Source organism: Blautia sp. MCC269, assembly GCF_018785655.1.
Classification (GTDB): Bacteria; Bacillota; Clostridia; order Lachnospirales; family Lachnospiraceae; genus Blautia_A.
On record NZ_WQQE01000025.1, the window covers coordinates 115344 to 173014 of the forward strand.

At 44.5% G+C, this 57671-nt stretch carries 45 protein-coding genes, 1 tRNA gene and 2 pseudogenes (2 of these 48 cut by a window edge); 34 read left to right on the forward strand and 14 right to left on the reverse strand.

Annotated features, from left to right (window positions below):
- From GPK88_RS09230 to GPK88_RS19595, 5 genes and pseudogenes are all read left to right on the forward strand, one after another.
- On the forward strand, nucleotides 1–1385 hold the 3' portion of the coding sequence (locus GPK88_RS09230; RefSeq protein WP_148446239.1) for a polysaccharide deacetylase family protein. It extends 112 nt beyond the left edge of the window; 1385 of the gene's 1497 nt are visible here — the last part of the coding sequence; the start codon falls outside the window, past its left edge; the stop codon is at nucleotides 1383–1385.
- Nucleotides 1386–1501: 116 nt separating this feature from the next.
- The gene (gene tig, locus GPK88_RS09235) at nucleotides 1502–2815 is read left to right on the forward strand and encodes a trigger factor (RefSeq protein ID WP_148446237.1); all 1314 of its coding nucleotides are present in this window, start codon (nucleotides 1502–1504) and stop codon (nucleotides 2813–2815) included.
- A gap of 237 nt (nucleotides 2816–3052) precedes the next feature.
- Entirely contained in the window at nucleotides 3053–4405 is a 1353-nt protein-coding gene (locus GPK88_RS09240; RefSeq protein WP_330626647.1) for a polysaccharide deacetylase family protein, read from the forward strand.
- Between the two features lie 228 nt (nucleotides 4406–4633).
- On the forward strand, nucleotides 4634–6520 hold the full coding sequence (gene glgB / locus GPK88_RS09245; RefSeq protein ID WP_215707720.1) for a 1,4-alpha-glucan branching protein GlgB: 1887 nt from the start codon (nucleotides 4634–4636) through the stop codon (nucleotides 6518–6520).
- A gap of 238 nt (nucleotides 6521–6758) precedes the next feature.
- Nucleotides 6759–8643 (forward strand): annotated as a pseudogene (locus GPK88_RS19595) (HAD-IC family P-type ATPase).
- A gap of 94 nt (nucleotides 8644–8737) precedes the next feature.
- Here GPK88_RS19595 and GPK88_RS09255 read toward each other — a convergent pair.
- Nucleotides 8738–10390 carry a CapA family protein gene (locus GPK88_RS09255; RefSeq protein WP_252197727.1) on the reverse strand — a complete coding sequence of 551 codons (1653 nt, stop codon included), beginning with the start codon at nucleotides 10388–10390 and terminating at the stop codon, nucleotides 8738–8740.
- A 593-nt stretch (nucleotides 10391–10983) separates the two neighbouring features.
- Between GPK88_RS09255 and GPK88_RS09260 the strand changes: the two genes are divergently transcribed.
- Entirely contained in the window at nucleotides 10984–11397 is a 414-nt protein-coding gene (locus GPK88_RS09260; RefSeq protein ID WP_294413156.1) for an acyl-CoA thioesterase, read from the forward strand.
- A 5-nt stretch (nucleotides 11398–11402) separates the two neighbouring features.
- A complete protein-coding gene (locus GPK88_RS09265) occupies nucleotides 11403–11684 on the forward strand; it encodes a hypothetical protein (RefSeq protein WP_021976992.1) in 282 nt (93 codons plus the stop codon).
- Nucleotides 11685–11713: 29 nt separating this feature from the next.
- Here the strand turns inward: GPK88_RS09265 and GPK88_RS09270 are convergent, their stop codons facing one another.
- Nucleotides 11714–13522: a DUF885 domain-containing protein gene (locus GPK88_RS09270; protein ID WP_252197729.1), complete on the reverse strand. Its 1809-nt coding sequence runs from the start codon at nucleotides 13520–13522 to the stop codon at nucleotides 11714–11716.
- Between the two features lie 77 nt (nucleotides 13523–13599).
- Here GPK88_RS09270 and trxB point away from each other — a divergent pair, with 77 nt between their 5' ends.
- From trxB to GPK88_RS09315, 9 genes are all read left to right on the forward strand, one after another.
- Nucleotides 13600–14538 (forward strand): thioredoxin-disulfide reductase, encoded by a 939-nt coding sequence (gene trxB, locus GPK88_RS09275; RefSeq protein ID WP_173762224.1) that lies wholly within the window; start codon nucleotides 13600–13602, stop codon nucleotides 14536–14538.
- On the forward strand, nucleotides 14525–15562 hold the full coding sequence (locus GPK88_RS09280; protein ID WP_148446224.1) for a LacI family DNA-binding transcriptional regulator: 1038 nt from the start codon (nucleotides 14525–14527) through the stop codon (nucleotides 15560–15562). The genes trxB and GPK88_RS09280 overlap by 14 nt, the downstream gene beginning before the upstream one ends.
- Before the next feature lie 274 nt (nucleotides 15563–15836).
- The gene (locus GPK88_RS09285) at nucleotides 15837–16814 is read left to right on the forward strand and encodes a PTS sugar transporter subunit IIAB (RefSeq protein WP_215707721.1); all 978 of its coding nucleotides are present in this window, start codon (nucleotides 15837–15839) and stop codon (nucleotides 16812–16814) included.
- A gap of 104 nt (nucleotides 16815–16918) precedes the next feature.
- On the forward strand, nucleotides 16919–17734 hold the full coding sequence (locus GPK88_RS09290) for a PTS mannose/fructose/sorbose/N-acetylgalactosamine transporter subunit IIC (RefSeq protein WP_173775521.1): 816 nt from the start codon (nucleotides 16919–16921) through the stop codon (nucleotides 17732–17734).
- Complete coding sequence (locus GPK88_RS09295) at nucleotides 17731–18561, forward strand: PTS system mannose/fructose/sorbose family transporter subunit IID (RefSeq protein WP_021651182.1); 831 nt, start codon at nucleotides 17731–17733, stop codon at nucleotides 18559–18561. Before GPK88_RS09290 ends, GPK88_RS09295 begins: the two co-directional genes overlap by 4 nt.
- Nucleotides 18562–18656: 95 nt before the next feature.
- Nucleotides 18657–20336 (forward strand): glycoside hydrolase family 13 protein, encoded by a 1680-nt coding sequence (locus GPK88_RS09300; RefSeq protein WP_215707722.1) that lies wholly within the window; start codon nucleotides 18657–18659, stop codon nucleotides 20334–20336.
- A 19-nt stretch (nucleotides 20337–20355) separates the two neighbouring features.
- A complete protein-coding gene (locus tag GPK88_RS09305) occupies nucleotides 20356–21198 on the forward strand; it encodes a Cof-type HAD-IIB family hydrolase (RefSeq protein ID WP_215707723.1) in 843 nt (280 codons plus the stop codon).
- A gap of 177 nt (nucleotides 21199–21375) precedes the next feature.
- Nucleotides 21376–22233, forward strand: coding sequence for a YitT family protein (locus GPK88_RS09310; protein ID WP_215707724.1), 858 nt, complete (start codon nucleotides 21376–21378; stop codon nucleotides 22231–22233).
- Nucleotides 22234–22545: 312 nt separating this feature from the next.
- Nucleotides 22546–23253: a C40 family peptidase gene (locus GPK88_RS09315; RefSeq protein WP_215707725.1), complete on the forward strand. Its 708-nt coding sequence runs from the start codon at nucleotides 22546–22548 to the stop codon at nucleotides 23251–23253.
- An 83-nt stretch (nucleotides 23254–23336) separates the two neighbouring features.
- Here the strand turns inward: GPK88_RS09315 and GPK88_RS09320 are convergent, their stop codons facing one another.
- The 11 genes from GPK88_RS09320 to GPK88_RS09370 all read right to left on the reverse strand — a co-directional run bounded on the left by GPK88_RS09320 (nucleotide 23337) and on the right by GPK88_RS09370 (nucleotide 33953).
- Nucleotides 23337–24668 carry an MATE family efflux transporter gene (locus GPK88_RS09320; RefSeq protein WP_215707726.1) on the reverse strand — a complete coding sequence of 444 codons (1332 nt, stop codon included), beginning with the start codon at nucleotides 24666–24668 and terminating at the stop codon, nucleotides 23337–23339.
- Between the two features lie 189 nt (nucleotides 24669–24857).
- Nucleotides 24858–25175, reverse strand: a complete 318-nt coding sequence (locus GPK88_RS09325) for a hypothetical protein (protein ID WP_215707727.1) — start codon at nucleotides 25173–25175, stop codon at nucleotides 24858–24860.
- 230 nt (nucleotides 25176–25405) lie between these two features.
- Complete coding sequence (locus tag GPK88_RS09330; RefSeq protein WP_173762233.1) at nucleotides 25406–26029, reverse strand: V-type ATP synthase subunit D; 624 nt, start codon at nucleotides 26027–26029, stop codon at nucleotides 25406–25408.
- Nucleotides 26030–26041: 12 nt separating this feature from the next.
- The gene (locus GPK88_RS09335) at nucleotides 26042–27424 is read right to left on the reverse strand and encodes a V-type ATP synthase subunit B (protein ID WP_215707728.1); all 1383 of its coding nucleotides are present in this window, start codon (nucleotides 27422–27424) and stop codon (nucleotides 26042–26044) included.
- 15 nt (nucleotides 27425–27439) lie between these two features.
- Nucleotides 27440–29209: a V-type ATP synthase subunit A gene (locus GPK88_RS09340; protein WP_173762234.1), complete on the reverse strand. Its 1770-nt coding sequence runs from the start codon at nucleotides 29207–29209 to the stop codon at nucleotides 27440–27442.
- Complete coding sequence (locus GPK88_RS09345) at nucleotides 29202–29789, reverse strand: V-type ATP synthase subunit E (protein ID WP_173762236.1); 588 nt, start codon at nucleotides 29787–29789, stop codon at nucleotides 29202–29204. The genes GPK88_RS09340 and GPK88_RS09345 overlap by 8 nt, the downstream gene beginning before the upstream one ends.
- 12 nt (nucleotides 29790–29801) lie before the next feature.
- A complete protein-coding gene (locus GPK88_RS09350) occupies nucleotides 29802–30110 on the reverse strand; it encodes a V-type ATP synthase subunit F (RefSeq protein ID WP_148446205.1) in 309 nt (102 codons plus the stop codon).
- Nucleotide 30111: 1 nt separating this feature from the next.
- Entirely contained in the window at nucleotides 30112–30543 is a 432-nt protein-coding gene (locus tag GPK88_RS09355; protein ID WP_015525392.1) for an ATP synthase subunit C, read from the reverse strand.
- Nucleotides 30544–30610: 67 nt separating this feature from the next.
- Nucleotides 30611–32551 (reverse strand): V-type ATP synthase subunit I, encoded by a 1941-nt coding sequence (locus GPK88_RS09360; protein WP_173762237.1) that lies wholly within the window; start codon nucleotides 32549–32551, stop codon nucleotides 30611–30613.
- Between the two features lie 18 nt (nucleotides 32552–32569).
- Nucleotides 32570–33613: a V0D/AC39 family V-type ATPase subunit gene (locus GPK88_RS09365; RefSeq protein ID WP_173762238.1), complete on the reverse strand. Its 1044-nt coding sequence runs from the start codon at nucleotides 33611–33613 to the stop codon at nucleotides 32570–32572.
- A gap of 19 nt (nucleotides 33614–33632) precedes the next feature.
- Complete coding sequence (locus tag GPK88_RS09370) at nucleotides 33633–33953, reverse strand: hypothetical protein (RefSeq protein ID WP_173762239.1); 321 nt, start codon at nucleotides 33951–33953, stop codon at nucleotides 33633–33635.
- Between the two features lie 675 nt (nucleotides 33954–34628).
- On the opposite strand from GPK88_RS09370, the gene trmB reads away from it, so the two are divergent.
- The 18 genes and pseudogenes from trmB (at nucleotide 34629) to GPK88_RS09460 (ending at nucleotide 56506) form a co-directional block, all read left to right on the forward strand.
- Nucleotides 34629–35285: a tRNA (guanosine(46)-N7)-methyltransferase TrmB gene (trmB, locus tag GPK88_RS09375; protein WP_021976327.1), complete on the forward strand. Its 657-nt coding sequence runs from the start codon at nucleotides 34629–34631 to the stop codon at nucleotides 35283–35285.
- Between the two features lie 10 nt (nucleotides 35286–35295).
- The gene (locus GPK88_RS09380) at nucleotides 35296–36624 is read left to right on the forward strand and encodes an MATE family efflux transporter (RefSeq protein ID WP_173762242.1); all 1329 of its coding nucleotides are present in this window, start codon (nucleotides 35296–35298) and stop codon (nucleotides 36622–36624) included.
- A gap of 90 nt (nucleotides 36625–36714) precedes the next feature.
- On the forward strand, nucleotides 36715–36888 hold the full coding sequence (locus tag GPK88_RS09385; protein ID WP_173762243.1) for a hypothetical protein: 174 nt from the start codon (nucleotides 36715–36717) through the stop codon (nucleotides 36886–36888).
- Between the two features lie 87 nt (nucleotides 36889–36975).
- Nucleotides 36976–37048 (forward strand) — tRNA-Lys (locus GPK88_RS09390).
- 738 nt (nucleotides 37049–37786) lie between these two features.
- Nucleotides 37787–39328, forward strand: a complete 1542-nt coding sequence (locus tag GPK88_RS09395; protein WP_173762245.1) for an alanine/glycine:cation symporter family protein — start codon at nucleotides 37787–37789, stop codon at nucleotides 39326–39328.
- Nucleotides 39329–39458: 130 nt separating this feature from the next.
- Entirely contained in the window at nucleotides 39459–40490 is a 1032-nt protein-coding gene (locus GPK88_RS09400; protein WP_173762247.1) for a stealth family protein, read from the forward strand.
- Between the two features lie 23 nt (nucleotides 40491–40513).
- Nucleotides 40514–42703 carry an NAD-dependent epimerase/dehydratase family protein gene (locus tag GPK88_RS09405; protein WP_173762248.1) on the forward strand — a complete coding sequence of 730 codons (2190 nt, stop codon included), beginning with the start codon at nucleotides 40514–40516 and terminating at the stop codon, nucleotides 42701–42703.
- Nucleotides 42688–43596, forward strand: a complete 909-nt coding sequence (locus tag GPK88_RS09410; protein ID WP_244092617.1) for a hypothetical protein — start codon at nucleotides 42688–42690, stop codon at nucleotides 43594–43596. The genes GPK88_RS09405 and GPK88_RS09410 overlap by 16 nt, the downstream gene beginning before the upstream one ends.
- Before the next feature lie 104 nt (nucleotides 43597–43700).
- On the forward strand, nucleotides 43701–45977 hold the full coding sequence (locus GPK88_RS09415) for a hypothetical protein (protein WP_252197731.1): 2277 nt from the start codon (nucleotides 43701–43703) through the stop codon (nucleotides 45975–45977).
- A gap of 81 nt (nucleotides 45978–46058) precedes the next feature.
- Nucleotides 46059–46718: pseudogene (locus GPK88_RS09420) on the forward strand (IS607 family transposase).
- A complete protein-coding gene (locus tag GPK88_RS09425; protein ID WP_173762250.1) occupies nucleotides 46666–47829 on the forward strand; it encodes an RNA-guided endonuclease InsQ/TnpB family protein in 1164 nt (387 codons plus the stop codon). The pseudogene GPK88_RS09420 and the gene GPK88_RS09425 overlap by 53 nt, the downstream one beginning before the upstream one ends.
- Before the next feature lie 219 nt (nucleotides 47830–48048).
- Nucleotides 48049–49839, forward strand: a complete 1791-nt coding sequence (locus GPK88_RS09430) for a DUF2194 domain-containing protein (RefSeq protein WP_252197733.1) — start codon at nucleotides 48049–48051, stop codon at nucleotides 49837–49839.
- 12 nt (nucleotides 49840–49851) lie between these two features.
- On the forward strand, nucleotides 49852–51318 hold the full coding sequence (gene pelF, locus GPK88_RS09435; protein ID WP_215707730.1) for a GT4 family glycosyltransferase PelF: 1467 nt from the start codon (nucleotides 49852–49854) through the stop codon (nucleotides 51316–51318).
- A 23-nt stretch (nucleotides 51319–51341) separates the two neighbouring features.
- On the forward strand, nucleotides 51342–52787 hold the full coding sequence (pelG, locus tag GPK88_RS09440; RefSeq protein ID WP_215707731.1) for an exopolysaccharide Pel transporter PelG: 1446 nt from the start codon (nucleotides 51342–51344) through the stop codon (nucleotides 52785–52787).
- Nucleotides 52788–52802: 15 nt separating this feature from the next.
- Complete coding sequence (locus tag GPK88_RS09445) at nucleotides 52803–53174, forward strand: hypothetical protein (protein ID WP_173762255.1); 372 nt, start codon at nucleotides 52803–52805, stop codon at nucleotides 53172–53174.
- Nucleotides 53171–54418 carry a glycosyltransferase gene (locus GPK88_RS09450; RefSeq protein ID WP_215707732.1) on the forward strand — a complete coding sequence of 416 codons (1248 nt, stop codon included), beginning with the start codon at nucleotides 53171–53173 and terminating at the stop codon, nucleotides 54416–54418. Before GPK88_RS09445 ends, GPK88_RS09450 begins: the two co-directional genes overlap by 4 nt.
- Before the next feature lie 23 nt (nucleotides 54419–54441).
- Nucleotides 54442–55227, forward strand: coding sequence for a glycosyltransferase family 2 protein (locus tag GPK88_RS09455; RefSeq protein ID WP_215707733.1), 786 nt, complete (start codon nucleotides 54442–54444; stop codon nucleotides 55225–55227).
- Entirely contained in the window at nucleotides 55217–56506 is a 1290-nt protein-coding gene (locus tag GPK88_RS09460; protein WP_252197734.1) for a DUF4832 domain-containing protein, read from the forward strand. Before GPK88_RS09455 ends, GPK88_RS09460 begins: the two co-directional genes overlap by 11 nt.
- 14 nt (nucleotides 56507–56520) lie before the next feature.
- Here the strand turns inward: GPK88_RS09460 and GPK88_RS09465 are convergent, their stop codons facing one another.
- A protein-coding gene (locus GPK88_RS09465; RefSeq protein ID WP_334300487.1) for a DUF4832 domain-containing protein crosses the window boundary here: on the reverse strand, nucleotides 56521–57671 show its 3' portion. Its footprint extends 223 nt past the window's final position; only the last 1151 of its 1374 coding nucleotides appear in the window; the start codon falls outside the window, past its right edge; the stop codon is at nucleotides 56521–56523.

Below are 57671 nucleotides of genomic sequence, written 5' to 3' on the forward strand. Positions count from 1 at the left end.
ACAGTGAAGAAACACAGTCAGATGAGGCAGAAGAGGAGGATACACAGTCTGAAGAAGCAGAAGAAGTGGCCAAAGTAGCAGCAGATCCGGAGGATCAGCCGGCAGCTACCGAGACACCAAAAGAAGAAAAAAAAGCAGAGAAGGAAACCCAGAAACGGGAAGAATCCGAAGACAGTTCCACAAGTACTTCCTCAGACGAAAAAACACTTCTCAAGAAGGCGCAGAAACTGGCACAGCAGTATGACTACACAGGGGCGATTTCTGTTCTTCAGAATAACTGGAAGTTTGCAACCAGTGATAAGATGCAGAAGGCAGTATCGGAATACAGAAAGAAAAGAGATGCCTGTGTGGAATATCCGCTGGAAAATATTACCCATGTGTTCTTTCATTCACTGATTGTAGACACATCCAGAGCTTTTGACGGAGATTCCGATGAAGCGGGATACAATCAGATGATGACAACAGTCAGCGAGTTTAAAAAGATGATTCAGAGTATGTATGAGAAGGGATACGTACTGGTAAGTCCTCATGACATGGCGGTTGTTAATGATGACGGAACTATGAGCAGAGGAAAGATCATGCTTCCGGAAGGCAAGATTCCGTTTGTGCTTTCCGAAGATGATGTCAGCTATTACCATTACATGGATGATGATGGTTTTGCCACAAAGCTGGTAATTGATGACAACGGAGACATCAAGTGTGAATATAAAAAGGCAGACGGAACAGTTGTAACCGGCGATTACGATGTGGTGCCTATTCTGGACTCCTTCATAAAACAGCATCCGGATTTTTCCTATCATGGAAGAAAAGGAATTCTGGCGATGACAGGTTACAACGGAGTTCTGGGATACCGTACCGACGGTGCCTATAAAACCAAGAAAAATCTTCAGGATAACCAGAAGGCTTTTCTTAAAGCCAATCCGGACTTTGACTATGACAAAGAGGTAAAGCAGGCCAAGAAAGTGGCAAAAGCCATGAAAAAAGACGGCTGGGAATTTGCAAGCCATACCTGGGGACACAGAAATGCAACGTCTTCCACTGCGGCTGAACTGAAAACCGATAATAAGAAATGGGAAAAATATGTGGCTCCGATTCTGGGAAAAACGGACATGATTATTTTTGCCTTTGGCGCAGATATTGGTGACTGGGAAGGATATACTTCGGATAATGCCAAGTATGAATATTACAAGAGCCGTGGCTACCGTTATTTCTGTAACGTGGATTCCAGCCAGTATTTTGTACAGATCACAAGTGAATATTTCCGACAGGGAAGAAGAAATCTGGATGGATATCGTATGTATTACAATCCGGATATGCTCAGTGATCTGTTTGATGTATCTGAAGTATGGGATTCTTCCAGGCCGACACCGGTTCCTGAAATGTAAAAAAGTAATTCAGATTTTACAGGGAAACATAAAAAAAGACTATAATAATCCACAGTTGAATATAGAGTTTGAATCGGAATATAAATATCCGTTTTATTTGATGAAGGGAGTAAGATATGAAGAAAAAGACATATCTCGTTATTCTTGCACTGTGTGCAGCTATGGCAATGACAGCCTGTGGCACATCTGCAGGTCAGAAAGAAGAAACAAAATCCACAGCGGAATCACAGGATACAGCTGATGAAAAAGATTCCAAAGCAGCAGATTCCGCAGAATCAGATTCAGATAAAGAAAGTACAGGCACAGTTTCCGGAGATACAAGACTGGTATCTGTGGATGATGTCAGCAAATATGTGACAATCGGACAGTATAAGGGGCTGTCTCTTGATAAAACTGTAGAAGCGGTAACCGATGATATGGTTGACGGAAGAATTAAGGAAGAATTACAGAATAAGGCCGAGGAAGTAACCGAAGGAAGCGTCCAGAACGGTGACGTGGTTACGATCAATTATGTAGGAACCAAAGATGGTGTGGCATTTGATGGAGGAACAGCCAACAATTATGAACTGACCATTGGTTCCGGAACTTTTATTGACGGTTTTGAAGATGGAATTATCGGAATGAAAAAAGGCCAGACAAAAGATCTCGATCTTACATTCCCGGAAGAGTATTCATCTGAAGAGCTGGCAGGACAGGAAGTTGTATTCAAAGTTACCCTGCAGAGCTTCAAACGTGCACCGGAGCTTACCGATGACTGGGCAGCCAAGAATACAGACTGCAAAACAGCAGAAGAATACAGAAAAGAGATCCGCACCACACTGGAGGATGAGGCAAAAACAAGCGCACAGAATACACTCCGTGAGACTGCATGGAATACAGTACTTTCTGCTTCCGAAGTAAAAGAATATCCTCAGGATGATCTGGATACAGCAAAAACAGAATTTAAGACACTGTACGAAAATTACGCAAAACAGGGTGATATGACTCTGGAGGATTTTGTAAAAGCCCAGGGAATTTCCATGGATGATTTTGAGGAACAGAGCAGTCAGTATGCGGAATATAAGGTGAAACAGAACCTGATCGTGCAGGGAATTATGGATGCGGAGAACATGACACTTGAGGATGAAAAATCTCTCAGCATTCAGGATGAACTGATCAAGGCATATAATGTCAAAGATCTGGCAGCGCTGGTAGATAAATATGGACAGGCTGCAGTAGATGAATCCATCGGACTTCTCAGGGTAGAAGATTTTATACTGGATAATGCTACAGTGGAAGAAAAAGTTACTGCCGGTGATACCGAAGGCGTAAACGGAGACGATCCGTCAGAAGACGGAAGCAGCGCCGAGGGAACGGTTGATGAAGAACTGGAAGCAGCAGAAGCCACAGACATGGTTCCTGAAGAGGGAGAAACAGATTCAGCAGAGTAAAGAAATAAGATGCGGGGCCCGGAATTCTTTCCGGGAACCGCTTTTTTCACAGAAATACCAGAGGCGAAAATTAAGAGATTCTTTCGGAAATTCCATTGTATTTGAATACCAAATGAGGTATGATAAAGTTTAGACATTAAAAAGTTATAAGTAATATAAATGGGGATATATAAAATGGACAAAAGAGTTTTGCGCGAAAGAATGCGTAGAAAGCAGCAGCAATTAAGACGGCGGAGGATGATGAAACGTATAACCTGTGTGGTTGCGGCAATTCTTCTGCTGATTTTTGTTGTTCGCGGGGTAATTCTTCCGATTGTCAATCATGCAGGCGGTGGAAGCAGTAAAGATGCAGAGACTGTAAATGTGCAGGCGAATACGGCAGGAACTTCCACGGATAACAGTACAGAAGATGCTTCCGCATCGTCCGATTCCGGATCTTCAGATTCATCCGGAGACAGCAGTTCGGATAACAGCAGCACAGATGCTACGGTGATGCCTGTAAAGGGCACAGCGGCTGCAGATAAGCTTTCGGTTATGACACCGGGATGGCATGAGGATTCCACAGGAAAATGGTATCAGAATCCGGACGGTACATATTATATCAATGGTTTTGCGGAGATTGACGGAACTACATACAGTTTTGATGAGAATGGATATATGCAGACCGGATGGGTTGAGAAAGGCGTGAAGGATTATTACTTCAATGAGGATGGTTCCTACGACCCGACTCAGAAGCGTCCGATGATTGCCCTGACTTTTGATGACGGACCTGGAGAATATACAGAAACACTTCTTGACACAGTTGAGAAATATAACATTCATGTTACTTTCTTTATGCTGGGACAGAATGTTGAGGGACGTGAGTCCACCGTACAGAGAATGGTTCAGCTTGGCTGTGAGATTGGTAACCACACCTGGGATCATCCGTCACAGACTCTTCCGAATATGGATTTGGATTCTGTTGTACAGGAATTCCAGAAAACAGATGACGAGCTGGTGAAAGCCTGCGGACAGGCTGCAACCGTGTGCCGTGCACCGTATGGAGCAATCACAGAAGAACAGATGGCAGCAGTAGGCAAACCGTTTTTCATGTGGTCCACAGACTCCCTGGACTGGAAACTGATGGATGCGGATGCGGATTACAATGAGATCATGAACAGCGATCTGAGTGATGGTTCTATCATTCTGATGCATGATATCCATGAGCCATCTGTAAAATGTGCTACTGAGAAGTTGATTCCGGAACTGGTCAATGAGGGATATAAGCTGGTGACAGTCAGTGAACTTGCAGCAGCTAAAGATGTTACTTTACAGAGTGCTTCCTATTCTGACTTCTGGGACAGCTCCCTTCAGGCTGGACGTGTTGCAGGATATGCGGGAAATTCCAGTGATTCCACAGATTCTTCCGATGGAAGCGAATCTTCTGACAGCACAGATGTCAGCGATGGCTCTTCCGATGGTTCTGATGTCAGTGACGGTTCCGATGATTCCTCTGACGGAAGTGATTATTCCGATGGTTCTTCCGATGATGGAAGCTATGATGACGGTTCCTATGACGATGGTTCCTACGATGATGGAAGTGAAGAATAATTAAGAAGATATTTGGTTAAATAACACCAGAGACCTGAGTGACAAAATGTGCGTCATTCAGGTCTCTTTTTTGACTTTATCTGACACTGTCGGATAATAGACACATATTAGCCGAAGAGGGTTTTTCCTTGACTGAAAATATAGGGATTGGTATAATTATAGAATAAAAAACTCCACTTAAAATTGGGGAATGGACGGTGGCAGAACTATAAAGGGAGGTACCTGAAAATGGGAAAGAAATTACAATTTACGGAGCTTGACCAGTATCTGTTCGGTCAGGGCACGAATTATGATATTTACAGGAAGCTGGGAGCACATCCGGACACGCAGAACCGGAAAAAAGGAGTTTATTTTGCAGTGTGGGCACCTAATGCACAGGCGGTTTCTGTTATAGGTGAATTCAACGAATGGGATGCGGAGAAGAATCCCATGAAAAAAGTTGGACCCATTGGCGTTTATGAGACATTTGTACCGGGAGCGAAGATCGGACAGCTGTATAAATTTTACATTACAGGTGCACATGGTGAGGAGCTTTACAAGGCAGATCCATATGCCAATGCCGCTGAAATGCGTCCCGGAACAGCTTCTCGTATTACAGATATCACCAACTATAAATGGAAAGATGATACCTGGATGAAAAATCGTGAGAACTTTGATCCGGATACAAGCGCCATGTCGATCTATGAGGTACATCCGGGTTCCTGGATGAAGCATCCGCAGACAGCAGAGGATGAGGATGGTTTTTATTCTTACAGAGAACTGGCGCCGAAGCTTGCCCAGTATGTCAAAAAAATGGGATATACCCATGTGGAGCTTATGGGTATCGCAGAGCATCCTTTTGACGGCTCCTGGGGCTATCAGGTAACCGGCTATTATGCACCGACTTCCCGCTACGGAACACCGCAGGATTTCAAATATCTGGTTGATTATCTCCACCGTCAGAAGATCGGTATCATTCTTGACTGGGTACCGGCACATTTTCCGAAGGATGCACATGGACTGGCTAATTTTGACGGAACTGCTGTTTATGAGCATGCAGATCCGAGACAGGGTGAACATCCGGACTGGGGAACTAAGATCTACAATTACGGACGCCCGGAGGTGAAGAACTTCCTGATCGCAAACGCTCTTTACTGGGTAGAGGAATGCCACGTTGATGGTCTTCGTGTAGATGCGGTTGCGTCCATGCTCTACCTGGATTACGGTAAGAAAGACGGTGAGTGGGTTGCTAATAAATACGGCGGAAACAAGAATCTGGAGGCTATTGAATTCTTCAAGCATCTGAATACCGTTGTTCTGGGAAGAAATCATGGAACTGTCATGATCGCAGAGGAATCTACCGCATGGCCGATGGTAACCGGCAAGGCAGAAGACGACGGGCTTGGTTTCTCCCTGAAATGGAATATGGGCTGGATGAACGATTTCCTGGAATATATGAAGCTGGATCCGTATTTCCGTAAATTTAATCATAATAAGATGACATTTTCCATGACTTATGCATACAGTGAGAAGTATGTTCTGGTTCTTTCCCATGATGAGGTAGTACATCTGAAGTGCTCCATGCTGGAAAAGATGCCAGGCGAACTGGATGATAAATTCAAGAACCTGAAAGCTGGTTATACCTTCATGTTTGGACATCCGGGTAAGAAACTTCTGTTCATGGGACAGGATTTTGGACAGCTTCGGGAGTGGAGTGAGGCCAGAGAGCTTGACTGGTATCTTCTTGGAGAGGAGAATCATCAGAAACTGCAGCAGTATGTCAGTGATCTTCTTCACATTTACAGGAAATATCCGGCACTTTATGGTGCGGACAATGATCCTTCTGCATTTGAGTGGATCAATGCCAACGATGGCGACAGAAGTATCTTCAGTTTTGTGAGAAAATCCCCCACAAGACGTAACAACATTCTGGTTGTATGCAACTTCACGCCGGTAGCACGTCCGGATTACCGTGTAGGTGTACCGAAGAAGAAACAGTACAAACTGATTATGAATGAGCAGGGACTTCTTCCGAAAGGCAAGGCATTCAAGGCAGAGAAGAAGAACTGCGACAACCGGGAATTTTCTTTTGCATATCCGCTGGAAGCTTATGGAGTCGGCGTATTTACATACTGATATTCCGGGTTGACAAAAGCTTTTTTGGACAGTATAGTAAGCCATATAAAGGGGAGTAGCTGGCACGTCAGTGTTCATGATGTCGTCAATCTCGATGGGTGAATGCCTGTGTATCGTGATGAAACAGCGAGACTTTTATTGCATGTTTTTTGTGCAATAAAAGTCTCTTTTTTTTACGATTCTGCCCATACTGTTAACAGGGATTTTGCTGAGGATCTGTAAAGGAGGAATGGTATCTGTGAAAACTTATTACAATGAAACGGTAGAAACTGTACGCAGAGATCTGAATGGGGAACAGGATTTTCTGACGAATGAGGAAGTAAAAAGAAGGCAGGAAAAATTCGGATTCAATGAACTTGCGGAAGGTAAGAAAAAAAGTGGTCTGCAGATTTTTCTGGAACAGTATAAAGATTTTCTGGTGCTGATCCTGATTGTTTCGGCGGTGGTTTCCCTGTTCCTGGGTGAAACAGAGAGCGCGGCAGTGATCCTGCTGGTGATTACCATGAATGCGATCCTGGGAACTGTGCAGACCATTAAGGCAGAGAATTCCCTGGAAAGCCTGAAACAGCTGGCGGCGCCAGAGGCAAAAGTGGTAAGGAACGGCAAAGTGGTGCAGATCCCGGGACGGGAGATCACAGTAGGAGATATCGTTCATCTGGAGGCGGGGGATTATATTCCGGCAGATGGACGTGTGCTGGAGAGTGCCAGCCTGAAAACAGATGAGAGCGCACTTACCGGAGAAAGCCTCGGGGTGGATAAGATCAGTGACCCGCTGGAAGGGAAACTGGCCCTGGGGGATCAGAAAAACATGGTATTTTCCGGAAGTTACGTAACTTATGGAAGAGGTGTTTTTCTTGTAACAGACATTGGAATGAACACGGAAGTTGGAAAGATCGCCAGCCTTTTGAAGAATACTTCGGAGAAAAAAACGCCGCTTCAGGTTAATCTGGATCAGTTTGGCAAAAAGCTTTCCATGATGATCCTTCTGCTGTGTGGAGCACTTTTTGTCCTGCAGGTACTGAAAGGCGGAAATGTGGCAGATGCATTCCTGTTTGCAGTGGCGCTGGCTGTAGCGGCGATCCCGGAGGCTTTAAGTTCCATTGTGACTATCGTGCTGGCTTTTGGTACCAGAAAAATGGCAAAGGAAGGTGCGATCATCCGGAAGCTCCAGTCTGTGGAAGGGCTTGGAAGCGTATCGGTGATCTGTTCGGACAAAACGGGAACACTGACGCAGAACCGTATGACTATTGAACACTACTATGTGGACGGACGTGATATCCCTGCAGATGAGATCGATCCGGAAGATCCCCTTCAGGGACAGATGCTCAGGTTCAGTATCCTGTGCAACGATTCCACCAATGTGGAAGGGCAGGAGATCGGAGATCCCACAGAAACGGCAATGATCAATCTCGGGGACAGAGGTTGCAAAAGATGCGGCATCTATGGTTCTGACGGATGATAATTTTGCCACGATCATCAAGGCAGTGGAGAGTGGACGAAATATTTATGAAAATATCAAAAAAGCTATACAGTTTCTTCTTTCCGGAAATTTTGCGGCAATTCTGGTAGTGATTGTGGCTTCTCTGATGAGCTTACCGGTTCCTTTTGCGCCGGTGCATCTGCTGTTTATCAATCTGCTTACGGATAGCCTTCCGGCCATTGCGCTGGGGCTGGAACCTTACCATCATGATGTGATGGGAGAAAAGCCCAGACCCGTAAAGGAATCCATTCTTACAAAAGATTTCCTGACCCGCATTGGAGTGGAAGGTGGTGTGATCGGTGCTGTGGTGCTGGCTGCATTTTTGATTGGATATCGGGATGGAAATAAGGTGCTGGCAGGTACTATGGCGTTTGCGGTGCTGTGCCTGTCAAGATTGCTTCACGGATATAACTGTAAGGCGAAAAAACCGGTGATTTTTACCGGAGAATTTTTTAATAACCATTTTATGCAGGGAGCGTTCCTGGCTGGATTTATACTTCTTACAGTGGTACTTACGGTTCCGGTGCTTCATGATTTTTTTGTAGTGCAGACACTTAAAATGGGAGAGCTTCTGACCGTTTACGGACTGTCAGGATTAAGTATGCTGGTGATTCAGGGACTGAAACAGGTGGTGAAGTTCTGACAAAAAACAGAAAATAAAAAATACCGGGGATCGGAATGTCATTGGAAGATGAGACATTCCGATCTCCGGTGTTTTTATCTGGAATTAATACAACTTATTCTTCGCTGTCATAGTAGGAGTCATCATAGGAATCGTCGTAAGAACTATCATCGTAGGAACCATCGTCATAGCTGCTGTCATCATAAGAATCCGAGCCATCATCGTAGGTGTCATCCGAGGATCCGTCTGTGCTGCCGGAATTATTGTCTGCAGAGTTGAAATTTTCGGAATTAATGTCAATTCCTTTGTCCGCATAATATTTTTCTGCTGTGATAGAATCGGTGTCTTCTACGATATTTCCGGATGCATCAATCATATTCAGATCAGTATCAATGGTTACATCCAGAAGATTGGTTCCTGTGGATGGGGTAACATTCATGGACATGATTTCATTGAATTTCTTTTTCAGGTTGTCGAGAGTGAATACACCGGAACCAATGTACTTCTGAACACCGTTCTGAGATGCCAGTTCCTCCGTGTAGTCAGAAAGCATGTACGGCCCAAATTCTCCGGCATCGCTGTTGTAATGCATAACCAGAGGTTCTACAGTTGGTGTCAGGATCTCGATGGAAGTTTGGCCATCTTTTACCGTTTTCTGGATAGTGAATTTTGCCATTCCGCCAAGGAGCTCTTCCAGTTTCTGCTGGGTGGATACGAAATTTCCCAGAGAGTAGAAAACGACAGCTTCATTGCCATTATCATCGGTAAGGCGGCCGTATGGCTGAAGTACATGTGGGTGACCGCCGATGATGACATTTACACCCTGTTCCATGAGATAGGCTGCCCATTGTTTTTCGTATTCGTTTGGCATAGTTTCGTCTTCGGTGCCCCAGTGTGCTACGAAGATGATGCAGTCAGCCTGCTGTTTGGCTTTCTGGATCATGGTTGTGATCTTGTCCTTGCGGATCATGTCGATCATGTAATCTTTTCCTTCGATTCCGCCTACGTTTGTGCCGTAGGTGTAATCCAGAAATGCGATTTTGATACCGTTTACTTCGCGGATTTTTACGGTGTCAGCATCTTCCTGGGAGTCATGGATTCCGAGAAGTGTGACATCTGGATAATTGGTTTTCCAGAAGTTCAGTGTGTCGGTGAGGAAGCCTTCGCCGAAGTCATCAATGTGGTTGTTGGCGGATTCTACTACGTTGAATCCGGCTTTTACGATGGCGTCTCCTACTTCGGTCGGGGTTGCGAAGGAGGGGTAGGAGCTTACGCTGTCGTGGTCGGTTGTGAAGACGGTTTCCTGGTCGATCATTTTGATGTCTGCGTCTTTGATGGCGTCCTGGATGTGGGTGTAGATTTTGTCGTAGTTCCAGTTGCCGTCAGAGGATGCGCCTGCGTCTATGAGGCTCTGGTGGTAGAGGTTGTCGCCGACTGCGATAACGGAGGCTGTGGTGATTTCTCCGGTAGTGGCAGCTGCTTCTTGTTTTTCTTTTATTGCAGCTGCTTTTTTCTGGGCATCAATGGCTGGTTTGCGGATAAGGCGGTAGTCCAGCTGATTGAAGAAAAGTACCAGGATGGCAAGGACAACGATGGATGCCAGAAGGCTTATGCGGGCGTTGCTGCGTTCGCGGAAGTTTAACGGGATGTTGTCCTTGGGGTTGCGTTTGATGGGACGCCTGGGCTCTTGCAGAGGGGTAGGGGTGGATTCTCTTTTTAAGACTCGTTTGAGGGAGTCGGGGATTTTGATGTTGGGTGAGAATTTCATTTATGGTTTACCTTGTCTTTCTTTGGATTTTGAATGTGATTGGTTTGCGTGGTTGTATTATAGCAGATTTTTTTTTTCGTGGGAAGAGGGTGGTGGGAGGGAACGTACGCCCGTGTTGGGGTTGCTGTCTGGTTTGTGGTTTTGTTGGACGGACGCTGGCAAGGCGTGTGCTGTCCGGCGCCGGGGCTTCGTCGGGGGCTGGCTTCTAAGCCGCTGAAAATCTGCTAAAACCGCTTCAAAAATTCCCGAACTCGTTTCGCTCAAACAGCGAGAATTTTTGAAGCAACGCAGATTTCCACCGACTAAGAATCAGCACCCCTCCTGCAGAGTCGTCGCCAGACAGCACACGCCTTGCCAGCTGGTGTTTCAAGCCGGGAAGTGCTGATGGCTGCCCGGGCAGTGAGGTTCAGAGTGTGAGGGTAGAGTGGCGGGGTGGGAGTTCGGTTTAGAATGTGAGGTTGAGTGGTTTCCCGGGAGTTGGATGAGCCGAGGCGCTTCGCTGTCGGTTTGAAATGAAGTGGGAAGGGTGAGGTGTTGTTGCCTGGTGTGGGGGTGTGGTGTATACTGTAGGAAAAATGGAAGGGAGTGTTTTTGTGGGTGTTTACAGGCGTAAGGCGCAGTATCATGAGACGGATCAGATGGGGATTATCCATCATTCCAATTATGTGAAATGGATGGAAGAGGCCCGGATCGATTTTATGAAGGAGATGGGTTTTGGTTATGGCGAGGTGGAGAATCGGGGGATCGTTTCTCCGGTTGCGGGGGTTTCGGTTTCTTATAAGAAGCCGGTGCTTTTTGATGATGTGGTGGAGATTTCGGTTTCAGTGAGGAAGTATAGTGGTGCGGTTCTGGAACTGGATTATGAGTTTTTTAATGTGACCAGGGGCGAGGTCTGTACTGTGGCTTCTTCGAAGCATTGTTTTACCAGGGATGGGAAGCTGGTTTCTCTGAAGAGGGAGATTCCGGAACTGGATGTTCTGTTTAGAGATTGTGCGAAGGGAGAGTAAGTTGGATGGAAGTTGTGGAGATGCTTGATAATCTGAAGGAAAAGGCCCGCAGGGACCCGGCGCTTCGGGAGGTTTTGCTGGCTACCCGTAAGGAGAAGGAGCCGCTGGCTGCCTTCTGTAAAAAGTGCCGGGAGCTTGGGGTTCCAGTTTATGAGATGGATCTGATTGCGGCGGGGGAAGAGTTTTATGCGGCTATGAAGCGGAGCACCAATGGTGGCGGGGAGAATTCTCCGATGCTTGAGGGTGAGGATGATTTTTATGAGCTGTTTTTTGCGGGGCTGGAGTAAAAAGTTATAATTTTGGCCCAGGGATTCGGTTAAAATTCCGCATCAATATATTTCTCCAGCACCGGGAACTGCACACCTCCGATTTTCAGCACCTGGTTGTGAAATTTTTTCAGGTCAAAATCCTGGCCCAGGCGGTTCTGCTCGGAGGTGCGTAGATCCAGTATGCTTAAGTAGCCCCAGTAGTATTTCAGATAATTCCCGGGGGTTTCCAGGATATACTGGTAGATCTCGGAGACAACGGTGCTGTCTTCGATTCCAAAGGCTTTCAGGAAGCTGGCTGCTTCGGCCTGGGTCCAGCCGTTGTAGTGGATCTCGATATCCAGAAGGGAGTACATACATAAGTTGATGCTGCGGTTCAGCCAGGAGATCCTGGCAAGTTCTGTGGCAGAAGGATCCTGAATATAATCGGCCGCGTACTGGTAGGCAAAGGGCTCAACATAGGTGGCCCATCCTTCCGCAAAACCGGAGGTGCAGAGGAGATTCCGGATTCCGGAGGGATTCTGGCGTTGGAAGGTGACAGTCTGGTAAAGGTGTCCTGGAAATCCTTCGTGTGCCAGTGTGGTAAAAAGCTCCAGTTCCTGGTAACTGGCAGCCGGATTTATGTAGATCACGTTAGGGGTTCCGGTATCCATGGGTGGTGTGAGATAAAAGGCAGGACTTAAGTAATCTTTCATGGAATCGTGGACTGTGCGGAGTTCAAAAGTGACATCTGCAAGGGCTGGAAAATCTGCCTGGATCTTCTGCTGAAGGGCGTTCAGCATCTGGGCGGGTTTCATTTTTTTGAAAGTGATTCCCTGGTTGAGTATAGTCAGAAGTTCCGGTTTTTTGCGGAGCATGGTTCCTGCGATGCCGATTTCGCTGGAAAGCTGTCTGGAGAGACGTTTTTCCATTTGTTTTACAGGAACGTAAGAACCGGTCTGGCTCTGGAGAAGATAGAGATAGTAGGCTTTTCCTCCCTTAAAATAAGTCAGGCCACGATTGTTTTTCCCTGTGCCACGCAAAGCTTCCAGCCCGGTCATAAGTTCCTGATAGGCAGGAATGACTTCTGTTTTCATGAGACTTTTGTGGGTCAGGATCAGAGCGTTCTGTTCTGAAACGGAAAGTTTTCCATAATCCGAGAGCTTTTTCTGAAAAATATCCAGCATATAATTGTTGTCCGGATTCTGGATAAAAGCGCTGCATTGTGCCAGAACCCGGTCCAGAGTAGTGTCGCTCATAAAGAAACCAGCTTCGGATTTCTTTTTCTCAAATTTCAGGATACTCTGAAAGTAAGGCCGGATGGTGGTGAGAAGGTTGAGATAATCGGTGATATCCTGAGCTTCATAAAAAGCGTATTCCGCCAGAAGTACCGGAAGCTGGGCCTGAATACCAAGACTTGGCCCAAGTGGTTCCTGGAGAAGATAATTGTCGCCCAGAGATTTTTCCGTATGATAATAGAGGAGCATGGAATCCAGAGTCAGCTGGTTTTCCGTGGAAAGGCGGCTGTAGCGAAAGGATTTCAGCTTTTCTTCGTACTGGCTGCAGATCTGATATGTATTTTTCATGTCGGTCGGGACGGTGCCAAGAGAGGCTTTTTTTCGTGGGATGCCCTGCTTTTCCGGATGTGCCAGGGTATAGTGAAGAGTAAGTGTGCTGCCGGAGACTTCATTTTGAAAAACTTTTCTGGAAAAGGCTTCAAATTTTCCATTTTCCGTGATCCCATGGGCGGAAAAATAGCCGGCAGTGAGGCCTGCAAACAGCGTCAGGACAAGCAGCAAAGTGATAAAAAGAGGAGATTTTTTTCCCCGGATCTTAAAAGGCATAGGAGATCCTTTCAGAAGGATGCTTTGTTCTATCATATTGGAAAATTACGGAATCTATGATATTATGTGAACGGAAATACAGAAAAAAAGCCGATAAATTATGGAGAAATAACATGAGCGATATCTATGATCTTGCAATTTTAGGCGGAGGTCCGGCAGGGATCACGGCAGCGATCTATGCGTCCAGGGCCAGATTAAATACTATATGGATCGACAAAAATTTCGCACCGGGCGGCCAGATCACAGCTACCTATGAGGTGGATAATTATCCGGGAATGCCGGGAATCTCAGGTATGGATCTGGGGGAAGCGTTCGGGGAGCATGCCCGGAAGCTGGGGCTGGAACCGCAGCGCGAGAAGATCCTTTCCCTGGAAAATATTTCCGGGGAGATCAAGACGATCCGCACAAAAAAACACGAATACCAGGCAAAAACGCTGATCCTTGCATTTGGAGCTGAGCACAGGAAACTGGATATTCCGGGAGAAGATGACCTTGGCGGCCTTGGAGTTTCCTATTGTGCTACCTGTGACGGAGCTTTTTATAAGGACAGGACTGCAGTGGTAGTGGGCGGCGGAAACGTGGCAGCAGAGGACGCGGTTTTTCTTTCCGGCCTCTGCGAAAAAGTATATCTTGTCCACCGCCGTGATGCGCTTCGGGCGGATAAGGCCATTCAGGAGAAGGTTTTTGCCTGCGAAAATATAGAAATGGTGTGGGACAGTGTTCCACTTGAGATTTTGGGCCAGGAAGAAGTGACAGGTCTTAAGATCCGCAATGTGAAAACAGAGGAAGAACGGGAACTGAAAGCAGACGGCGTTTTTATCGCAGTAGGCATTGTTCCCAGCACGGCACTTGTAAAAGACCAGCTTAAGCTGGATGAAAACGGATATATTTGTGCAGGAGAAGATGGTGTTACCAGCGCACCTGGGGTTTTTGCAGCGGGGGATATTCGTACCAAGGCACTTCGCCAGGTAGTAACTGCTGTTTCAGACGGAGCCAATGCAGTGGCTTCCGCACAGAAATATCTCTGGAGGACAGACAATGGCAACCATTAAGGAAATCGCGCAGAGAGCAGGTGTAAGCACAACAACTGTTTCCAACGTCATACATGGAAAAACAAAAAAAGTATCTCCTGCAAACATTGAGAAGATCGAGAATCTTATCCGGGAAATGGGATATGTCCAGAAAATGGGACTGAGAGTTCTCAATAAGGAGAAATCTCAGCTGATCGCAGTTGTGATCAATTATCATAAAGACTTCAAGGATTCTGTTATCGGAGATCCTTTTTACGGAAAGATCATTGGTTTTATTGAAAAATACGTGCAGGAACTTGGCTATTATCTGATGCTCTATTCTGCAAAGGATACGGACAAGATCTTTCAGATGGTTATGGGCTGGGATGTGGACGGCGTCATTGCCATCTCATTCAGCAAAAGCAACTGCGAAAAAATTTATCAGCTGATCAACAAGCCTATCGTTTCCATTGATGCCTACGGCGAGCTTGACGCAGGTCAGGAAAACCATGTCCTGAATATTGGACTGGACGACGAGAGCGGCGGTTACCTTATGACAAAATATCTCCTGGAATGCGGTTATGAGCATATCCAGGTCTGTGCAGGCCGTGACAATGGTGTGGATCATTTCCGTTACATGGGTGCCCAGCGTGCAGCGAAAGAATTTGCAGGGAAAAAGCAGAAGGTGCAGTTTACCGCTCTTGGAATGAACTACGCCAAACGAAAAGAAAGCTATGCGTGGCTGATTCAGCGGAAAAAACCGAAGACTGCCCTGTTTTTCCTGTCAGATCTTTATGCGCTGGAGGCGATCAGCTTTTTCAGCAGCCGTGGAGTGAAAATCCCGGAGGAGATTGGAATCGCAGGATACGATAATATCAGCTATGCGGAATTTTCCGTGCCAAGGCTGACCACGATCAGCCAGAATGTGGAGCAGAAAGCTTCCCTTGCGGTGGAGATCCTGATGGAGCGGATCAACGGTGTGGAGAAAGAGCGGGAGAATGAGATCGAGCTTCCGGTTACACTGATACCGCGGAAGTCGTTACAGCCGCAGGAAGAGGAAAAGTAAGGAATTACACAGTAAAAGTACAGAGAATCTGAAATATAAAGATGTCAAAAGCCGAAATATACGGGAACTGTCAGTATCTGACAGCCAGAGTATTTTCGGCTTTTTTTGGTAAAATTATCTATGTGAAACCTGCACAAAACCATAATTTCGAACTTGTCACAATAATAGGTTATGTACATAACCTATTTACACAACCTATCTTTGATGTTATAGTGTGAACATAAAGGTTAGGTACATAACCAAAGGGAAAGAGTACAGAAGGAGTGAATACCAGATGAAACAGATTCTGATCGCCACACATGGAAAAATGGCCTCCGGTATCCGTTACACAGCAGAACTGATCGTTGGAAAAATGGCCGAGATCACAACCATCGACGCTTACGTAACACCGGAAGACAATGTGGAGAAAAAGTTTGAAGAATATTTCGCACAGCATGAAAACGACAGGATTTTCGTTTTCACAGACCTGATGGGAGGAAGCGTAAACCAGAAACTTCTGGGATACAGCCAGAAAGAAAATGTTACGCTGATCACAGGAACCAACCTTCCTGTCCTGATGCAGGTGATGATGGCAGATGACGATGTAACAGAGGAAGAGATCCAGGAGTTCATCGATGACGCAAGGGAAGAACTTCAGGTGGTAGATCTGGGCGGGGAGAAAAAATCTCCGGCAAAAGAAAATGCTGCACCAGCTGCAGAGAAATCCGCACCGAAAAAAGCACCGGCCCCGCAGTCCTACGACAATTCCACAGCAAAGATCACCGCACTTCGTGTAGATGACCGTCTGATTCACGGACAGGTTGCCATGACCTGGACCAAACAGCTGGCAGTACAGGGAATTGTAGTAGCCAATGATGAGGCAGCCAACGACAATACCCAGAAGATGGCACTGAAAATGGCAGTACCGGGCGGAATCAAATCCCTGATCAAACCGGTGGATGAAGCCATCCGTATCTTAAATAATCCGAAAGCATCCAGGATGCGTATTCTGGTTCTTACAAGAACCGTAAAAGATGCCCTGAAAATAAGACAGAGCGTTGGCGAGATCGGATTCCTCAATGTAGGAAATACCGGACGTTTCGATGGAATCGATGTTTCCGAGAAACTTGTCCTGACACCGACCATCATGCTGACAAAAACAGAGCAGCAGGCGCTGAAAGACCTGGTTGCCCTTGACCCGAAGACCTGTATGCAGCAGGTACCGAATGATGAGCAGAAACTTGTGAAGGATGTGCTTGATAAATTAAACTGATGCATATAAAAAAGAATAAACGTAATAGTTATCGGAATGCAGATCGTGGAATGTGAATATCCACGGAATAAGTAAAACGTAACAAAAAAGGGAGGAAAGAAAAAATGTTAAACGCATTTCTTGTAGCACTTGCCGTATTCATTTGTGTCGGCGGTGCAGAGCTGATCGGATTTACCATGCTGAACCGTCCGATCGTCATCGGACCGCTGGTAGGTCTGTTTCTTGGAGATCTTCATACAGGAGTGATCATCGGAGCTTCACTGGAAGCCGTATTTATGGGAGTTGTAAACATCGGAGGTGCTTCCGCGGCAGAACCCGGAATCGCCACAGCCGTAGGAACTGCTTTTGCCATCATGCTGGGCAAAGGTTCTGAGGTAGCCCTGACACTGGCACTTCCAATTGGTATCCTTGGTCTTCAGATCAAGACCGTTCTCTACATCTTTATTGTAGGTATGTTTGCAAAAACTTTCGACCGTCTGGCAGCAGAGGGCAAGGAGAAACAGATTATCGCCCTTCATTACGGACTCTGGGCTGTAAACTGGTTTTTGTATTCCCTGTTCGCATTCTTCGGAATCCTGTTCGGATCTGACGCAGTCAGCGCACTTCTGGATGCGATCCCGGATGTTGTTATGAACGGCCTGACCGTCTGCGGTGGACTTCTTCCGGCAGTAGGTATGGCGATGCTGATGAAAATGCTCTGGGACAACAAGATCTGCATGTTCTACTTCCTGGGATTTGTCCTTGCAGCATACTTAAACCTTCCGCTGATCGCCCTTGCCGTGATCGGTGTGATCATTGCCATTTCCATTGGTATGAACGATTACAAGATGAATCAGCTTGCAGCACAGAGAGTAGCAGTTTCACCGGCCGGTAGCGCTGACGAATATCTTGACGAAGAAGAGGAGGAATTTTTCTCATGAGTAATTTAACGAAATCCATTCCTGCAGATGAAAGAAAAATGCTGAGAAAAGCGTTCTGGCGTTCCTTTACTCTGTATGCGGCAGTAAGCCCGGCAAAACAGGGAGCTTCCGGCTTCTGCTATTCCCTGATGCCTTTTATCAATAAATTTTACAAAAACGATGAGGAAGGCAAAAAAGCTGCCCTCACAAGAAGTATGTCTTACTTCAATACAACCATCACCTTATCTACATTCATCATGGGTCTTGTGGCATCCATGGAGAAGAAAAACAGCGAGCAGAAGGATTTTGATGCAAGCTCCATCAATGCGGTGAAATCTTCCCTGATGGGACCTCTGGCCGGTATCGGTGATTCCATTTTCTGGGGCGTTCTCCGTGTAATCGCAGCCGGAATCGCAGTAGGACTTGGTGCATCCGGAAACGTTCTGGCACCGATCGTGTTCCTGCTTCTTTTCAACATTCCGTCTATTCTTGTGAAATATTACGGAACATTCCTGGGCTACAAGCTTGGTTCCGAATACATCCAGAAGGTTTATGCAAGCGGTCTTATGAACATCCTGACAAAGGCTGCCAGCATTGTAGGTCTGATCATGGTCGGCGGTATGACTGCCAGCATGGTAACCTTTAACTCCACTTATGAACTCACGATGAAAGGTGAATCTGTTCTGAACCTCCAGAACATGCTGGATCAGATCTTTATCGGCATTGTTCCCCTTGGACTGACACTTCTGTGTTACTACCTGCTGAAAAAGAAAAATATCAGCATCACAGTTCTGATCATCGGTGTTATCATCCTGAGCATCCTTCTCTCTCTTCTCGGAATTGCATAAGCCTTAAAGATAAGGATAAAATCAGAACTGCAAAAAGGCGGGCCCGATCGGTCCGCCTATAAAAAAGCCAAAAATAACGAAGGAGACACAGAAAAATGAAAGATTGGTGGAAGAATTCCGTTGTATATCAGATTTATCCAAGAAGCTTTAAGGACTCCAACGGGGACGGCTTCGGCGATCTCAAGGGTATTATTGAAAAGCTCCCTTACCTTCAGAATCTTGGGATCGATGTGATCTGGCTTAGTCCTGTTTTTGACTCCCCACAGGACGACAACGGTTACGATATCAGTGATTACCGGAAGATCTACGCGGGCTTCGGAAGTAACGAGGACATGGATGAGCTGATCGGAAAAGCTCATGAGCATGGTATCAAGATCATTCTGGATCTTGTTGTCAACCATACTTCCGATGAGCATGCATGGTTTGTGGAAAGCCGGAAATCAAAAGACAGCAAATACAGTGATTATTATATCTGGAAGGATCCGAAAGCAGACGGCAGTGAGCCAAACAACTGGGGCTCCAGCTTCTGTGGAAGTGCCTGGGAATATGATGAAGAGCGCGGCCAGTATTACCTTCATTTTTACAGCAGAAAACAGCCGGATCTCAATTGGGAAAATGAAACCGTCCGTAAGGAAATCTATGATCTGATGAAATTCTGGATGGACAAAGGTGCTGACGGATGGCGCATGGATGTGATCGCATCTATCTCCAAGGATCAGTCCTTCCCGGATTACCCGAAAACGGATGGCCGCAAGTATTATACAGGAAAATATCACAGCAACGGACCAAGACTTCATGAGTTTATCCATGAGATGAACCGGGAGGTGCTTTCAAAATATGACTGTATGACGGTAGGTGAGGCGCCGGGCTCCACACCGGAGGTTGCAAGACTGTTTACAGATCCGGAGCGTGAGGAGCTGAATATGATCTTCACATTTGAGCATATGAACATCGACCGTATTCCGGGTTCTGTAAACCGCAAGTGGGAATTGAAGCCTTTTGATCTCCGTGATCTGAAACGTGTTATGAGTGAGTGGCAGAACAAGCTTTATAACAAGGGCTGGAATGCTCTGTATTTTGAAAATCATGACCAGCCACGTGTGATCTCCAGATGGGGAAATGACACTACTTACCGCGAGGAATGTGCAAAGGCTTATGCTACCGTTCTCCATGGTATGCAGGGAACTCCTTATGTATATCAGGGAGAGGAGATCGGTATGACAAACGTGCAGTTCCCGCTGGAGGAGTACGAGGATATCGAGGTTCGTAATGCATATCAGGATCTTGTCGTTAAGAACAAAACCATTTCTGAGGATGATTTCCGCAAGGCAGTATGGAACAAGAGTCGTGACAATGCCAGGGTTCCGATGCAGTGGGATGACAGCGAAAATGCAGGATTTACAACCGGCAAGCCATGGTTCCGCCTTTCTGACCGTTACCAGGAGATCAATGTAAAAAAAGCTCTGGAAAAAAATGATTCTGTGTTTTATTATTATAAAGATCTGATCCGCCTGCGTCATGGGGAAGAACTTCTTACAGAAGGCGACTATCAGCTTCTTCTTCCGGAAGACGAGAAGGTCTTCGCATACCTGCGAACTTCCGACAAAGAGCAGTGGATCGTGGTTGCAAACCTTTCTGAGGATACAGTAAGTACAGAAAGACTTGCAGGATATGTGTCCGATAAAACGGACATCAAAATCGCAAACTATAAAGACAGAACAGGAATCAAAGCGGACTTAAGACCGTACGAGGCGTTTATGATGAGGATCCGGTAATTCCTGTACGGGAGGATTTATGGAGAAATACATCATTGCAGTGGATATGGACGGAACGCTTCTGAACAGTGTCAATAAGATTTCCGAGAGAACAAGAAATGTTTTGCAGCGGCTGATCGATGACGGACATTATATAGTACCGGCAACAGGAAGAACCAGAGAACTGATCCCCCAGGAATTTTCCGTGCTTGAGGGAGTGAAATGGGGAATTGTGGAAAATGGCTGCGTTGTCTGGGACTACGATAAAAATGAGATGATCTGGCGGAAAACCATGCCAAAAGGAATGGTAAGCAAAATCCTGAAAGACGTGGAGAACAGTGGCGTAAAGGGCTGGATCGCAGAGGCATATGCAAACGGAATCGCCTATTCTGATGCAGATGCCAGGGATTATGTGGTATCTGTAGCGGATAAAGCTCTGCTGGAAAAAACTTTTGTAGATTATTTTCTCAGCAGACATGTATATGTTAAGGATTTTTATCATCAGAAAGATATTCTGGATCAGGCAGAGAAGATCAATATTTATTTTGATGATATGGAGACCAGCAGGGCACTTCGTGAGAAATGGAAGGATCTGGATGATGTGGCAGTGACTACTTCCATCAGCGGCAATGCGGAATTTAATGCAGCAGGCGTGGACAAGGGTGTGGGTCTTGCTATGCTTCGCACAAAGCTTGGTATTGACCGGATGCATGTGATCGCTTTCGGAGACAACGAGAACGATCTGGAAATGCTGGAGGGCGCAGGAATCGGTGTTGCCATGGGCAATTCCAAACAGTATGTAAAGGATGCAGCTAATGAGGTGACCGGAGATAACGATCATGATGGTGTGGCGGAATTTCTGGAGAGGTTTTTCGGGCTGTAAGCTGTGGTTGATCGTGATCGTTGATATAAGGGACAGGGAAATGTATTTTTCTCTGTCTTTTTTATTTGCATTTTTGGTGATATAAGGTATGATAAACGAAGAGGATGCGGGGATTGCTGGTTTTGACCGGTAGTTACCGGTGAAAATTATTTGAGGAGATCAGGAGGATATTTTTTAATGAAAAATCTGATACCAAAGCGTGTGATGGAGTATATCATTATCACATTTGCTGTTGTTCTGATGGATGTGGGGATTTATGTGTTTAAGTTTCCGAATAATTTTTCCTTTGGTGGTGTTTCGGGTATGGCGGTTGTATTTTCGCATTTTATTCCGATGACGTCTGCTCAGATCAACCTGGTGATTAATCTTATTTTGCTGGTGATTGGGTTTATTATTCTTGGACGGGATTTTGGAGTGAAGACGGCTTATGTTACGGTTGTTTCTTCTTTGCTTCTGAATGTGTTTGAGAAGGTTTTTCCAATGGAGAAGGCTCTGACCGGGAATATTATTCTGGAGCTTTGTTTTGCGATTATTCTGCCGGCTCTGGCTGCGGCGCTTTTGTTTTTTGAGAATGCTTCGGGTGGTGGTACGGATATTGTGGCGATGATTATCAAGAAGTATTCGACTATGAATATTTCGGGTGCACTGTTTTTGGTGGATTGTGCGATTGTTATTGTTTCGTTTATGGTGTTTGATCTTACTACGGGGCTTTGTTCTGTGCTGGGGCTTATGGCTAAGACGTTATTGATTGATAAGTCGATTGAGAGGATGAAGCTGAATAAGTATTTTACGATTATTTCCAGTAAGCCGGATGAGATTTGTGAGTTTATTATGAATGAGCTGAACCGGAGTGCTACGGTTTATCATGGGGAGGGCGTTTATACCCATAAGGATAAGAAGATTATTCTGACAGTTGTTGATGTGGGGCAGGCGGTGTTGCTGCAGAGGTTTATTGATGAGGTGGATCCTCATGCGTTTTTGATGGTTACTAAGAGTAGTGAGGTTGTTGGTAAAGGGTTTATGAGCTATATCTGATTATATTTTTATATTTGATTGACGGAAGTTGGGAGAGTGTTCCTTGTGGCCTGGGTATGGGCTGCAGGGGATGCTCTTTTTTGTACGGAGTGGGGTGTTGGCGTTGCGTTGGATGGCGGATTTAGTGTGTGAAGGTTTTGTGAAAGGGTTTGACAGGTGTAAGTTTTTATGGTAGGATACACACTTGTGTAACAAATTTAACAAAATTGTAACAAATGAACGAGTGATGAGCGTGGCGAAATGGATTGTGTATGTCTGACTGAATGAGTGTACGTGTTGCTGCGTGGTTTTCTGAGAGGAGTTTTTATTTTTATGTTTTATAAGAAATTTGCTGCTGTTGTTCTGAGTGCTATTCTTGTGGGGGCGGTTCCATGTTCTGTTCTGGGTGCTTCGGATGTCAGTTCTGTGACAGATGGTGCGGTGGAGGAGCTTTCTATTGAGGATGATTTCTCAGATGGGGTGGATTCTATTTCTGCTTTGGCTAGTGCTCTGGCGGATAAGACGGTTTCTGAGGTGCAGGATTATCAGGAGGCGAAGGCTGAGGCTGAGGTGATTGCACAGGAGAGGCTTGAGGCGGAGGCGGCTGCTGAGGCTGCGCGTAAAGCGGAAGAGGAGCGTAAGGCTGCTGAGGAGGCTGCGCGTAAGGCTGAGGAAGAGCGGTTGGCGAAGCGGCAGGAGATTGTGGATTTTGCATTGCAGTTTGTGGGAAATCCTTATGTTTATGGGGGGACGAGTCTGACTAATGGGGCGGATTGTTCAGGGTTTGTAATGTCTGTGTTTGCACAGTTTGGGTATGAATTGCCTCGTGTTGCGGCGGCTCAGTGTGCGGCTTCCGAGAAGAAGGATGTTTCCAATATTGAAGTTGGTGATCTGGTTTTTTATGGTGATGGTGGGATTGACCATGTGGCTCTTTATATTGGTGATGGCAAGATCGTTCACGCCAGTACAGCAGCTACGGGTATCAAGGTTTCCGACTATAATTACCGGGCTCCGGCTGCAGTTGGTACGTTTGTGGAATAGAGAATAAGTGACAGATAAGAAAAAACTTCGGTTTTGCCTGTGTTGAGACGGGTGGAACCGAAGTCTTTTTTCTGTGGATTATACTATGCTTTTTTCAGGGTTTTCCGGTAAACTGTGACGGATACTATGGCAGTAAACACCTCTGTGATCCAGAAGGCGTTCCATACGCCTGTGGGGCCCAGGAAGCGGGATAAAAGCCAGGCTACTGGCATGATAACGATGACGTAGCGGAAAAGGGAGATCACGAGGGATTGTGTGCCTTTTCCCAGGCCTTCCATGGCACCGGAGGTGGTAACAGAGACTGCGGAAACAAGGAAACCTGCGCTGATGATCCTGAGAGCTTTGGAACCCGCTGTTATGGTTTCCGGGGTGTTGGTGAAAAGGTTCATAAGCTGTGTGGAGGCCAGGAGACAGATGATGGTTCCAAGAAGCATGATCACACAGCTGGATTCCAGTGTCAGCCGGAAAATTTTTTTCACACGTTTCATTTCCCGGGCACCGAAGTTGTAGCCGATCAGCGGACGCATTCCCTGAATGATACCATTGGCCGGAAGATACAGGAAGGTCTGTAGTTTATAATAAATGCCAAGAATTACCACGTAACTGTCTGAATAGGCGGCCAGTACAGAATTTAGAAAGGAGATCAGGAACGATGGCAGTGCCAGGTTCAGGATTGCGGGAACACCGATGGCATACAGGCTGAGATCCGTTTCTTTGCTTGCTTTCAGAGCTTTTGGCGTTACGCGTACCGGAATAGGCTTCAGAATATAAAAGGCCATATATACCACAATGGTGAGCACCTGACCGATGCCTGTGGCCAGAGCCGCACCCTGGATTCCCATTTTCGGGAAAAATCCGATTCCCCAGATCAGGAACGGGTCCAGGATGATGTTACTGATACATCCCACCAGCAGGGCGATCATAGACACTTTCATTCTTCCCACAGCCTGGAAAAGTTTTTCAAAGAAAAGGCTGATGGTAATTACTGTGGAAAACAGGAAAACGATGGTGGAATATTCCAGTCCCATCCGGATTACGGTTTCATCCTGCGTGTACATCCGAAGAAACGCGGGCATAACGGCAATGCTGATTACAGTCATCAGAAAACCGTGGATTATAGACAGGAGAAAACCGTGGGTTGCGGCTGTGTCTGCCATTTTTTTGTCTCCTGCACCAAGGTGGTAGGAGACTCTAGCGTTGATTCCGATTCCAAAGCCGATGGCAACGGCGTTGATCATGTTCTGAACCGGATAGACCAGGGAAAGGGCAGCCATGGCCTGTTCACTGATCTGCGCTACAAAGAAACTGTCCACAATGTTGTACAGCGAGTTTACAAGCATGGAAAAGACCATAGGCAGAGCCATGGATGCCAGCAGCGGACCTACAGGTTTTTCCTTCATAAATGTGTCGTTCATGAAAAATCCTCCTTTATATCAGAATCGTATGGATATCAGGTGTGGGAAACAGAGCGTGCTTTTTTACACAATAAAAGCCACACAACCTGTCCCTTCTGAATGGGGCAGATTGTGTGGCGAAAAAAGTCGGAACTGAAAAATCCACACGTTGTTTTAGTGCCTTCACCTTAACAAAAAATGAGCTGGATGTCAATAGGCATACGGTTTAAGAATATCTGCCTGACTGCGGGCAATTGCGGGCATAATCGGGCTGAAAAATACCATTCTGGCAATATGCACAAAACCTGTCGAATCATGGTGGATAAGTGAAAAACTTTCCAAAAAGTTTTCCACATGACAAAAATCCGCAAATCCGCTAATAATCAAGTTATACACAAAATTATCCACATTATCCACAAGGATAACAATGTGGATGACCTGATTTACATAAATAAAATGAAACGTATGTTTTGTGTAAAATGATAAATCTGTAAAAAACGTTAAAAATATTTTTAAAACTATTGACATTTTTAAATTCTAAATATCATAGAATATTTTACAAAAAAGACATAATTCAAAAGAATAAAAATGAATAATCAGAAAACAATAAATAAATTCTTGTAAAACTAATCTATTCAAAAGGAACACTATCAGATGTATGGAAATGTGAGCAAAAAAAGAACAGTGCCCGGATAAAACGGGCACTGTAACGTGTTGAAAAGTCATTTTCAGGTGTGGATAAGTGTGGATAAATCTGCTTATCCTCCCTGTTTCATACGTTTGATCACCTTCAGACGGGTAAACTCTTCACGCTCTTTTTCTTCCAGGGCATTGGTAATATCCCTGGTGAGAGTTTCATATCTGGGGATGGTGATGTTTTTCAGGGCGTTGGCACGCTTCTGTGTTTTTTTGATGTTGGTGGCAAGACGGATGGCTGCGTTTTCGATCATGGAGAGCTGAATGGACAGCTCTTTTACACGCTCGAAGGCTGCCTTGGCCTCGTCCAGAGACAGCTTGGTGCTGTAGTAGGCGTAGGTCGGTGTATTGCCGGCTTTTTTATCGTATTCCACAAGCGGGATCTCGGTTCCCATGACACTCCTGGTTTTGATCCGGATGGAATTTTCCACAGGAACGGTATGGGAGATCTGATCTACAAAAGCGATTCCGATCTCCATGTTTGCTTTCTGCAAAGCAGCGTAGGCGGTGCGGAAAGTCTCATCAATCTGGGCCTGGATATCCTTTGCCTGGTCGATCAGCTCCATCATTTCACGGATCAGGATATTACGCTTTTTGTCCATAAGCTCATAGCCCTGTCTGGAAAGAGCCAGAGAATTTTTTGCAAGTATGAGATTTCCTTTGGTGGGAAAGGTATTCGGATCCATAAAATCACCTCACTAACGGACGGTTTCCCTGTAATACTGATCCAGAACTTTGGTATCGATACGGTCAAGCTCTTCTCTTGGAAGAAGTCCCAGAAGATCCCAGCCTTTATCCAGAGTTTCGATGATGCTTCGGTTTTCGGTTTCAGACTGTCCGACAAACTCTGCCTCGAAAGCTTTTCCGAATACAAGGTACTGTTTATCCAGCGGAGAAAGTTCGTCTTCGCCGATAACCGATGCCAGGGCTCTTGCGTCGCCTACTTTTGCGTAGCAGGAGAAGAGCTGGTTGGCAACATCCTGATGGTCGGCACGTGTGAAGCCTTCACCGATACCGTCCTTCATCAGACGGGACAGGGACGGCAGAACGTTGATCGGTGGGTAGATCGCCTGTCCATGAAGCTGACGGTCCAGTACGATCTGGCCCTCGGTGATATATCCGGTAAGGTCAGGAATCGGGTGGGTGATGTCGTCGTTTGGCATGGTCAGGATCGGGATCTGGGTTACAGAACCGGTGCCGCCACGGACGATTCCCGCACGTTCGTAAAGGGTTGCAAGCTCGCTGTACAGATATCCCGGATAACCTTTTCGGGAAGGAATCTCACCTTTTGAGGAGGAAACCTCTCGCATAGCCTCGCAGAAGGAGGTGATGTCAGTCAGGATAACCAGGATGTGCATGCCTTTTTCAAAAGCAAGATACTCAGCGGCTGTGAGGGCGATCTTCGGTGTCAGAAGACGCTCTACAACCGGATCGTTGGCAAGGTTCAGAAACATTACAACGTGGTCGGATGCACCGCTTTCCTCGAAGGTTCTGCGGAAGAATTCAGCTACGTCGTATTTAACACCCATTGCCGCAAAAACAATGGCGAATTTCTCATCGGAGTCTGCGCCAAGGGAAGCCTGCTGAACGATCTGTGCAGCCAGCTTGTCGTGTGGAAGACCGTTTCCGGAAAAGATCGGCAGCTTCTGGCCGCGGATCAGGGTGGTCAGTCCGTCAATGGCGGAGATACCGGTATTGATATAGTTTCGTGGATATTCACGGGTTACCGGGTTCAGAGGAAGTCCGTTGATGTTCAGGCTGACTTCCGGTGTGATCTCGCCAAGACCGTCAATAGGCTGGCCGATACCGTTAAAGGTACGCCCCAGGATCTCCGGGGAAAGCCCGATCTCCATAGGATGTCCGGTAAGACGTGTGTGTGTATTGCCGAGGGACATATTATCAGTTCCCTCAAAAACCTGGATAACGGCTTTGTCCTCATAGATTTCCACAATACGGCCGATTTTCTGGGTGCCGTCTTCCATGTGGAATTCCACAATCTCCTCGTAAGATGCGTTTTTGACACCCTCAAGGACAACAAGAGGGCCGTTTATTTCACTCAGGCCAAGATATTCGATTGCCATAAACTGATCCCTCCTTTAACCGTTTCTTTCCAGTACGTTGTCGTAGAAGCGGTCGATATCTTTATGATATTCATCAAAACGCTCCAGTTCTTTGTTTGGAACTTCGTATTTGATGGCGATGATACGTTCAAAGATCTTATCCTCTTTCAGTACGGAAACCGGCATGCCACGGTTTACAAGAGCACGGCATTTCTCGTAGAGATAGAGGATGGTTTCCATCATCAGGAACTGTTTTTCCATAGGAACGCTGGTGTCTTCCTGATGGAAAGCGTTCTGCTGCAGGAAACCCAGACGGATGACTCTGGCGATCTCCAGCGTCAGTTTCTGGTCATCCGGAAGAACGTCGCTTCCGATCAGTTTGACGATTTCCATAAGAGAACTTTCCTGATTGAGGATTGCCATGATCTGGTTTCTGTCGTAGACGAATTTTGGGGAAACATGCTCTCTGTACCAGGGAGTCAGGTCCTCCAGATATTCGCTGTAACTGGTCAGCCACTGGATAGCAGGGAAATGGCGGGCATAAGCAAGGGCCTTGTCCAGTCCCCAGAAGCAGCGGACAAATCGTTTCGTATTCTGTGTAACAGGCTCGGAGAAGTCGCCGCCCTGAGGGGAAACCGCACCGATAATGGAGACGGAACCTTCTGTTCCGTTCAGGTTCTGCATCATTCCCGCACGCTCATAGAATGCGGAAAGTTTGCTTGCCAGATATGCAGGGAAACCTTCCTCTGCTGGCATCTCCTCCAGACGTCCGGAAAGCTCTCGGAGAGCCTCGGCCCATCGGGATGTGGAGTCTGCCATGATCGCTACGTCGTAACCCATATCACGGTAATATTCTGCAAGGGTAACGCCGGTGTAGATGGAAGCCTCACGGGCTGCAACCGGCATGTTGGAAGTGTTGGCGATCAGGGTGGTTCTGTCCATCATCAGGTTTCCGGATTTCGGGTCGATCAGTTTGCTGAAATCCTCAAGAACCTGTGTCATCTCGTTTCCACGCTCACCACAGCCGATGTAGATGATGATATCTGCGTCAGACCACTTGGCGATCTGGTGCTGGGTCATGGTTTTTCCGGTTCCGAATCCTCCCGGAACAGCAGCAGTGCCGCCCTTGGCAATCGGGAAAAGAGTATCCAGGATACGCTGGCCGGTAAGAAGCGGAACGCTTGCCGGGAAACGTTTGTAGGTCGGTCTCGGCACACGGATCGGCCATTTCTGTGCAAGTGCCAGTTCTTTTTCAGTTCCGTCATCAAGACGAACGGTAACGATGGGTTCCAGAACCGTATAAGCTCCGTCAGGAACGGCATGGATAACGGTTCCGTGTGTGATCGTCGGCGGAACCATGGACTTGTGAAGGATAGAAGCGGTTTCCTGTGTCTCGGCGATAACCGTACCTGCGCCGATGACATCGCCTTCTTTTACTGTAATGTGTGTTTCCCATTTTTTTTCGGTGTCAAGAGAGTCAACGCTGACACCACGGGAAATATATTTTCCAGAGGCCTGTGCAATCTCTGCCAGAGGTCTCTGGATACCATCAAAAATATTGTGGATGATTCCCGGACCAAGGAGAACGGAAATGGCGTCTCCTGTTCCGATCACGGTTTCTCCGGGTTTCAGTCCGGTAGTTTCCTCAAAAACCTGTACGGTGGTCATATGTTTCTTAAGACCGATGACTTCGCCTACCAGTTTTTCAGGGCCTACATAGACCATCTCGGAGATCTTGAATCCGGTGTCGCCCTTTAAGTAGATAACAGGACCGTTAACACCGTAGATAATACCTGTTTTACTCATGTGCTGGACCTCCGTCAAATTTGAATTCTCTGTAAGCTGCCTGGTAACCTTCCTCAAAGGAATTGTCTATGAGGATGTTTTTTTCAGGGATGATCGCCTTGATTCCGCCGATAAAGGACTCGTCGGAAAGCTTCAGCGGAAAGCCGGTTTTTACAGTGAGAGATTTCAGACGAGGTTCATCTTCTTTTGAAAGATAGATCTGGATCTCATCGTGTTCCGCGAAGCAGACAGCTTCTTCAATTTTTGTACAAAGATATTCTTCATAACGGGAAGATTCCATGAATTTCAGGATCTGTTCCCGGACTTCTGCAAAAAGTTTTTCTTTTAAGCGGCTCTGTCTGGCAGTCCAGTCACGCCGGATGTGAAGCTGCTCTGCGGAAAGTGCCTTGTTGATCTCACGCTTTGCGTTTGCGATCTCGGCTTTACGGGAGCTGGCGGCGTTTTCCAGAGACATTTTTTTATGTTCCTCCAGTGCGGTATCCAGGGAGTCTTTGTGCGCCTGGACATCTTTTTCCGCCTGACGGCGGGCTTCTTCCACGGAGGTGTCATAGAAGTGTGTAAGCTTCTCTTCGATTGTCATAATATCACCTGCCTATAATTTTAATCCGATGGCCTCATTTACATAAGAAGTAATGAAATCAGGCCTGCGGCCGGTACCATGTCTGTCAGGAATTTCAATGATGAGAGGTGTTTTGTGATGAAGTTTGACATCATCGATGATCTCAGGAAACTCCCGGCCGAATTTCTCGGTCAGGAGTATGATTCCGATCTCTTTGTCTGCGATGGCGCGTTCCAGGGCTTCTTTCAACTCGTCGTGTTCATGGACGATCACACCTTCTACACCGGCCAGTCTCATTCCTGTCAGAGTATCAATATTGTCACTGATCAGATACATTTTCATATCAAAGTTTACCCAGGATCATGAAGGAGATGATCAGTCCATAAAGAGCAACACCTTCGGCAAGACCTACGAAGATAAGAGATTTACCAAGGATGCTCTGATCTTCACTGATTGCTCCAAGGGCTGCGCTTGCCGCACTGGCAACGGCAATACCACCACCGATACAGGAAAGTCCGGTAACAAGTGCTGCTGCGATGTAACCCATACCTGTTGCAAGGCCTGCGTCAGCGCCTGTAGCAGCCTGTACGGAAGCTCCGCCTGCAAATGTTACGGCAATGGCGACAAGCATGATCCCAAAGAAGAAAAAGGCGTTGACACCAAGAGCTGTTTTGTAGCGGCCGCGGCTTTTTTCGCCGAGAAGATAATAACCAAATGGAAGAATGATGCTGAGTACAAGTGCAACTGCGATTGTGATCTGTGTAATGACTGTCATGATGATGACCTCCTTAATATTCGTTTAATTGAATGCCCGGATCAGAATGCGTTCCGACTCTGGCATTTTATTTGTTTTTGGAGCAGAACGGCTCGAATTTCCGTCCGCTGCCCTTGTAAAAACGGCTGAACATTTCGTAATATTCCAGACGGAGTACCTGGATACCTACGATCAGGCCCTCCATGGCGCATACAAACAGGTTTCCGAGAATGATGACGATCCAGTTTGGACTGCCGTTCTCCGCACCCGCAAGCATAAGTACAACTTCCATCATGGCTGCGTGGCTGACTGCAAAAGCGCCGATACGCACGAAGGAGAGTGTATTGGAAAAGTAGCTCAGGATAACCTCAAACAGTTCAAAGATACCCTGTACGATAAACATGCCTTTTTCTTTTGGCATAACCTCGGCTTTTTTCTCTACCAGGTTTGTGAGCGGCTCCTTGAAGAAAATAAGAAGCAGCGGTAAACCGAACATAATGGCAAGAACTGCACCGCCAGGAACTGCATGCCCGGATACAAAAAGTCCGATGCAGAGAACTGCGGAACCATAAAATACAAGTCCTGCCACTGCGTTGGTGTCGAACCAGGTTTTTTCAACATCGTGCATCTTAAAGGAATTGATGATGTTGAAAACCATGCACAGGAGGATGATTCCCATGCCGAAGCCGATGGCAACGATAAATACGGTATTCAGTTTTCCGATAAAAGGTATGGTCGTCATACTGTCTACGGGCCGCAGCCACAAAGCAGGTATGAGATCCTCAAATCCAAAGACACTTCCGAACATCAGGCCGAAGAATGTGGAAAAGACTCCGGCGCAGCTGATGATTCCGGCAAGATCGATATGTTTCCGTTTGTACAGGAACAATCCTCCGATAAAGAGCAGGAGCCCCTGGCCTGCATCACCGAACATGGCTCCGAAGATAAAGGAGTAGGTGATGGCAACGAACCAGGTGGGGTCCATCTCGCCATAGGCGGGAAGTCCGTACATTTTTACATACATTTCAAAGGGCTTGAAAAGTTTCGGGTTCTTCAGCTTGGTCGGCGGCTGATGGTTCTGGTCATGCTTCGGCGTGTTGGTATCTTCTCCGTCTACCAGACAGAAGATTTTTTCGTCGGATGAGATATCAGCCTGAAAAGCTCTGGTGTCGGCTTCTGTCATCCAGCCGCAGAGAATATAAAAATTTTCATGCTTTCCGGTGCAGGCTGCCGCTTTCCGGACATCGAAATTTCTGGAAAACTGAAGAAGCGTGTTTCTGGCGGTAACGATGGTTTCTGCCTGATCCGCAAGAAATCTCTGGTATTTCTGTTTCTGTGATTCCAGATGCTTCAGGGCATCCTCGTATTGTTTGCTTACGCTTGAAAATGCCTGCTGTGCAGTTCCGGTATAATTATCCGGCACAAAGATCTTCTCAAAGTGCATGGAAGAGTAGGCGGCATCGATTTTGTGCGCTTCATGCTTCGGTACAAAGTAAACGCCCCAGACGTATTGGTCATCTTCATCGCATTTAAGGAAGATCGTGTTCAGATTGTCGTAAATATATTTCTTGAATTTCTCATAGTACTGTTTCTCGATACGTCCGAAATGAAAATGGATATACTTCAGATGAAGTATGGATGAAATATCATAATCAATATTTCGGAAGGGACGTATGATCCGCAGTGACTCTTCCAGAGAGGAACATGTTTCTTCCAGTTCGGACTGTTTCTTCTGGAGCTGATCCGCCTGGGAGCGGATCTCCTTTACTGTGGAAAGTGCTGTTTCAATACCCGGGCTTCTGTTGGAAGTGGCCGGAGGAGTTTTCAGCTCCTCATAAATGGTATTGATGGAATTTAAGGCATCTCTGTAGGGGTTGACCTCCAGGAAAGGCGTCAGACTTTCTACTGTGGTCAGCTCTGAGAGAGCGTTTTCCAGATGGATCTCGTACTTGCACAGGTAGGTGTTTACAACCCGGTCGATATCTGCCTTGGGACCGGTGATGCTCAGAAAATTCATTTTTTCAATCACGTTGCTACCTCCTGGTTATTAACCGTTGCGTATATAACGCAGGGATTGTTCTGGGTCCACGCCATAGCGCACGCATTCAAGGGCAATGGTCAGACGGTTGACTTCATGTTCTTTGTGATATAAATAGGAATAGATGACTGCCACGGAGTAGGGATCCTTGCGTGCTTCCTGTTCCAGTATGCTGCGAAGAATATAGTTATAAAATTCTTCCAGACTGGCGACGGTCAGCTGTTCGTATTTCTTACCATAATAAGTTCCATTGAAGATACGACGGAACTCTTCCGGTGTAGGGGCTTCCACAAGGGTGGTGATCTCTTCTTTGCGGAGCTTGTAGTTCATGGGGACCAGCAATGCGTAAATAGCAGCCGGTCCCATCTGAAAACAGCGTTTGGAGCGCTGGATGAACTGCAGGTTCAGCATGTCGAATTTTTCGCCGTAAGCCTTGGTGATCTGCTTGAGATCGTTACCTTTAAAAAGTTTCTTCCGCACATTCCAGATCTGTGAAAAATACGAAAGGTCAAGTGCCATGCCGAAGTCAAAAAGCGTGGCATTTCCACGTTCGTTGACCTGGGACAGCGGAATATAAAAATCATTTCCCTTCAGTGCCGCAATAAATTCGTCCATATTGGTGCAGGCGGCAAGCCTGTCAATGTCCAGTTTGGAATGATGTTTGAAAAAATCGCGGTAGGGAGAAATATCTACGGGATCAGTGTCCCGGTGGTCAAAGAGATTCGTCATGATTTCTTTCAGGACGCGGATCTCATAACGCTTCGAGTAAAGCGACAGGAACGTTCGCTGTTCCTGGTTTGCAAAGTGGTAAAGCCTTGAAAAATTCAGGAAGATGGATTTCTTCAGGAGTTTTTCTATCTGTCCGCGGTGAAGGTCATTTTCATCGAGACCGGACCAGATATTCTGATATTCGGGAGTCCGTTTCAGGTAGGCTGTTACCTGGGGGACATTGTGAAGCTGAACGATTTCTTCCAGCTGCTCATCTGTCACAAGCCTGCTCTGCATGGCGCGGATCTTGGTGGAGAGTCCGCTGTATGAGAGGACAGTGCCCATTGAATCACTTCCTTTCCCTTCAGGTTTCGGTGATGCCTGTTATTTTCTGAAACAGCTCACTGCAAAGACTTTCGTGATTGGCTTCGTAATAGGCGTCCAGCCTGGACAGCTGGTATTCGGTTTCTGTGCGAAGCTCATTGATCCGGGCGTCTTTCTCGCGTGCCAGATCTTCACGGATCTTCTGGATCTCGGTGCCGGTTTCTTTTTCAAGTGCGGCATCGAATTCCCTGGTCTGTTTTTCTGCTTCTTCCGAGAGAGCCTTTTTCTGTCGCGCAGCGTCCTGCATGATGGCATTGGCTGTGGCTTCGATTTCCGAAAGCTTATTTAGGATTTGTTCCATAGTGCCCTCCTTGTTTGGTTATTGTTTATAATTGATTTTTATATGATACACCTTTTTTATGGTAAAAACAACTAAAAAGTTGTTAAATTTTTTGCAAAGTTTGAATAAATGTGTTCAAAAAAAGACGGAAAAAGAATATTTGTTTATTAGACGATATATTCTTTTTTGGGGAAAAATGAAAACCGCAAAGGGGCCGTAAAGCCACGGCCCCTCTGCACACCCCTCGGGCTTTTTTTAAGGAGTTCTTGGTTGTGGTGACGGGAGGTTGTTGACTTGTGGTTGTATTCTGCGGTGTTGGGGATGTGGGAGGTTGTGCCGATGTGGATTTCTGTACTCTTTGGTATTGGAATGCGGGAGGTTGAGCCGATTTAGGTGATGGGGACGGCGAGGCGCTTTGCTGTCGCCTGGGGATGGGAAGATTTTTTATTTTTTGCTTGCAACGGTGGGGGAATTACATGTATAGTTGGGTATTGGGACGTCGTGTGAATGTGGGGTTTTCAGGAATGATAGTGAATGAGAAATTTTATTATTTATCGAACGAGAATTAAATTCACGAGGGCGTTCTTGTTGGTGTGGCTGGTGAGGGTGGAGATGGATGGGACTGATTGAGCTTGCTGGCTGCGAGATGTAATGAGTTGAGTTGTATATTATAAGAAGATTAATTGGAGGTTGTTTATGAGATTACGTAATATTCCTGGGGCTAAGGATGCTATTTTGGAGTGTGATTGGGTGATTGATGAGCCGGAGAGGTTTAAGGGGAAGTGGGAGAGTGTTTTTGGGGAGAAGAGACCGCTTTTTCTTGAGGTTGGCATGGGAAAAGGGCGTTTTTTGATGGATATGGCGCGTCTGCATCCTGAGAGGAATTTTGTTGGAATTGAGATGTATGACAGTGTGCTGCTTCGGGCACTGCAGAAGAGGGAGGAGCTTGAGGAAGCCGGGGAGAAGTTTTCCAATCTGGTGTTTATCCGTGTGGATGCAAGGCTTCTGCCGGAGATTTTTGAGAAGGATGAGGTTGACGGGATTTATCTGAATTTTTCCGACCCGTGGCCTAAGGCCCGTCATGCCAAGAGAAGGCTGACTTCCAGGGAGTTTCTGAAGAGATATGAGCAGGTCCTGAAGAAAGAGGGGGCTGTGGAATTTAAGACGGATAACCGTGGGTTATTTGAGTTTTCTCTGGAAGAGGTGAAGGAGTCCGACTGGAATCTGGAGGTTTGTACATTTGATCTGCATCATGATGAGGAACTGGTTAAGGGAAATGTGATGACAGAGTATGAGGAGAAGTTTTCTTCCATGGGTAATCCGATCTGCAAGATGGTGATCAGACAGAAATAGAGGCGATAAAATGCAGGAAGAGATTTTTGAAAAGTATCCGATTCCGAAGGCGTATTTTAAGCTGGCGCTTCCGGTTGTGTTCAGTATGGTGATTTCGCTGATCTATAATATGGTAGATACTTATTTTATTGCGGGAACCGGAAATACGGATCTGGTGGCGGGTGTTGCACTGGGTACGCCGATCTTTACGCTGATGATCGCCCTTGGAGATATTTTTGGCCTGGGCGGAAGTTCTTTTATTTCCAGGCTTTTCGGGGAAAAGAAATTCGAGGATGCGAAGAGGATCAGTGTGTTCAGTTTTTATGGGGCCATTGTCTGCGGTGTGGTGGTTACCGTTGTTCTGATGCTTTTGCGAAGCCCTATTCTGGGGTTGCTGGGTGCAAGTGAGGCAACCTGGGAGTATGCTTCTCAGTATTATACCTGTATCGCACTGGGCGCTCCGTTTATCATTGTGGCGTTGACGCCGTCCAATCAGCTGCGTACAGAGGGTTTTGCCACAGCATCTATGATCGGTTCTGTGCTTGGTGCGGTTGTGAATATCATTCTGGACCCGGTGATGATCTTCGGGCTTGGCTGGGGTGCGGCAGGTGCTGCCACAGCTACGGTGATCGGAAATGTATGTACGGATATTTTTTTCGTGTGGTTTCTTATTAAGAAGAGCAGAAATCTCTCTGTGAACCCTAAGGGCTTTCATATTTCAGGGGCGGAAATCGGAGCGGTTTTTGCAATTGGGATTCCGGCGTCGGTGACAAATCTGATGCAGAGTATCGGGATTGCTCTTACCAACCGTGCGTTGTTGGGATTCGGTGATGATAAAGTTGCGGCTATGGGTATCGTCATGAAGATCAATATGATCGCGGCGCTGGTGCTTGTTGGCTTTGCTTTTGGCGGGCAGCCGCTGATCGGGTACAATTATGGTGCGAAAAACCGCGAGAGACTGAAGGGAACGCTGAAATTTGCCTATCTGTTTGAGGGCGGGCTGGCTCTTGTCCTGATGGCTGTACTTGGATTTTTTGCCCCGCAGCTGGTGCGGATCTTTATGAGTGATCCTTCGGTTGTGGAAAACGGCGCACTGATGCTGCGCCTGCAGCTGGCAGGTATGGTGTTTATGGGAGTTGTGCTGATCAGTACCTGTACCTTCCAGTCAGCAGGACAGGCAGTGGGAGCGTTTCTCCTGTCCGTCAGCAGACAGGGCGTGATCTTTGCCATTGTGCTGAATGTGGCACTTCGAGTTGCCGGATACCATGGTGTTCTGGCATCCCAGGCGATTTCGGATCTGCTGACCGCGGCGCTTGCAGTGGTGCTGGTTGTGCGGTGGTGGAAGTCCGTAGAGTTTTAAATTTGTTGTGAATAAGATTTTTTTCAGGCTGATCGGGAAACTGACCGGCCTGTTTTCATATAATAAATAAGGAAAAGGGGGAAAGAAAGCTTGAAAAAAAGAAAATCCGGTTCCTTCCGGCGAAACCTCAACAGTGTAAATCGCAGCATCAACAGCCAGGTATCCCAGATCAAAAATTCGCTGTCAGAAATAGAAAAAACACTGAACAAAATTGCATCAAATGAAGATACAAAAAATAAAAAAGATAAAAATAAAAAAAATTAAAAAAAGGTGTTGACTTTCACCGAACCATAACGTATAATACAACATGTCTTGAGGAACGAAACAAACGAAAGACAAACAATTAAATATGCGTTTTTAGCTCAGTTGGTAGAGCACCTGACTCTTAATCAGGGTGTCCAGGGTTCGAACCCCTGAAGACGCACTAAAAGCACTGTTTTTGCAGACATGGGAGCTGCGGGGACGGTGTTTTTTTGTGCTTGAAATCAGTGTTTATGCGTGTTCCGGAATTTTTGAGGTTTTGTCTGGACGGAGTGAAATGAAACGAAATCGGGGTAAAATCGGGAAACAGTAAAATGCCGATCATCAGATGTGATCAGAGTGTCCGATTTAGACACCATGATTATAGGTATAGATCCTTTTAAATAAAGAAAGGATGGTATACGATGGGAGTTTGTAAGAAGATAAAAAGGAAGGATGATCAGGAGCGGAATGTATGGGAGAATATCTCAGAAAAAAAGGAGGGCCGGGTCTTGGAACGGACCCGGCAGAGTATGAAAAGAAAAATAAGTAATGATCTATAAGATGAAAAAGCTTTGTGCTTTATTTGCTTAATAATATACCGTCAAAATGTGATGGAACTGTGAGAAGCATTTTAAAAATCTGTGATTAAAATCTAAATATCTCATAAAGTCTTATAAAATCCTGCGAAACTTCTCGACTGTTTGTTCAGACTAATCTGCAAGCGGATGTGAAAAAGGCCATAAGGATGGAAAATTCTGGAATTTACTCAAAAATACTAAAAATTAAGAGGACTTTTGCAAGGCGATACGGTATAATAAACCATAGCATAAAAATCTGAAGCGGAAATGAAAGGTGACGGATGGGAATGCCTGTCTGTATTCAATTCTGAGACCTTCAGATAAAAAGGGAGGAAATAGCTATGGAGAGAGTGTTTGAGGCGATCAACGGAGTGTTCAGCTTTATCGGTCCACTGTCTGATTTTCTGTGGGATTTTCCTACAAATTTTGACTGGTACAGCAGCATTCCCATTCTGGGAAACATATCCTTTGCGATCATACTGCTTCTTGGATCCGGAATTTTTTTCAGTTTCAGGATTGGGTTCATGCAGGTGACCTATTTTAAAAAAGGAATTCGGACTATGACCGAGAAACGTGTCGTTGAAACAGGAATTTCACCGCTGGCATCGTTTTTCTTAAGTTCGGCCATGCGTGTAGGACCGGGAAATATTCTGGGTGTAACAGGTGCTATTGCAGTGGGCGGCCCGGGAGCTTTGTTCTGGATGTGGATTTCCGCATTTTTCGGAATGGCAGTGGCATATATGGAAGGTGTCCTTGCCCAGATTTTTAAAGAAAAAAAAGACGACGAATTTGTAGGAGGTCTTCCTTTCTATGGAAGAAAACTTCTGGGAAACAAAGTTTGGATCGGAGTTTTTCTTTCCGTATTGTATATTCTGTACGCTCTTTGCTGTCTGCCTGCACAGGGATTTAATGTTGTTTCCTCAGTGGGACGTATGGCAGAGATTGTAACCGGAACAACCATCGCAAGCGGATCTGCCTTCTATTATATAGTAGGAGCACTGATCGTAGTTCTCACAGCAGCCATCGCATTTGGCGGAATCAAAAAAGTTTCCAAATGGACAGATATGATGGTGCCGGTGATGGCGGTGCTCTATATGGTAGTAGTATTACTTCTTATAATATTAAACTTTACCCGCATTCCATATTTCTTCGGAAGCGTTTTTGCAGGAGCATTTAAGCCGGACGCATTCTTTGGCGGTGTTTTTGGAACGGTTCTTGCACAGGGTGTAAAACGAGGCCTGATGTCCAATGAGGCAGGTCAGGGAACTATTACAATGTCAGCGGCGGCAGCAGATGCAAAACACCCATGTGAGCAGGGTGTGATCGCCTCCCTGGGAGTTTTTCTGGATACCATTGTGATCTGCACACTTACCGGATTTGTGGTAGTTATGGCTCATTGCTGGACCGGTGCGGATGCGGAAAACTGGCAGGCTCTTGATAAACTTCCGAAATATACGGAATCTATCGCTGTGCTGACTCCGGGAACTGCAATGAACGGAATCGTTACATTTCTTGTGACATTGTGTTTCTGTCTCTTTGCGTTTACCTGCCTTCTGGGAATGATCAGTTTTTCGGAAATCGCGGCAAATCGTATCCGCAAGGATAAGATCTGCATCAATATTGTACGTTGTATCGGCCTTTTTGTTGCCGCATTTGGAATCCTCTGCAATATTGCAGGACTGGAACTTGGAAACCTCTGGGCGTTTTCCGATCTGGGAAATATCCTGATCGTATATTTCAATGTTCCGATCGTGTATGTTGGCGCGAAATATGTTTTCCGTGCTACAAGACATTACAAAAAGAATGACGGAACCCCATTCACCTCAGAAATAATCGGCAGAAATGACTGCACTTACTGGGATGAACGTGCAAAGAAAAAATAATAAAATAACAGATCCCCTCATTGCAGAATGTGTCTGTAATGAGGGGATTTCTGCGTTTTTCCTTTTTGTTTGTAACATAGTAAAAAGATGTGTTATACTTAACCCTAAAGTGACTACATGGGGAGTAATTATGAAAACAAAGGATAAAGATCAGGGGATAGATTTTGTTATTGCCTGGGTTGATGGAAATGATCCGGAATGGCAGGAAGAAAAGAAAAACACCAGAATACAAAAAGGAATTTTCAGTGTGGATGACAGAAAGGAACGTTATCGGGATTGGGATAATCTGCATTATTGGTTCCGTGGAGTTGAGAAGTATGCACCGTGGGTAAGGAAAATCCATTTTGTTACCTGGGGGCATATCCCGGCATGGCTGGATACAGCGAATCCTAAACTGAACATTGTCAGACACGAAGATTTTATTCCCGGAGAATTCCGCCCTACATTTAACTCCCATACTATTGAATGGAATTTTCATAGAATTCCAGATTTATCAGAAAATTTTGTGTATTTTAATGATGATATGTTTTTATTAAAACCGATAACTGCCGAAGCCTTTTTCAGAAACGGCAGGCCGGTAGATATGATGGCTCTTCAACCGGATGTTGCCAATGCAGATGATGAAGTCATGCCATATATTTATCTGAATAACGCCATGCTCCTGGCGAAATATTTCGATAAACGGGATAATATAAAGAAGCAGCCCGGGGCATATTTTCATATAGGGTATCCGCCGATGTATTTCTTTTACAATATGCTGGAGATCGCTTTTCCCCGGTTCACTGGATTCTATACAGTACATGGCCCGTCACCGCTTAAGAAGAGTACTTATGAAAAACTGTGGCAGCTGGAACCGGAACTGCTGGGAAATGTATGCAGCCATCCGTTCCGGCATAAAGAAGATGTTAATCAGTATGTGCTGAGAGAATATCAGAAGCTCAGCGGAGATTTTTTTCCGGAGAATATACAGAAATTCTGCGGATACTATGATGTAGAAGAAACCAACGAAAAACTGATACAGACCATTATCGGGCATAAGAAAAAAATGATCTGCATCAATGACAGCAATCACGAAATTGATTTCGAAAAAGCCAAAAAAGAAATCAATAACGCGCTGGATCAGATTCTTCCGGAAAAATCAGAATTCGAACGCAAATTATAAACAGCAGGAAGAGAGGCATAAAGATGAATATTCTGTTGGTGGGCGGCTCCTGCAGCCTGATGGACAGCATGATCCTGAAGCTCCGGAAAGAGGGACACAGGGTTTTTTTGCTGACCGGAGATAAATACAGACATAATAAATATCAGAAAGTATTTGAAAGATATGACTTCGCCTATGACTGCGAAAATCTCAACGATATTTTGGAAAGTGTCAATGCAGACGTGACCATTCTTATGGGGGCATTTGATACCAATTACCGCTGGAATGGGGAAGAAAGAGAAACCGTGCATTTTATTTCTCATCTGGTAAATATTCTGGTAGCTTATTCTATGGCAAATAAGAAGCGGCTGATCTTTCTTTCTTCAGATGAAATTTATAATGGAAATTATAAGGATGATATAGAAGAGGAAGAAAAATTTTCCGGAATTGGGATCCGGGCAGATGCCTTGTCCCAGGCTGAGGAAATCTGTGAGAATTTCAGGATAAACCGGGGGCTGGATATCGTGACCCTGCGCCTGGATCATCTCTACAGCATTCCCAAAGAGAAAAAAGACATAAATAACATCTGCGCCCGGATGTGTCTGGACTGTCTGCGTGACGGGCATATCAAGGCAAAAGCAGATCATGTTTTTTCTATTCTTTATGAGAAAGATGCAGTGGAATATATTTACCAGCTTGTAAAAAATACAAAGCACGAACGCAGTCGGTACAATCTTTCTTCCAATGATGTGATCAGTGAGGTGGAGCTTGCTGCAAAGGTCCAGGAAGCCATGGGAACAGAATCCAACATTGCAGTGTTCTCAGACAGCAATGGAAGGTGCGTCTTGTCAGGAAGACGTTTTGAACAGGAATACGGTGTCCATGCATTTGGAAATCTGGAAAAAAATATCAAAGACATGGCTGCTTACATGCAGCGGCATAAAAATGTTTTTCTGAATGAAGATGAGCTGAAGCTTCCCTGGTGGAAGGTTCTTATCGAGAAATGGAGATGGCTGATCAAAGTGCTTTTCCCGTTTTTCGAAAACATGGTCTGCTTTATTCCGTTTTTTATGATGAATAACCGGACTGTAGGAAGCGAGTATTTTGCAAATCTTGATCCGTTCCTTTTGTATGTGCTGCTTTTTGCCATTGTGTACGGACAGCAGCAGGCTACTTTTTCTGCAATACTGGCGGTTGCAGGATATATGTTCCGGCAGATGTATACGCGGAGCGGATTTGAGGTACTTGTGGATTACAATACCTATGTGTGGATCGCCCAGCTGTTTATCTTGGGACTTGTTGTAGGATATATGCGTGACCAGATCCGTACCATGCGTCTGGAAAGCCAGGAACTGGAGGAACATTTGAGCAGGCAGATTGCAGATATCCGCGATATCAACGAGAGTAATGTCCGTGTAAAAGAAATCATGGAACAGCAGCTGATCGACCATAAAGACAGTATCGGTAAGATCTACAGCATCACAGCAGGACTGGAACAGCGTATGCCCGATGAAGTTATTTTCTATGCGGTAGAAATGCTGGAGAAGCTGATGCAGACCAAGGATGTAGCTCTTTATAATGTAGTCAACAGAGATTACGCCCGTATTTTTTCCGCAAGCTCAGATAAGGCAAGAAGTCTTGGAAACTCTATCCGTTATAAGGAAATGACGGAAATATACGATGCCCTGACTGAGCAGAAGGTATATATCAACAAAAATATGGACGAGCGTTACCCGCTGATGGCCAGAGGAATTTACGAGGGCGGCGAGGTTCAGATGATCATCATGCTCTGGGGATTACGCTGGGAAAAAATGACTCTTGGCCAGGCAAATTTTTTAACTGTTGTCAGCTATCTGATCCAGAACGCGATGCTCCGTGCACAGAGATATATGCAGGCACTGGAAGATCAGCATTACAGCCGGGATTCTGAAATTCTGGAGCCGGATGCTTTTGAATCCCTGGTACAGGCTTATATGAATGCAGAGATTAAGAACCTGGTGGAATGTGTGCTTGTAAAAGTGGATATCCCAAAGGAACAGTACCGTGAGATCGATGAGCATATGTCAGGACAGTTGCGAGACAGCGATTATCTGGGAATCATGCCGGATGGAAATCTTTATATCCTGCTTACAAACACAACAAGAGAAAGTGCTGTGATCGTACAGGAACGATTTGAGAAAAACGGTTATAAAACAGAATGTGTGGAGAAGATGGCAGTATGTCACAAAGAATGAAATTATTTATTTTTCTGCTGATCGTAAACTTAATTGTTATTGTGATCTATCTGGTCTGGAATCATATCCGGAGAAAAGAAAATCTCCGGAGTGTCTGGATGAAGGCGGTCATGATGTTTCTGTGTCCTGTAGTCGGGCCTATGTTTGTGCTGCTTTCTTTTATCCTGTTTAAATTGTTTTCATCACAGGGAATGGATCTTTCGGATATTGTGTTCAGTAAGGACAGAACAGAGAATTTTCTGCGCCCGGACGAAGAAATGGAACGAAATATGGTATCTCTTGAAGAAGCACTGGAAGTTACAGACAAAAAAAGTCTCCGTACTCTGATGCTGAATGTGATCAGAGGAGATTACCAGAATTCCCTGTCCTCTATTAACCTGGCATTGAACAGTAAGGATTCTGAGACTGCTCATTATGCAGCATCCATTCTCCAGGACGTGCTGAATAATTTCCGAAGCCAGGTACAGAAAAAATATCTTCTGTGCCAGGAAGAAAACGAGCAGCAGGTTGAAAATTGCGTGAATCTTGTGGAGTATATGAATCCCATCCTGGAACAGAAAGTACTCACAGATATTGAGCAGAAATCCATGACAGATAAGATGCAGGAAGTCCTGCAGAAAGCATGGGATCTGGACAAGATCAGGATCAGCAGCACAGTCTACGAAAAAGTCTGCCAGCGTCTGCTGGAAATCAAAGACTACGAAAAATGTACACTGTGGTGCGACAGAGCCATGGAACAGTATCCAAGAGTTCTTTCCAGTTACACCTGCCAGCTGAAGCTCTGTTTCTCCTGCGGAAACAAAGAGAAATTTTTCCAGGTCATGCAGGAATTAAGAAGTTCGGATATTATTATTGATAATGAGACACTTGAACTGATCAGAACGTTTATGTAGAAGTAAAAGGGTGAACAGATATGTCAATGACAACTTTGGTTATATTACAATTTGTGGGTATATTTGCTGCCTATACAGGCCTGACAGTTTTGCTTCCGGCAGTTATGTTTCGCAGAGTACTGAGAGGAAGACGATTGTCAGAGCAGTTTCTGATGTGTTATACATTTGGAAATTTCTATATTATAAATATTGTATTTGCGGTTCAGCTGCTTCATATTTCCAATTTTCAGACACTTGTACTGCTTACTGTGGTTCTGAGTGTGCTGATCTGGAGCCGAGTGAACCGGATTTCTCTGAGAAAACTTATCATAAAGAATGCAGAAGCTTGCAGAAAACTTCTCCAAGGCAGCATGGGAATAAAAGGAGCCTTATACAGAGTATGGCAAAAGTTCATCAGAATGCTGAAATATGTAATCAGTTTCTTTTATTGCGAAGTGGTATGTAATACCCTGCAATGGATATTGGCAGGTGCAATTGCTGCGGCGCTTTTCTGGGTTTACGGCAGACAGCTGATCCTTACTTATGGATATCGAGCATCTGATATTCCGGTACATCTTAACTGGATCAATCAGATGAGCCGGGGAAATCTTTTTGTAAGTGGTGTATATCCTTTTGGATTTCACTGCGTGGTGTATTATCTGCACACAGTTTTTCGGGTGGATACTTATGTGATCTTGTGTCTGTTTTATCTGGTACAGGTATTTTTTATTCATGTGGTTCTTCTTGCAATGCTGAAAATGTTGTGCAGATCTTTGTATTTTCCGTATGCAGGAGTACTTGTATATATACTTGGAAGCTTCTGGGCAAGGCAGACATATTCGCGTTTTGGTGCTTCATTGCCCCAGGAATTCGGTATGATCTTTGTAATCCCGTCTATATATTTTCTGATCCGGTTTTTTCAGACAGAAAAAGAAAATTTGAAGACAAAAGAGACAAAACTGACACTTGGGTGTTTTGCCATTGCGTTTTCGTTGACATTAGCTATTCATTTTTACGGAACTATGATTGCGGGACTCTGCTGCATCGGAATTGCTGTTGGATATGTTTTTCGCTTCTTGAATAAAGAGTATTTTCGTCGTATTATGATGACGGGAATTATCAGTGTATTTCTGGCTGTTCTTCCAATGACGATTGCTTTTGCAGGAGGAACACCTCTTCAGGGCTCGCTTGGCTGGGGACTTAGTGTTATTAATGGTGGAAACTCTGATACAAAACAGGAAGAAAAGAATATACAGGAAGAAAAGAATATAGATATACAGAATATGACAATAGAAGAGATTGCCGCGAGTTTGAACGGAGATACGGAAAGTACAGGAAATGCAGGAAACGCGGCAGTACAGTCCCAGACAAATACTCCAGTTATTACGGAAGCACCGAATCCTTCTCTTAGTGAAAAAGTGGGGGAAATTCCGGAAAAAATAAAAAATGTATGGAATATGATGGCTCAGCGACTCCGGGAGTTTATTATTAATTTACCGGAGAAATGGTGTGCGTATGCTGTGCTGACGGGAATTGGAGTATTGATTCTGCTAGGATTGGTGTTTATTATTTTTCGCAGGACTGCTTATGGTGAAATGCTGATGTCAGCAGGATTTTGTATGGGAATTCTGACTTTACTGCTTTGCGCGGGAAATCTGGGACTTCCGGTTTTGATGGATCCGACCAGATGCAGTATTTACTATGCATATCTTCTGGTTGCTGTGCTGACATTATTGGGAGATGGAATTCTTTACCTGATATTTATGCCCAGGATTTTGAGAGTCATTCGAAATGCAGCAGCTTTAGGACTGACAGTGATAACTGTAGCAGGAATGATTCACCAGGATCTGATCAAAACACCAGATTTTTTGTCCGGCTATGTATCAAATGGAGCATTGACCTGTCTGACAAATATTATCAGGGAAAATGAAGATAAGACATGGACTATTGTATCAGCCAACGATGAAACTCAGATGGGCCTGGATCATGGATGGCATTATGAGATAATCACTTTTTTACGTAAGCTGGAAAAGATGGATAAGGACACTAAGGTAATTATTCCTACGAAGAATGTATATTTCTTTATAGAAAAAATTCCGTTGGATTATTCTGTGGTGTATTCTGGAAGTGGTCAGTCCATCTCAAAAAAAGGGGCCAGTCAGAATTTGCCAAATGTTGGTGGAATTTCCATGTATCAGGGAGAAGGAAGATGGATCCTTATGTCCAGAATGTATTACTGGGCACAGGCATTTATGGAAAAATATCCAAATGATATGAAAGTATACTATGAATCCGAAGATTTTATATGTTATGTAATGCCTCAGAATATGTATCATCAGTATAATTTTGCTATAGATTACGGATATAATCAGGTTCAGACACAGGAGGCTATTAACAGTTAAATATAAATTATAAAATCATATAAGTACATGTTGAGTTTTATAAAATATTAGAGCAGAATATTATTGAAAAGAGTTGATGCTTTGGGTAAATATTATTCTATACATGAATTTTCAAAAATTATAGGCGTATCCGCCCAGACATTACGAAATTGGGATGCCAATGGAAAACTTCATCCGCATCATACTACAATAAGCGGCTATAGATATTATTCTGACGAGCAACTCAACCAGGTAATAAATGTAAAGCCTAAAAATCGCATTACAATTGGATATTGTCGCGTTTCCAGCCATAGACAGAAAGATGATCTGGAACGACAGACTGATAATGTTAAGACATATCTTCTGGCAAAAGGACAGCTATTTGAGATAATAAGTGATATCGGTTCCGGAATTAATTATAAGAAAAAAGGACTCCAGGAATTGATCAGGTGAATATCTCAAAATCAGGTTGAAAAGGTTGTTGTTTTATATAAAGATCGGCTATTGCGATTTGGTTTTGAATTGATAGAATATATCGCTTCGCTTTATAATTGTGAGATTGAGATCATTGATAATACTGAAAAATCCGAACAGCAGGAACTTGTTGAAGATCTGGTTCAGATAATCACAGTATTCAGTTGCAAATTACAAGGAAAACGAGCGAATAAAGCCAAGAAACTTATCCGGGAACTGATACAGGAGGAAGCAGATGGTAAAAGCCATAAAAGCAATGTTGATACCAAACAATGTACAGAAAACTAAGATGTTTCAGTACGCAGGTGCTTCAAGATTTGCTTATAACTGGGCTTTGGCAAGGGAAATAGAAAACTATGAAAAAGGCGGAAAATTCATTTCAGATGCAGAACTCAGAAAAGAATTTACAAAGCTTAGACATTCTGATGAATACGCATGGTTATTGAGTATTTCAAATAATGTAACCAAACAGGCAATCAAAGATGCCTGCACTGCTTATAAGAACTTTTTCAAAGGTTTGCAGAAATTCCCAAGATTCAAGTCAAAAAAGAGATCAATGCCGAAGTTCTATCAGGATAATATTAAGATACAATTCAGCAATACTCATGTTAAGTTTGAAGGATTTTCTTCGAGCAGGAAAAGAAATAAACAAAAACTAAATTGGGTAAGACTTGCAGAGCATGGTCGTATTCCTACAGATGCTAAATACATGAATCCGCGAATATCCTTTGACGGATTGAACTGGTGGATCAGCGTATGTGTGGAATTTCCTGATTGCATAGAAAAACTTAATGATGATGGAATTGGTATAGATCTGGGAATCAAAGATCTGGCTATTTGCTCTGATGGAGCTAAGTATAAGAACATCAATAAAAGTCAGAAAGTAAAGAAACTGGAAAAACAGAAACGCAGATTACAGCGTAGTATCTCTCGCTCTTACGAGAAAAATAAGAAAGGAGAAAGTTACTGCAAAACAAATAATGTAATCAAAAAGGAAAAACTTTTATTAAAACGAAATCACAGATTAACAAATATCCGTAAGAACTATTTGAATCAGACTACATCTGAAATTGTAAATCGAAAACCAAGATTTATTTGTATTGAAGATTTGAATGTTAGTGGAATGATGAAAAATAGACATTTATCAAAAGCAGTTCAGAATCAGGGCTTTTTTGAGTTTAGAAAGCAGCTTGAACACAAGTGCAGAGATAAAGGGATTCAGCTTATTGTGGCTGATCGGTTTTATCCATCATCAAAGCTTTGCAATTGTTGTGGAAATATTAAAAAAGACTTGAAATTATCTGACAGAATTTATAAATGTGATTGTGGAAATGTCATTGGTAGAGATTTTCAGGCATCTATAAATCTCAAGGCTTATGGAGAAAGATTTGCAAGCTAACACTAAAACGTTAGTGCAAATATGTACGGGTACGTTAATCCGGAATTTACGCCTATGGAGAGTACAAGAACTTGTGAGTAGATAGATATTTATATCATCAAAAGCATACTCGTTGAAGTAGGAATGAAACATAGAAGTTTATAACTTTTTATAAGTTTTCAGTAACGGAAAATAATTAACATAATGGTTTCCAGAAGAAAATTTTTCAGCATAGCTATCATGATGTTCGTATTACTGTTTCTGTTTCAGTTTTCCATGGTGCTGAGGGACAGGCAGAACACTGATGATGTTAACTCAAATCTTGCACCAAAACAGAATGATGGAAAAAATGTCTGGAAAAACGAAGAACTCGATCCTGCGTCTGTGGGAACAACGGACAGAAGGTATGTACTTTTTGTAGGTGATTCGTCTTCTGATATGGCAGAGTCTGTAAGCAGATGGTGCACTTATGCAAAATGGGATATTTCAAAATGCAGTTCTATGGAGAAATTTAAAGAGAATGACAAAAATCTTCCGGGAATGCTGATCTTGGAGTCCGAAAAGTATGCACTTGATGATAATCTGAAAAAAATAGAAGAACTGGAACAAAAAGGTGTGATTATTGTCTTCGGATGTCTGGAAGATCCGAAGAATATTGAAAAGAATCAGGAACTTCAGGACTTTCTGGGAATTTATAAAATCGTCTCCAAAAAAACAGAACTTACAGGGGCAAAGCTTTTTGAGGGGCTGCTTCTGGGTGGAGAGGTAATTTATGAAACGCCGGAAGATAAAGATGAAAGAGATCGACAGGATCTGCAGCTTAATGTGCCCTGGTATCAGGTTGGCAGCGGAACCAAGACCTATATGGTCGGACTCCTGGATCAGTCCAAACAGAAGGAAACGGTAGAAAATGAAGAACTGCCCACACTGATCTGGAGAAACGGAATCCGGAACGGAAGCATCTTCTGTGTAGTTGGAGATTACATGAAAGACAGTACGGCACTGGGTCTTCTGGATGGCATGGTGGCAGAGGCATCTTCATATTACATTTATCCGGTAGTTAATGCACAGAATCTTTCCATGATCAATTTTCCTGTATTTGCAGATGAGAATAATGAACAGATGATGGAGTTATACAGTCAGTCCATAACAGGAATGGCCAGAGATATCATGTGGCCGTCACTTATATCCATTGTCGAAAAAGGCGGCTTGAAGATGACCTGTTTTATGCAGCCGCAGACAAACTACGAGGATGGAATAGAGCCGACCAGCAAGGATCTGGTATTTTATCTGAAACAGATGAAAGAACAGAATGCGGAAGCCGGTTTGTCCCTGCAGTATAAAAATGCGGAATCATTAAAAGATAAACTGAATCAGGATGCTGAGTTTTTCCGGAAGGCTGACAGCAGCTATAAATACGGAGCAGCTTATACAGAAGAAAAGGATCTGGACACCGTCAAAGCTCTGATGAATACTGAATTAATGAAGAATGTAAGCACTCTGGTATGTGAATACACAGAGGATGAGCCCGTAATATCCTACTGTACAGATTCTGTAACCTTGCAGTCTGTCATAAGTGACGGAATGAATTATACCTACAGCGATGATATCCGTATGAGAAGTATTCAGAGCTCCCTGGGCTATACCAATGTTATGCTGAATATGCAGAAGATTTTCTGGCCGGAACGGAAAAAAGACCGCTGGCAGATCATGCAGAAACGTTTTTCCAGCAATCTTCTCACCTACTGGAAAAATTTTACCGGTTTTGACAGCACCACACTTTCCGAGAGCAATACCAGAACAAGAACCTTCCTGAATCTGGATTTTTCAGAGACCAGGACAGATGATGAGATCATTCTGAAAACATCTGAGAGCGGAAGCTGGTTTATCTTAAGAACCAATGGAGAAGAAATCGAAGAAATCGAAGGCGGCACACAGAAAAAACTGGAGGATAATGTTTATCTGATCCAGGCACAGGATACAACTGTGAAGATCCAGGTAAAAACAGCAGGACTCCATTACAGCAAATAAGAGAGGACACAGATGAAAGTTTGTATTGTGGCAGAAGGGTGTTATCCGTATGTAGTCGGAGGTGTATCCGGCTGGATCAACAGTTTGATAAAGTCATTTCCAAATGTGGAATTTATATTGTTGGCAATTGTAGCCAACCGTTCTTTTCGGGGAAAATTCGTCTATGAGCTTCCGGAAAATCTTACACAGGTTTATGAGGTATATCTGGAGGACAGTGAGTGGGAAGGCGGAGACAGAAAGAGAAAACGAAGAAAAAAAGTTCATATTTCCCGTAAAGAATACGATGAACTTCTGAACATGGTCCTGAACCGGAAAACAGACTGGGGCGTGATCTTTGATCTGTTTCATAAGAAACGTCTTTCTGTAGATGATCTTCTTATGGGCGAGGACTTTTTTATGATTGCCAGGGAATGTTATAACAGAAATTATTCAAACATCAATTTTTCGGATTTTCTCTGGACGCTACGATCGATCTATCTGCCAATGTTCTGGACATTAAAGATGGATGTGCCGAAAGCGGATCTTTATCACTGTGTAGCTACCGGTTATTCCGGGATCCTGGGAAGTATGGCGAAACATTTTCATGGAAGCTCTCTTCTGATATCTGAGCATGGTATTTACACCAGAGAGCGTGAGGAGGAGCTGATCAAGGCTGCCTGGGTCAGGGGCGTATATAAAAATATCTGGATCGAGCAGTTTAAGAAGATGTCTCTTCTGGCCTATGAGAAAGCGGACACTGTCACCTGTCTGTATGATCATGCAAGGGAGCTTCAGATCGAACTTGGCTGCCCGGAAGAAAAAATCAAAGTAACACCCAATGGTATCAACACAGAAGCACTGGCAGATCTTCCGGGAAAGAATGAAGAAGAGCAGCAGTTTATCAATGCGGGAGCTGTTCTCCGTGTAACCCCGATTAAAGACGTAAAGACCATGATACAGGCATTTGATTTTGCAAAAAAAAGGGTCAAAAATCTGAAACTCTGGATCATGGGACCTACAGACGAGGATGTGAAATACGCTCAGGAATGTTATGATCTGGTGGAGTCCCTAGGAACAAAAGATATCGAGTTTACAGGAAGAGTTAATGTAAAAGAGTATCTGGGAAAAATGGATTTCACATTGCTCACCAGCATCAGTGAGGGACAGCCGCTGACGATCCTTGAGAGCTATGCAGCTCATAAACCGGTCATAGCTACAGATGTAGGAAACTGCCGGGAGCTGATCTATGGCAGCAACGATGATTTCGGGGAAGCAGGGATACTGACACACATTATGAATATTGAGGAGATCGCCCATGCCATGGTGACGATGTCCTTACAGGAAGAAGAAAGATTGCGTATGGGAGAAGCCGGTTATAAACGTGTAAATGCGTTTTACCGGATCGAACAGATGAAAGCAGTGTATCAGGACATTTACAAAGGATTTTCTGATAAACAGGGACTTGAGTGGACGGAGGAGCCCTTCAGTATAGGAAAATAATAATCTCAGGACGGAGAGAATACATGGCTGGAATAGGTGTAAAACTGACAAACATATATAAAAAGAATACGCTGACAACAGATATCATAGGAGTTGGATACAGTATGGTCGTTACCATTGCACCAATGCTTGTTGTGATCGGTGCACTTGTACTTATGGAATACTTTCTGGATTTTTCCTCTGTAGCTTATATTACAAGGGAACTGTTTTCCTGTACAGTGCTGTATATTTTTATTTTCTCATTGCTGACAGCATCACCGTTTAACTCTGTACTGTCAAAATATATGTCGGATGTGATCTATGAAGAGAAATATGAGGATATCCTGCCCTGCTATTATGTGGGAATGTTCATGAATATTCTTCTCAGTTCTGTGTTGGGAATTATATTCTGTGTTCGCGAGGTGATCGTGGGAAAGGTAGATATCATTTATGTTTTTACAGGATACTGCGGATATATAGCACTTGTCCTGGTGTTTTATTCCATGCTGTATCTGTCTATCTGTAAGGATTACAAAAAAATCTCGTTTTTCTTTGCAGCAGGCATGACAGTTACTTTCTTTCTGTCATTGCTTCTTGTAAAAATATTTCACTGGAGTATCACCTACGGAATGCTGTTTTCACTGGCTGTCGGGTTCTGGTTGATCGCCTGTATGGAAATGTCTGTGGTGCGAAGCTATTTCAGGGAAAACAGCGGAAAGTACAGAGAGGTTCTGGGATATTTCAGAGAATACTGGCCGCTGGTTGTAACGAATTTTCTGTATACACTGGGACTTTATATTCATAATTTTGTTTTCTGGACAACAGATCTTCACATGATTGTGGTGAAATCCTTTGTATGTGTAACAACGTATGATATGGCAACCTGTCTTGCGATGTTTACAAATATTTCTGCAAGTGTTATCTTTATCAGCAGAGTGGAAATGTATTTTCACGACAGATACAAGGCATATTCGGAGGCAGTTATCGGCGGAAGAGGAGCGGATATCGCCATTACGAAAAAAAGGATGTTCCGTACTCTTTCAGAAGAGCTGATGAGCCTTGCAAGAGTCCAGTTTATTATTACGCTGGTGATCTTTCTGATCTGTATGATCTTTCTTCCTCAGCTAGGTTTCGGAGGAATGATCCTGAGAATCTATCCGTGTCTGGCAGCAGGATATTTTATTCTGTTTCTCATGTATGCAGAAATTATTTTTATGCATTATTTTAATGATATGAAAGGCTGTGTGCTGACAGGACTGGCATTCTGCCTGATCACGATGGCAGGAAGTATGATTTCCACACATTTTTCGGAGATCTGGTATGGTGCAGGACTTGTTGCAGGAAGTTTCGCAGGATGGACAGTAGCCTATATGAGGCTTCAGTGGATGGAAAAACATCTGGATTTTCATATATTCTGCAACGGACATCTGCTGAAAAAGAAAAAAGGAGACTGCCCATCGCCAAAAGTATTTGACAGATATGAGCAGTAGGGAAGGAACGAAAGAATGGCTTCAGGAGATATACTTAGATTATTTGTAATTGCGGCAGGAGCATATATGCTTGTAAAAGCAGTACTGTCACTTGCAAAAAGAAAAATGACAGAACCATTTTGCCTTGCATGGGTATTATTATCTGCGCTGATGATTCTTTCCGGTGTGCTTTTGAATCCGTCTCAGCTGGACCGGTACATAAGCACAAGAGGACTGATCCTGATCATCATCGTTGTATCAGGAATTTTATGGGGACTGTGGTTTATAAGCACCCAGGTATCCCTTCTGAAAAGACGGAATCAGGAAATGGCCATGCAGATATCACTTTTAAACAACGACTGTGAGAAAATACTTAAAGAGCTGGAGAAAATGAAAAAAGAAAAATGAAAAAAGTATTGTTTGTCATCAACACTCTTGGAGGTGCCGGAGCAGAAAGAGCACTTCTGGAGCTGCTGAAAAGATTTTCGCCGGAGCAGTATCAGACTGATCTTTATGTACTGCTTGAACAGGGCGAACTGATCAGTCAGGTGCCGGAGTATGTAAATATCCTGAACAGAGATTATACAGCAGAATCGGTTCTTACAAGAGAGGGAAAAAAGAAACTGAATAAAAAGGTCTTCAGGCGGCTGTTTACCAGAGGAGCTTTGTTTAAAAATATTCCGTATCTGATAAAAAATACCTCAGCTATGCTGAAACAAAAGAAAATTCATGCAGACAAGCTTCTGTGGCGTGTTATGTCAGACAGCGGAATGCACCTGGATAAGGAGTATGATATGGCAATCGCTTATCTGGAAGGCGGTTCCACATATTTTGTCCATGATCATGTGATGGCAAAGCAGAAGTTCACATTTTTGCATGTGGACTATTCGTATGCAGGCTACAGCAGAAAACTGGATAAAAGCTGCTATCTGGATTTTGACAGGGTCTTTACGGTGTCCGGTGAAGTAAAAGAAAGCTTTGAAAAAATATATCCCGAGTGTGCAGACAGAACCTTTATTTTCCACAATCTGATCGACAGGAAGGAAATCATAAGAAAAGCAGAACTTCCAGGTGGTTTTGAGGATACATATAACGGAAAAAGGATACTGACTGTAGGAAGATTAACTGTTCAGAAAGCTTATGAAACAGCTATTGGCGCAATGAAACTTCTGAAAGATCAGGGCGTAAATGTGCGCTGGTATGTGTTGGGAGAAGGCGCGCTGAAAGAACAGCTTCAGCAGAAAATAGACAGTCTTGGGCTTACCGGAGATTTTATCCTGCTGGGAGCAGAGGAAAATCCCTATCCCTATTATAAGCAGTGTGATCTGTATGTGCATGCTACCCGTTTTGAAGGAAAAAGCATTGCAGTACAGGAAGCACAGGTTCTTGGCTGTGCGATCCTTGTGTCGGACTGCAGCGGAAACCGGGAACAGGTAAGTGATGGAATAGACGGATCCTTGTGTCAGCTGTCAGCGGAAGACATCAGCAGAAATATAAAAGAACTGCTGGAAGATGATGAGAAATGTATGCAGTACAGAAAAAATGCCTCTCGTCGGATCTCAGATAATCAGGAGGATGAAATGAAACTGTTTTGCTGCAGCAGGAATGACAGGAATGGAGCAGAGCGGAATACAAAAGTTCGATATATATAGCGTAAGAAAAGAGAAAGAAAGCCATGGGAAACAGAAAAGAAGTTTTGATTATTATTCCGGCGTACAATGAAGAAAAAACGATTGTTCCAGTGCTTGAAAAGCTGGAACAGCCGGAAATCGCGCAGATCGCAGATGTACTGGTTATGAATGATGCATCCTCAGATGCAACCAATCATGTAACAAAAAAGAGAAAACATGATGTTGTGACTCATGTATTTAATCTTGGATATGGAAGTGGCCTGCAGCTTGGATATAAGTATGCAGTGCGAAAGGATTACTGTTATGTGATACAGATGGATGCAGACGGACAGCATGATGTATGCAATATTCCGAAAATCTATGAGACATTGCAGACCAGAGATGAGAACGGTGAGCTTCCGGATATTGTTCTGGGTTCAAGATTTATGGAAGGAAGCACAGATTTCCCGGTATCTCCGGCGAAAAAAATTGCATTTGCGTGGTTTCGGACAATGCTGAAACTGGGAACAGGAAGAAGCATTTCTGATCCGACTACAGGCCTGCAGGGGCTGAGCTGGAGAACTTTTCTTTTTTATTCCAAATATGATAACTTTGATGACAAATATCCAGACGCAAATATGCTGATGCAGATGCTGCTTCTGGGATTCCGGGTCAGGGAAATTCCGGCAGTGATGCACATGAGAACAGAAGGAATCAGCATGCATTCCGGGCTGAAGCCAATACTCTATATGTTCCGCATGACTTTTTCCGTTCTGGCAGTATGGATCAGGGAAAAAATCCTCAAGATGGATGAAGGTAAGATACATGCTCTGGAAAAATATGATAAATAGAAATGGCTGGGATTTCCGTCAGGCAGAACTCGCAGAGTGTCTGGATGAACCGGAAAATCCCGGCAGAGGATGGTACGGGATCTATACTTTTATGGTTGAACAGAGTATAGATCCGGTAGAACTGAGATGGAGTCTGAGACAGGGGGAGTCGCTGGCACTGGTACTGCTTGATATCCACGCATATCGCAGTAAGCTGCTGGATGAAGATGCCCTTGGAAATATCAGGAACATTCTCAGTTTTTTTATGCAATACAAGAAGGATGTGATTCTTCGTCCTGTATATGACCGGGAAGGAAATGGACGAAGCTGCGAGCCGGATGCTTTTGAACTGGTGCTGGAGCACATGAGACAGATCGGAGAAATATTGAAAAGTATAAAACATTCGGTGTTTATTTTTCAGGGAATGCTGGTTGGCAGCTGGGGAGAGATGCACGATTCCGAATATTTATCTCCGGAACATCTTCATAAGATGTGGAGCTGTATGAGGGAGTACCTTGGAGAGGATATCTGTCTGGCTGTGCGTACGCCGTCACAGTGGAGAACCCTGAAAAGTGAAGAGGATTTTTTGCAGAAAAAATACTCCCGGCTGTCGTTGTTTGACGATGGTATCCTGGGATCTTTGACACATCTTGGAACATTCGGTACTATGACAAAAGAGGCGGCAGGATGGCGCGGTGCATGGACCAGAAAAGAAGAGCTGGATTTTATCAGCCGGCTTACAGAAAGCCTGCCCTGTGGCGGTGAGGTGACTTCCTGTACAGGAGAAGATGCCGTGAAAGTCAGAGAGGCGGATTTCATTATCAGTGAACTGAAGAACATGCATCTTGTTTATCTGGACAGTACTTACGATATGGAAGTTCTTAACCGGTGGAAACAAATAAATTATACAGGCTCCGGGACCTGGCAGGGGCGAAGCCTTTATGAATATATAGGCAGCCACCTTGGTTATCGCCTGACAGTAAAAAGTGTTCAGATGAAACGTACCTGGCGTGGAAAAGTAGAATTTACCATTGAAATTGAAAATACCGGATTTGGAAAGCTGTTTCAGGATGCGGAATTATTTCTTATGATCGAGAATGAGCATCAGCAGAAAGAAGTTCCGGTTTCTATGGATCTGCGGAAAATATTGCCGGGAACTGTTCTCTGTGGAAAAGCAGTGACAGAGCCTGCCCACGGGAAAGTTTTTCTGAGAGCCCGGAGAAGATCAGACGGGAGAAGTATTCGGTTTGTCAATAGAGGCAGTGCAGACAGCCTTTATATTGGCTGCCTGCATAAATAAACATAAATATTGAATTACTGAAGAGTAAGAGTACCAACAGGAACGGTTTTGCTTTTTTCATATCCTTTGTTGGCAAAATGGATATAGTTTTTTGTGTATGGATCTTTCATACGAAGAGAAACTGTATAAGTTCCCTTTTTAAGGGAGCGGACATCCAGGCTGAGTTTAAACTCAGAGAAATCATTACCTGCGATAGAACGGTTATCAATAGTTGTTTCAACTTTTTCTGATTTACCGGTATCTTTGCTGGTGAGAATCAGATCTGTGGTAAATTTCGTATATGCAGAGGAAAATCCGGTATTGGCAACTGTCAGATATAAAGTAGCAGTGTCATCGAGTACAGAATGAAAATCAATGGAGGACTGCTGTACAACATAACGGTAGCCCAGATGAGCACTGATGTAATCATATCCGCTGCACCCGGAAAAAACATCGGTATCTGATCCTGTGTAAGTGGAATTTTTCCATTTGTTAAGGACTGCTTCATCATGTTCCGAATTCAGATAGGACACATGCATTTGTGAGAGATCTGAGATGGCATTATCCAGATCATTGTATTCGTTGTCTACAGTAACTTCTCCACCATTAGGAACATATTGACAAAGTTTATACTGAAAAAGAAGTTCATCACTGCGGGTACCCTGTTCCTCAGGTTTGCTGCTGGATTTCAGAGGCGTGCTTCCGTAGGTGCCGAGATCATAGACAGATCCAAGCATACCGTCGTTAAACAGACTTAATCTGGATGCGAGTGTGCCACTGTAAGCTTCTGAACTTGAAAGTGGCGTACTGGTACGGAGAATACCTCTTAACTGTGCCGGAGTGCGGACTGCCAGATAAATTTCCCGGGAGATATCATTGTCAAGTTCTTCTATGATCTGACGTATTTGATTGAGATCTCCATAATTGGAATTATTCATCTCGCCATTATTTCCTGTAAATGTTCCCTGCAGGATATATACACAGTCAGAATGTTTGTTGACAACAGTGGAAAGCCGTGAAATATGTTTTTTGATCTGCGGAAGGCTGGATGGTTCTGCAGATAAAGCCTTTCCATCCCAGTCATAGAGAAAACGGAGGATCACCTGCTTTTTGGCCTGTGTACATACAGTCAGCATTTTATCCAGCTGAGTAAGAGCATTTGTGCTGATATCAGAATCTGAATAAT

Bases quoted from the DNA above. Each gene is read 5' to 3' on its own strand.
- tig (WP_148446237.1), top strand. From the start codon at position 1,502: ATGAAGAAAAAGACATATCTCGTTATTCTTGCACTGTGTGCAGCTATG.
- GPK88_RS09240 (WP_330626647.1), top strand. From the start codon at position 3,053: ATGATGAAACGTATAACCTGTGTGGTTGCGGCAATTCTTCTGCTGATT.
- glgB (WP_215707720.1), top strand. From the start codon at position 4,634: ATGGGAAAGAAATTACAATTTACGGAGCTTGACCAGTATCTGTTCGGT.
- GPK88_RS09255 (WP_252197727.1), bottom strand. From the start codon at position 10,390: ATGAAATTCTCACCCAACATCAAAATCCCCGACTCCCTCAAACGAGTC.
- GPK88_RS09265 (WP_021976992.1), top strand. From the start codon at position 11,403: ATGGAAGTTGTGGAGATGCTTGATAATCTGAAGGAAAAGGCCCGCAGG.
- GPK88_RS09270 (WP_252197729.1), bottom strand. From the start codon at position 13,522: ATGATAGAACAAAGCATCCTTCTGAAAGGATCTCCTATGCCTTTTAAG.
- trxB (WP_173762224.1), top strand. From the start codon at position 13,600: ATGAGCGATATCTATGATCTTGCAATTTTAGGCGGAGGTCCGGCAGGG.
- GPK88_RS09280 (WP_148446224.1), top strand. From the start codon at position 14,525: ATGGCAACCATTAAGGAAATCGCGCAGAGAGCAGGTGTAAGCACAACA.
- GPK88_RS09285 (WP_215707721.1), top strand. From the start codon at position 15,837: ATGAAACAGATTCTGATCGCCACACATGGAAAAATGGCCTCCGGTATC.
- GPK88_RS09290 (WP_173775521.1), top strand. From the start codon at position 16,919: ATGTTAAACGCATTTCTTGTAGCACTTGCCGTATTCATTTGTGTCGGC.
- GPK88_RS09295 (WP_021651182.1), top strand. From the start codon at position 17,731: ATGAGTAATTTAACGAAATCCATTCCTGCAGATGAAAGAAAAATGCTG.
- GPK88_RS09300 (WP_215707722.1), top strand. From the start codon at position 18,657: ATGAAAGATTGGTGGAAGAATTCCGTTGTATATCAGATTTATCCAAGA.
- GPK88_RS09305 (WP_215707723.1), top strand. From the start codon at position 20,356: ATGGAGAAATACATCATTGCAGTGGATATGGACGGAACGCTTCTGAAC.
- GPK88_RS09310 (WP_215707724.1), top strand. From the start codon at position 21,376: ATGAAAAATCTGATACCAAAGCGTGTGATGGAGTATATCATTATCACA.
- GPK88_RS09315 (WP_215707725.1), top strand. From the start codon at position 22,546: ATGTTTTATAAGAAATTTGCTGCTGTTGTTCTGAGTGCTATTCTTGTG.
- GPK88_RS09320 (WP_215707726.1), bottom strand. From the start codon at position 24,668: ATGAACGACACATTTATGAAGGAAAAACCTGTAGGTCCGCTGCTGGCA.
- GPK88_RS09325 (WP_215707727.1), bottom strand. From the start codon at position 25,175: ATGTCAATAGTTTTAAAAATATTTTTAACGTTTTTTACAGATTTATCA.
- GPK88_RS09330 (WP_173762233.1), bottom strand. From the start codon at position 26,029: ATGGATCCGAATACCTTTCCCACCAAAGGAAATCTCATACTTGCAAAA.
- GPK88_RS09335 (WP_215707728.1), bottom strand. From the start codon at position 27,424: ATGGCAATCGAATATCTTGGCCTGAGTGAAATAAACGGCCCTCTTGTT.
- GPK88_RS09340 (WP_173762234.1), bottom strand. From the start codon at position 29,209: ATGAGTAAAACAGGTATTATCTACGGTGTTAACGGTCCTGTTATCTAC.
- GPK88_RS09345 (WP_173762236.1), bottom strand. From the start codon at position 29,789: ATGACAATCGAAGAGAAGCTTACACACTTCTATGACACCTCCGTGGAA.
- GPK88_RS09350 (WP_148446205.1), bottom strand. From the start codon at position 30,110: ATGAAAATGTATCTGATCAGTGACAATATTGATACTCTGACAGGAATG.
- GPK88_RS09355 (WP_015525392.1), bottom strand. From the start codon at position 30,543: ATGACAGTCATTACACAGATCACAATCGCAGTTGCACTTGTACTCAGC.
- GPK88_RS09365 (WP_173762238.1), bottom strand. From the start codon at position 33,613: ATGGGCACTGTCCTCTCATACAGCGGACTCTCCACCAAGATCCGCGCC.
- GPK88_RS09370 (WP_173762239.1), bottom strand. From the start codon at position 33,953: ATGGAACAAATCCTAAATAAGCTTTCGGAAATCGAAGCCACAGCCAAT.
- trmB (WP_021976327.1), top strand. From the start codon at position 34,629: ATGAGATTACGTAATATTCCTGGGGCTAAGGATGCTATTTTGGAGTGT.
- GPK88_RS09380 (WP_173762242.1), top strand. From the start codon at position 35,296: ATGCAGGAAGAGATTTTTGAAAAGTATCCGATTCCGAAGGCGTATTTT.
- GPK88_RS09395 (WP_173762245.1), top strand. From the start codon at position 37,787: ATGGAGAGAGTGTTTGAGGCGATCAACGGAGTGTTCAGCTTTATCGGT.
- GPK88_RS09400 (WP_173762247.1), top strand. From the start codon at position 39,459: ATGAAAACAAAGGATAAAGATCAGGGGATAGATTTTGTTATTGCCTGG.
- GPK88_RS09405 (WP_173762248.1), top strand. From the start codon at position 40,514: ATGAATATTCTGTTGGTGGGCGGCTCCTGCAGCCTGATGGACAGCATG.
- GPK88_RS09410 (WP_244092617.1), top strand. From the start codon at position 42,688: ATGTCACAAAGAATGAAATTATTTATTTTTCTGCTGATCGTAAACTTA.
- GPK88_RS09415 (WP_252197731.1), top strand. From the start codon at position 43,701: ATGTTTCGCAGAGTACTGAGAGGAAGACGATTGTCAGAGCAGTTTCTG.
- GPK88_RS09425 (WP_173762250.1), top strand. From the start codon at position 46,666: ATGGTAAAAGCCATAAAAGCAATGTTGATACCAAACAATGTACAGAAA.
- GPK88_RS09430 (WP_252197733.1), top strand. From the start codon at position 48,049: ATGATGTTCGTATTACTGTTTCTGTTTCAGTTTTCCATGGTGCTGAGG.
- pelF (WP_215707730.1), top strand. From the start codon at position 49,852: ATGAAAGTTTGTATTGTGGCAGAAGGGTGTTATCCGTATGTAGTCGGA.
- pelG (WP_215707731.1), top strand. From the start codon at position 51,342: ATGGCTGGAATAGGTGTAAAACTGACAAACATATATAAAAAGAATACG.
- GPK88_RS09445 (WP_173762255.1), top strand. From the start codon at position 52,803: ATGGCTTCAGGAGATATACTTAGATTATTTGTAATTGCGGCAGGAGCA.
- GPK88_RS09450 (WP_215707732.1), top strand. From the start codon at position 53,171: ATGAAAAAAGTATTGTTTGTCATCAACACTCTTGGAGGTGCCGGAGCA.
- GPK88_RS09455 (WP_215707733.1), top strand. From the start codon at position 54,442: ATGGGAAACAGAAAAGAAGTTTTGATTATTATTCCGGCGTACAATGAA.
- GPK88_RS09460 (WP_252197734.1), top strand. From the start codon at position 55,217: ATGATAAATAGAAATGGCTGGGATTTCCGTCAGGCAGAACTCGCAGAG.